The sequence below is a fragment of the Morganella psychrotolerans genome (genome assembly GCF_001676155.1).
Classification (GTDB): Bacteria; Pseudomonadota; Gammaproteobacteria; order Enterobacterales; family Enterobacteriaceae; genus Morganella; species Morganella psychrotolerans.
On record NZ_LZEW01000031.1, the window covers coordinates 115,343 to 173,013 of the forward strand.

57 protein-coding genes and 3 pseudogenes (2 of these 60 running past the window's edge) are annotated in these 57,671 nt (G+C 45.8%); 20 read left to right on the top strand and 40 right to left on the bottom strand.

What is annotated here, in order from left to right; translation table 11 throughout:
• Positions 1-102, bottom strand: partial view of a murein hydrolase activator EnvC gene (envC, locus tag AYY16_RS16595; RefSeq protein ID WP_396673412.1) — the start only. 1,182 nt of this gene lie to the left of the window's left edge; 102 of the gene's 1,284 nt are visible here — the first part of the coding sequence; its start codon is at positions 100-102; its stop codon lies beyond the left edge, outside the window.
• Between the two features lie 520 nt (positions 103-622).
• Between envC and AYY16_RS16600 the strand changes: the two genes are divergently transcribed.
• The 5 genes from AYY16_RS16600 to rfaL all read left to right on the top strand — a co-directional run bounded on the left by AYY16_RS16600 (position 623) and on the right by rfaL (position 4,707).
• Positions 623-1,060 (top strand): rhodanese-like domain-containing protein, encoded by a 438-nt coding sequence (locus AYY16_RS16600; RefSeq protein ID WP_067369163.1) that lies wholly within the window; start codon positions 623-625, stop codon positions 1,058-1,060.
• A 72-nt stretch (positions 1,061-1,132) separates the two neighbouring features.
• Positions 1,133-1,612: a protein-export chaperone SecB gene (gene secB, locus AYY16_RS16605; RefSeq protein ID WP_067369165.1), complete on the top strand. Its 480-nt coding sequence runs from the start codon at positions 1,133-1,135 to the stop codon at positions 1,610-1,612.
• Entirely contained in the window at positions 1,612-2,625 is a 1,014-nt protein-coding gene (gpsA, locus tag AYY16_RS16610; RefSeq protein ID WP_067369167.1) for an NAD(P)H-dependent glycerol-3-phosphate dehydrogenase, read from the top strand. Before secB ends, gpsA begins: the two co-directional genes overlap by 1 nt.
• Positions 2,626-2,658: 33 nt before the next feature.
• Complete coding sequence (cysE, locus tag AYY16_RS16615; RefSeq protein ID WP_067369171.1) at positions 2,659-3,459, top strand: serine O-acetyltransferase; 801 nt, start codon at positions 2,659-2,661, stop codon at positions 3,457-3,459.
• A 6-nt stretch (positions 3,460-3,465) separates the two neighbouring features.
• Positions 3,466-4,707, top strand: a complete 1,242-nt coding sequence (gene rfaL, locus AYY16_RS16620; protein ID WP_162271067.1) for an O-antigen ligase RfaL — start codon at positions 3,466-3,468, stop codon at positions 4,705-4,707.
• Positions 4,708-4,921: 214 nt separating this feature from the next.
• Here the strand turns inward: rfaL and trmL are convergent, their stop codons facing one another.
• The 19 genes and pseudogenes from trmL to cpxR all read right to left on the bottom strand — a co-directional run bounded on the left by trmL (position 4,922) and on the right by cpxR (position 17,374).
• Complete coding sequence (gene trmL, locus AYY16_RS16625) at positions 4,922-5,425, bottom strand: tRNA (uridine(34)/cytosine(34)/5-carboxymethylaminomethyluridine(34)-2'-O)-methyltransferase TrmL (protein WP_067369174.1); 504 nt, start codon at positions 5,423-5,425, stop codon at positions 4,922-4,924.
• Positions 5,426-5,433: 8 nt separating this feature from the next.
• Positions 5,434-6,384, bottom strand: coding sequence for an NAD-dependent epimerase/dehydratase family protein (locus AYY16_RS16630; RefSeq protein ID WP_067369178.1), 951 nt, complete (start codon positions 6,382-6,384; stop codon positions 5,434-5,436).
• Between the two features lie 9 nt (positions 6,385-6,393).
• Positions 6,394-6,573, bottom strand: coding sequence for a hypothetical protein (locus tag AYY16_RS21250; RefSeq protein ID WP_235846337.1), 180 nt, complete (start codon positions 6,571-6,573; stop codon positions 6,394-6,396).
• A gap of 172 nt (positions 6,574-6,745) precedes the next feature.
• Positions 6,746-7,207, bottom strand: a complete 462-nt coding sequence (locus tag AYY16_RS21255; RefSeq protein ID WP_235846338.1) for a glycosyltransferase — start codon at positions 7,205-7,207, stop codon at positions 6,746-6,748.
• A gap of 682 nt (positions 7,208-7,889) precedes the next feature.
• Entirely contained in the window at positions 7,890-8,180 is a 291-nt protein-coding gene (locus tag AYY16_RS21760; protein WP_082970779.1) for a glycosyltransferase family A protein, read from the bottom strand.
• A gap of 56 nt (positions 8,181-8,236) precedes the next feature.
• Entirely contained in the window at positions 8,237-9,187 is a 951-nt protein-coding gene (locus AYY16_RS21765; RefSeq protein WP_162271069.1) for an EpsG family protein, read from the bottom strand.
• A 32-nt stretch (positions 9,188-9,219) separates the two neighbouring features.
• Complete coding sequence (locus AYY16_RS21770) at positions 9,220-9,366, bottom strand: hypothetical protein (protein WP_162271070.1); 147 nt, start codon at positions 9,364-9,366, stop codon at positions 9,220-9,222.
• Positions 9,314-10,060 carry a glycosyl transferase gene (locus tag AYY16_RS16640; protein WP_162271071.1) on the bottom strand — a complete coding sequence of 249 codons (747 nt, stop codon included), beginning with the start codon at positions 10,058-10,060 and terminating at the stop codon, positions 9,314-9,316. Before AYY16_RS16640 ends, AYY16_RS21770 begins: the two co-directional genes overlap by 53 nt.
• 47 nt (positions 10,061-10,107) lie before the next feature.
• Positions 10,108-10,209: a Stealth CR1 domain-containing protein gene (locus AYY16_RS21775; RefSeq protein WP_082970782.1), complete on the bottom strand. Its 102-nt coding sequence runs from the start codon at positions 10,207-10,209 to the stop codon at positions 10,108-10,110.
• A complete protein-coding gene (locus tag AYY16_RS21780; RefSeq protein WP_156665024.1) occupies positions 10,202-10,399 on the bottom strand; it encodes a LicD family protein in 198 nt (65 codons plus the stop codon). Before AYY16_RS21780 ends, AYY16_RS21775 begins: the two co-directional genes overlap by 8 nt.
• 114 nt (positions 10,400-10,513) lie before the next feature.
• Positions 10,514-10,828, bottom strand: coding sequence for a LicD family protein (locus AYY16_RS21785; RefSeq protein WP_156665021.1), 315 nt, complete (start codon positions 10,826-10,828; stop codon positions 10,514-10,516).
• Positions 10,734-11,039, bottom strand: a complete 306-nt coding sequence (locus tag AYY16_RS19960) for a LicD family protein (protein ID WP_082970783.1) — start codon at positions 11,037-11,039, stop codon at positions 10,734-10,736. The genes AYY16_RS21785 and AYY16_RS19960 overlap by 95 nt, the downstream gene beginning before the upstream one ends.
• A gap of 324 nt (positions 11,040-11,363) precedes the next feature.
• A complete protein-coding gene (locus AYY16_RS21790; RefSeq protein ID WP_162271072.1) occupies positions 11,364-11,663 on the bottom strand; it encodes an oligosaccharide flippase family protein in 300 nt (99 codons plus the stop codon).
• Position 11,664: 1 nt separating this feature from the next.
• Positions 11,665-12,234, bottom strand: a pseudogene (locus AYY16_RS21795) (oligosaccharide flippase family protein); the annotation flags it as partial.
• Positions 12,235-12,277: 43 nt separating this feature from the next.
• Entirely contained in the window at positions 12,278-12,976 is a 699-nt protein-coding gene (locus AYY16_RS16650) for an NTP transferase domain-containing protein (RefSeq protein WP_067369183.1), read from the bottom strand.
• Positions 12,977-13,222: 246 nt separating this feature from the next.
• Positions 13,223-13,765, bottom strand: a complete 543-nt coding sequence (locus tag AYY16_RS21800; protein WP_082970787.1) for an EamA family transporter — start codon at positions 13,763-13,765, stop codon at positions 13,223-13,225.
• A 321-nt stretch (positions 13,766-14,086) separates the two neighbouring features.
• Positions 14,087-14,479, bottom strand: a complete 393-nt coding sequence (locus AYY16_RS21805; RefSeq protein ID WP_082970788.1) for a phosphotransferase family protein — start codon at positions 14,477-14,479, stop codon at positions 14,087-14,089.
• 826 nt (positions 14,480-15,305) lie between these two features.
• Positions 15,306-16,676, bottom strand: coding sequence for an envelope stress sensor histidine kinase CpxA (gene cpxA, locus AYY16_RS16665; protein ID WP_067369189.1), 1,371 nt, complete (start codon positions 16,674-16,676; stop codon positions 15,306-15,308).
• Positions 16,673-17,374: an envelope stress response regulator transcription factor CpxR gene (gene cpxR / locus AYY16_RS16670; protein WP_067369192.1), complete on the bottom strand. Its 702-nt coding sequence runs from the start codon at positions 17,372-17,374 to the stop codon at positions 16,673-16,675. Before cpxR ends, cpxA begins: the two co-directional genes overlap by 4 nt.
• A 154-nt stretch (positions 17,375-17,528) precedes the next feature.
• Between cpxR and AYY16_RS16675 the strand changes: the two genes are divergently transcribed.
• Positions 17,529-18,038: a Spy/CpxP family protein refolding chaperone gene (locus AYY16_RS16675; protein WP_067369194.1), complete on the top strand. Its 510-nt coding sequence runs from the start codon at positions 17,529-17,531 to the stop codon at positions 18,036-18,038.
• Between the two features lie 202 nt (positions 18,039-18,240).
• On the opposite strand, the gene AYY16_RS16680 is transcribed toward AYY16_RS16675, so the two are convergent.
• Positions 18,241-20,781: an autotransporter outer membrane beta-barrel domain-containing protein gene (locus AYY16_RS16680; RefSeq protein ID WP_067369197.1), complete on the bottom strand. Its 2,541-nt coding sequence runs from the start codon at positions 20,779-20,781 to the stop codon at positions 18,241-18,243.
• Between the two features lie 902 nt (positions 20,782-21,683).
• Here AYY16_RS16680 and pfkA point away from each other — a divergent pair.
• On the top strand, positions 21,684-22,661 hold the full coding sequence (gene pfkA, locus AYY16_RS16690) for a 6-phosphofructokinase (protein WP_067369203.1): 978 nt from the start codon (positions 21,684-21,686) through the stop codon (positions 22,659-22,661).
• Between the two features lie 265 nt (positions 22,662-22,926).
• Here pfkA and tpiA read toward each other — a convergent pair whose 3' ends face one another.
• Positions 22,927-23,697, bottom strand: coding sequence for a triose-phosphate isomerase (gene tpiA, locus AYY16_RS16695; RefSeq protein ID WP_082970789.1), 771 nt, complete (start codon positions 23,695-23,697; stop codon positions 22,927-22,929).
• Positions 23,698-23,830: 133 nt separating this feature from the next.
• Entirely contained in the window at positions 23,831-24,451 is a 621-nt protein-coding gene (locus AYY16_RS16700) for a DUF1454 family protein (protein WP_067369209.1), read from the bottom strand.
• A gap of 117 nt (positions 24,452-24,568) precedes the next feature.
• On the opposite strand from AYY16_RS16700, the gene AYY16_RS16705 reads away from it, so the two are divergent.
• Positions 24,569-24,997: a DUF805 domain-containing protein gene (locus AYY16_RS16705; protein ID WP_067369212.1), complete on the top strand. Its 429-nt coding sequence runs from the start codon at positions 24,569-24,571 to the stop codon at positions 24,995-24,997.
• Positions 24,998-25,141: 144 nt separating this feature from the next.
• On the opposite strand, the gene fpr is transcribed toward AYY16_RS16705, so the two are convergent.
• A complete protein-coding gene (gene fpr, locus AYY16_RS16710; protein WP_067369215.1) occupies positions 25,142-25,891 on the bottom strand; it encodes a ferredoxin--NADP(+) reductase in 750 nt (249 codons plus the stop codon).
• 343 nt (positions 25,892-26,234) lie between these two features.
• On the opposite strand from fpr, the gene emrD reads away from it, so the two are divergent.
• Positions 26,235-27,422 (top strand): multidrug efflux MFS transporter EmrD, encoded by a 1,188-nt coding sequence (gene emrD, locus AYY16_RS16715; protein WP_067369218.1) that lies wholly within the window; start codon positions 26,235-26,237, stop codon positions 27,420-27,422.
• Positions 27,423-27,477: 55 nt separating this feature from the next.
• On the opposite strand, the gene glpQ is transcribed toward emrD, so the two are convergent.
• The 4 genes from glpQ to AYY16_RS16735 all read right to left on the bottom strand — a co-directional run bounded on the left by glpQ (position 27,478) and on the right by AYY16_RS16735 (position 32,978).
• Positions 27,478-28,584, bottom strand: coding sequence for a glycerophosphodiester phosphodiesterase (gene glpQ / locus AYY16_RS16720; protein ID WP_067369221.1), 1,107 nt, complete (start codon positions 28,582-28,584; stop codon positions 27,478-27,480).
• Between the two features lie 92 nt (positions 28,585-28,676).
• A complete protein-coding gene (glpT, locus tag AYY16_RS16725; RefSeq protein ID WP_067369224.1) occupies positions 28,677-30,029 on the bottom strand; it encodes a glycerol-3-phosphate transporter in 1,353 nt (450 codons plus the stop codon).
• A 546-nt stretch (positions 30,030-30,575) separates the two neighbouring features.
• The gene (gene glpK / locus AYY16_RS16730; RefSeq protein WP_067369227.1) at positions 30,576-32,081 is read right to left on the bottom strand and encodes a glycerol kinase GlpK; all 1,506 of its coding nucleotides are present in this window, start codon (positions 32,079-32,081) and stop codon (positions 30,576-30,578) included.
• A gap of 78 nt (positions 32,082-32,159) precedes the next feature.
• Complete coding sequence (locus tag AYY16_RS16735) at positions 32,160-32,978, bottom strand: MIP/aquaporin family protein (protein ID WP_067369230.1); 819 nt, start codon at positions 32,976-32,978, stop codon at positions 32,160-32,162.
• A gap of 314 nt (positions 32,979-33,292) precedes the next feature.
• Between AYY16_RS16735 and zapB the strand changes: the two genes are divergently transcribed.
• Complete coding sequence (gene zapB, locus AYY16_RS16740; protein WP_067369231.1) at positions 33,293-33,535, top strand: cell division protein ZapB; 243 nt, start codon at positions 33,293-33,295, stop codon at positions 33,533-33,535.
• 403 nt (positions 33,536-33,938) lie between these two features.
• Here the strand turns inward: zapB and rraA are convergent, their stop codons facing one another.
• The 7 genes and pseudogenes from rraA to priA form a co-directional block, all read right to left on the bottom strand.
• Positions 33,939-34,487 carry a ribonuclease E activity regulator RraA gene (rraA, locus tag AYY16_RS16745; RefSeq protein WP_067369234.1) on the bottom strand — a complete coding sequence of 183 codons (549 nt, stop codon included), beginning with the start codon at positions 34,485-34,487 and terminating at the stop codon, positions 33,939-33,941.
• Positions 34,488-34,615: 128 nt separating this feature from the next.
• On the bottom strand, positions 34,616-35,545 hold the full coding sequence (locus AYY16_RS16750; protein ID WP_067369237.1) for a 1,4-dihydroxy-2-naphthoate polyprenyltransferase: 930 nt from the start codon (positions 35,543-35,545) through the stop codon (positions 34,616-34,618).
• A 393-nt stretch (positions 35,546-35,938) separates the two neighbouring features.
• Positions 35,939-37,273, bottom strand: coding sequence for an HslU--HslV peptidase ATPase subunit (gene hslU / locus AYY16_RS16755; protein ID WP_067369240.1), 1,335 nt, complete (start codon positions 37,271-37,273; stop codon positions 35,939-35,941).
• A gap of 11 nt (positions 37,274-37,284) precedes the next feature.
• Positions 37,285-37,815, bottom strand: coding sequence for an ATP-dependent protease subunit HslV (gene hslV, locus AYY16_RS16760; RefSeq protein WP_067369243.1), 531 nt, complete (start codon positions 37,813-37,815; stop codon positions 37,285-37,287).
• Between the two features lie 101 nt (positions 37,816-37,916).
• Positions 37,917-38,733 (bottom strand): annotated as a pseudogene (gene ftsN, locus AYY16_RS16765) (cell division protein FtsN).
• Between the two features lie 88 nt (positions 38,734-38,821).
• The gene (cytR, locus tag AYY16_RS16770) at positions 38,822-39,847 is read right to left on the bottom strand and encodes a DNA-binding transcriptional regulator CytR (protein ID WP_067369247.1); all 1,026 of its coding nucleotides are present in this window, start codon (positions 39,845-39,847) and stop codon (positions 38,822-38,824) included.
• Between the two features lie 439 nt (positions 39,848-40,286).
• A complete protein-coding gene (gene priA / locus AYY16_RS16775) occupies positions 40,287-42,488 on the bottom strand; it encodes a primosomal protein N' (protein WP_067369328.1) in 2,202 nt (733 codons plus the stop codon).
• Between priA and AYY16_RS21480 the strand changes: the two genes are divergently transcribed.
• Complete coding sequence (locus tag AYY16_RS21480) at positions 42,487-42,612, top strand: hypothetical protein (protein WP_263317267.1); 126 nt, start codon at positions 42,487-42,489, stop codon at positions 42,610-42,612. The genes priA and AYY16_RS21480 overlap by 2 nt on opposite strands.
• 180 nt (positions 42,613-42,792) lie before the next feature.
• Positions 42,793-43,008 (top strand): 50S ribosomal protein L31, encoded by a 216-nt coding sequence (gene rpmE / locus AYY16_RS19990; RefSeq protein WP_067422912.1) that lies wholly within the window; start codon positions 42,793-42,795, stop codon positions 43,006-43,008.
• Positions 43,009-43,129: 121 nt separating this feature from the next.
• Here the strand turns inward: rpmE and metJ are convergent, their stop codons facing one another.
• Positions 43,130-43,447 carry a met regulon transcriptional regulator MetJ gene (gene metJ / locus AYY16_RS16785; RefSeq protein WP_004236602.1) on the bottom strand — a complete coding sequence of 106 codons (318 nt, stop codon included), beginning with the start codon at positions 43,445-43,447 and terminating at the stop codon, positions 43,130-43,132.
• Positions 43,448-43,641: 194 nt separating this feature from the next.
• Between metJ and metB the strand changes: the two genes are divergently transcribed.
• The 3 genes from metB to ppc all read left to right on the top strand — a co-directional run bounded on the left by metB (position 43,642) and on the right by ppc (position 50,588).
• Positions 43,642-44,802 carry a cystathionine gamma-synthase gene (gene metB, locus AYY16_RS16790; protein WP_067369253.1) on the top strand — a complete coding sequence of 387 codons (1,161 nt, stop codon included), beginning with the start codon at positions 43,642-43,644 and terminating at the stop codon, positions 44,800-44,802.
• An 8-nt stretch (positions 44,803-44,810) separates the two neighbouring features.
• On the top strand, positions 44,811-47,249 hold the full coding sequence (locus AYY16_RS16795; protein ID WP_067369255.1) for a bifunctional aspartate kinase/homoserine dehydrogenase II: 2,439 nt from the start codon (positions 44,811-44,813) through the stop codon (positions 47,247-47,249).
• Positions 47,250-47,954: 705 nt separating this feature from the next.
• Positions 47,955-50,588, top strand: coding sequence for a phosphoenolpyruvate carboxylase (ppc, locus tag AYY16_RS16800; RefSeq protein ID WP_067369258.1), 2,634 nt, complete (start codon positions 47,955-47,957; stop codon positions 50,586-50,588).
• Between the two features lie 352 nt (positions 50,589-50,940).
• On the opposite strand, the gene AYY16_RS21260 is transcribed toward ppc, so the two are convergent.
• From AYY16_RS21260 to AYY16_RS21810, 3 genes are all read right to left on the bottom strand, one after another.
• Entirely contained in the window at positions 50,941-51,111 is a 171-nt protein-coding gene (locus tag AYY16_RS21260) for a MerR family transcriptional regulator (RefSeq protein ID WP_268874163.1), read from the bottom strand.
• A gap of 237 nt (positions 51,112-51,348) precedes the next feature.
• Positions 51,349-51,690 (bottom strand): helix-turn-helix domain-containing protein, encoded by a 342-nt coding sequence (locus tag AYY16_RS16805; protein ID WP_067369261.1) that lies wholly within the window; start codon positions 51,688-51,690, stop codon positions 51,349-51,351.
• A 62-nt stretch (positions 51,691-51,752) separates the two neighbouring features.
• Positions 51,753-51,959 (bottom strand): YdgH/BhsA/McbA family protein, encoded by a 207-nt coding sequence (locus tag AYY16_RS21810; protein ID WP_082970793.1) that lies wholly within the window; start codon positions 51,957-51,959, stop codon positions 51,753-51,755.
• 333 nt (positions 51,960-52,292) lie between these two features.
• Here AYY16_RS21810 and AYY16_RS16810 point away from each other — a divergent pair, with 333 nt between their 5' ends.
• From AYY16_RS16810 to AYY16_RS21270, 5 genes and pseudogenes are all read left to right on the top strand, one after another.
• Positions 52,293-53,093, top strand: coding sequence for an efflux RND transporter periplasmic adaptor subunit (locus AYY16_RS16810; RefSeq protein ID WP_235846339.1), 801 nt, complete (start codon positions 52,293-52,295; stop codon positions 53,091-53,093).
• 4 nt (positions 53,094-53,097) lie between these two features.
• On the top strand, positions 53,098-53,520 hold the full coding sequence (locus AYY16_RS21265; RefSeq protein WP_235846340.1) for an efflux RND transporter periplasmic adaptor subunit: 423 nt from the start codon (positions 53,098-53,100) through the stop codon (positions 53,518-53,520).
• Positions 53,520-56,670 (top strand): annotated as a pseudogene (locus tag AYY16_RS16815) (efflux RND transporter permease subunit). The gene AYY16_RS21265 and the pseudogene AYY16_RS16815 overlap by 1 nt, the downstream one beginning before the upstream one ends.
• 130 nt (positions 56,671-56,800) lie before the next feature.
• Positions 56,801-57,247 carry a Cu(I)-responsive transcriptional regulator gene (cueR, locus tag AYY16_RS16820; RefSeq protein WP_067369264.1) on the top strand — a complete coding sequence of 149 codons (447 nt, stop codon included), beginning with the start codon at positions 56,801-56,803 and terminating at the stop codon, positions 57,245-57,247.
• Between the two features lie 71 nt (positions 57,248-57,318).
• Entirely contained in the window at positions 57,319-57,453 is a 135-nt protein-coding gene (locus tag AYY16_RS21270; RefSeq protein WP_459562092.1) for a heavy-metal-associated domain-containing protein, read from the top strand.
• Positions 57,454-57,590: 137 nt separating this feature from the next.
• Here AYY16_RS21270 and AYY16_RS16830 read toward each other — a convergent pair whose 3' ends face one another.
• Positions 57,591-57,671 carry the 3' portion of an autotransporter outer membrane beta-barrel domain-containing protein gene (locus AYY16_RS16830; protein WP_082970790.1) on the bottom strand. The gene runs 1,767 nt beyond the window's last position, so the window shows 81 of its 1,848 coding nt (coding positions 1,768-1,848); its start codon lies beyond the right edge, outside the window; it ends in the stop codon at positions 57,591-57,593.

The window sequence follows — 57,671 nt, forward strand, 5'->3', positions numbered from 1 at the left end:
AAAAACAGCAAAGGAGGCTGGTAACAGCAGGGCTGCCAGCAATATACGGATGCCGTGAATGACCCGGCGGGAATGTCTGCGGAACACGTTCTTATGCGCCAATTTATCCGACCTTGCCGTTGTGCCAAAGAAACGAACATATTTTATTGTATACCCAACGTCATTCAGAATGCAGTTTGAATAAATAAGGGTATACACCCAACGTCATTCAAGATGCAGGAAGGCGGCAAGGGAAGTCGGACGGGGAGCATAGGTAAACTATGTGACCCGGCTGGCTGAGTGCGGCCAACGAACCTGCAGTTTGAATGAATAAGGGTATAAACTGCAATTATTCCATGCTATTTAGGGCGTTACCAGCCCTGTTATCCCATATTTACACTTCGGCACAATCACCGGGGAGATATTTCCTGTGAATTTGTTGCGTTAGTTTTTTACCTTAACGGGAGATCAATGGTAAATTACAGGGTCTGTCCGTCGGGAAAATGTATTTTCGCGGCATGCGCCGCAAAATTAAGATGAAAACGGCAACATCCCGGGCAAGATTGGCTGTATTTGACCTGACACACAGGTATACTTCTGCCCTTTGATATTTGTTATTAACTAACGGGAGTTATTGTCCCCCATGCTGCAAGAAATTATGCCATTTGTTAGTAAGCACCCGATTATCGCCCTCGTGTGGGTTGCGTTACTGGTTGCTGTTATTTTACTGACCTTCAAAGGAATGTTTTCCAAAGTGAAAATCATTCCCCGCTCCACAGCTATCATACTGATTAATAAAGAAGAAGCGGTTGTTGTGGATACCCGTACCCGGGACGATTTCCGCCGTGGTCACATCATTGATGCGGTGAATCTGACTCCGTCAGAAATTAAAGACAATAATCTCGGCGAAGTGGAAAAACACAAAAGCCGTCCGGTTATTCTGGTTTCTGCCAATGGTATGGACCTGGGTAAACCGGCAGAAAGCATGATTAAAGCCGGGTTTGAACGTGTGTTTGTGCTGAAAGACGGCCTCTCCGGCTGGACCGGTGATAACTTACCGCTTTCCCGCAGTAAAAAGTAACCCGGCAAAGGACGTTTGAATTAACACCCTTTGTAACTCAAACTATTTATAAGGATATCAAAAGGTAACATTATGTCAGAACAACAAAACACAGAAATGTCTTTCAACATTCAGCGCGTCTATACCAAAGACATCTCTTTTGAAGCGCCGAATGCACCTGCAGTTTTCCAGCAGGACTGGCAGCCGGAAGTGAAAATGGATCTGGACACCGGTTCAACCAAACTGGCTGATGATGTCTATGAAATCGTTCTGCGTGTCACTGTAACTGCAACACTGGGCGAAGAAACCGCATTCCTGTGTGAAGTTCAGCAGGCCGGTATTTTCACCATCGGTGGTCTGGAAGGCACTCAGTTAGCACATTGCCTGGGCGCATATTGCCCGAATGTTCTGTTCCCGTATGCCCGTGAGTGCATCGCAGGCTTAGTTGGCCGTGGTACATTCCCGCAGCTGAACCTGGCGCCGGTTAACTTTGATGCCCTGTTTATGAGCTACCTGCAACAGCAGGAAGAGCAGCAGGCAGCCGCACCGCAGGGTGGCGAACAGGAAGCATAATGACAGACGCTTCTATGACTGTACTCGGTGCCGGTTCTTACGGCACCGCTTTAGCGATCACACTTGCCCGTAACGGGCATCGTGTGGTGTTATGGGGACATGACCCGGAGCATATCCGCCAGCTTGAGGCAGATCGCGCAAATCAGGCATTTCTTCCCGATGTTCCGTTCCCTGACACCCTCATTCCTGAAGCTTCCCTTGAAAAAGCACTCGCTGCCAGCCGCAATATCCTGCTGGTTGTGCCGAGCCATGTTTTCGGGGACGTACTCAAACGTGTAAAACCACTGCTGCGACCGGATGCCAGAATTATCTGGGCAACCAAAGGTCTGGAAGCGGAAACCGGGCGTCTGCTGGGTGAAGTGGTGCGTGAAGTGCTTGGCGATAAGATCCCGCTGGCGATGATCTCCGGCCCCTCTTTTGCCAAAGAACTGGCTGCCGGTTTACCGACCGCGATTGCCGTTGCCGCAACTGAACCGGCATTTGCCGATGAAGTTCAGCAGCTTTTCCACTGCGGAAAAAGTTTCCGTGTGTATAAAAACCCTGACTTTACCGGAATTCAGCTCGGCGGTGCCGTGAAAAACGTCATTGCGATTGGTGCAGGAATTTCGGACGGAATGGGCTTTGGTGCAAACGCGCGAACTGCACTTATCACCCGTGGTCTTGCTGAAATGACCCGCCTTGGCGTGGCATTAGGTGCAGATCCTTCTACCTTTATGGGTATGGCCGGTCTTGGTGACCTGGTGCTGACCTGTACTGACAACCAATCCCGTAACCGCCGCTTTGGCATGATGATGGGACAGGGCGTGAGTGTGGATGATGCACAGGCGCAAATTGGTCAGGTCGTGGAAGGTTACCGGAACACCAAAGAAGTCCGTGCGCTGGCAGAGCGTGCCGGTGTGGAAATGCCCATCACTGAGCAAATCTATCAGATACTCTATTGTAATAAAGATGTGCTCGAAGCTGCCCATGCACTGTTGGGACGTGCCACCAAAGAAGAAGGTGAGCGCTTTTAAGCCCGTTTTTTATCCGACGTTTGTGAGGTAATTATGTCCTACGAAGAACTGGAAGAAGTCTGGAGCCATATAAAGCAGGAAGCGCGGGATTTTGCTGATTGTGAGCCGATGCTGGCCAGTTTTTTCCATGCGACATTACTCAAGCATGAAAACCTGGGCAGTGCGCTCAGTTTCATGCTGGCCAATAAACTGGGGACGCCCACCATGCCGGCAATTTCTGTCCGGGAAGTGGTGGAAGACGCCTACAGCAATGACCCGCAAATGATAAAATCGGCCGCGCAGGATATTAAAGCCGTCTGTCTGCGTGACCCTGCGGTAGATAAATATTCCACGCCGCTGCTGTACCTGAAAGGCTTTCACGCATTGCAGTCTTACCGCATCGCCAACTGGCTGTGGAAGCAGAACCGCAAAGCGCTGGCGACTTATCTCCAGAACCAGGTGTCAGTAACATTCGGCGTGGATATACACCCTGCGGCACAAATTGGTCACGGCATTATGTTTGACCACGCCACCGGAATTGTGATCGGTGAAACGGCAGTGGTGGAAAATGATGTTTCTATTCTGCAATCCGTCACGCTCGGCGGAACCGGTAAAACCGGCGGCGATCGCCACCCGAAAGTCCGTGAAGGCGTGATGATTGGTGCAGGTGCCAAAATACTCGGCAATATTGAAATCGGGCGCGGCGCCAAAATTGGTGCGGGCTCAGTGGTATTACACCCTGTACCGCCGCACACCACAGTCGCGGGTGTGCCCGCAAAGATTGTCGGCAAACCGGGCTGTGAAAAACCCTCGCTGGATATGGATCAGCACTTTAACGGGTGTGAAGGGATTTAAACTATCGTGATTAAAAAGTCATTGAGTCATGGAGTAAACAGCCGTGGATTAAACACCCATGGACTGTGGAGCCTGTTTATTGTCGGGGGATATATTTCCCTGCTGTATGTTACAGGGGTCACCCGTTACAAAACGATTTTTTTTGCGCTGATCGCCGCAACGGCGCTCTGGCATATTATCCGGTACCGTAAAGCCTGCTTATCTCAGTTCAAAAACCCGATCTCACTCTGTATCGGGTTATTCACGCTGGTGATAATTTATGGTCTGCTGATTTCACCGGATTGGCGCGGCAGTCTTTCTGATATAAAAAACAGTCACTTCCGTGATGTATTGCTGATGTTTGCCCTGATCGTGCTGGTGTTGATGAAAACACCGCAGGAACAGGTGCTGAAGATGATCATCACTGCATTCACTGCCGGGTTACTGTTCGTCTGCCTGCGGGAGATATATCTGTATTATCTCGATTACCGTCAGGGGATTATGCCGTTTACCAACTATAACCACCGTGATGTTTCTGACGCGCTGATTATTTTCTTCCCGGTACTGATTGCGCACTGGCACCTGATGAATAAGCGCAGTGTATGGCAATGGGCGGGGCTGCTCACGCTGGGCGCACTGATGCTGTTTGTCTTGCTGGGAACCCTGGCACGGGGCGCATGGCTGGCGGTATTGATAATGTATTTCCTGGCATTCGGACTAAACCGTAATAAAGGCATGATTGTGGCAGCACTGCTGGTGCTGGCTCTGGGTGCAGTTGCGGTATCGCAGTATGGTTTAGGAAAAGATAATGGCTACCTGAATAAAAAGCTTATTCAGACTGACAGCAGTCATCGCTATGAAAACGGTACTCAGGGAACGGCATATGAGCTGGTAATGGAAAAACCCTTAAAAGGGCATGGTATAGGGCGGCAAATTTATAACCAGACCTATGATGCTGCCGCGATTCAGAACCCTGACTGGACATTCCGCACCTCTATCGGCTCACATAATATTTTTCTCACTTACTGGTTTGCCTGTGGTATTGCCGGGCTGCTGGGAATGATTTACCTGGTATTTACATTTTCCCTTTCGGGGGCGATTGCTGCCGACAGACGGGATAAATTACAGTTCCAGGTTATTATCACACTGGTCACGTCATTCCTTGGCTACATCGTCGTGCGCGGTAACTTTGAGAATGTGCATATCAGTGTGCTGGGTGTGCTGTTTGCGTTGCTGTTAATGGCAACCAGGATTGAAAAAAGAACATAGCCGGAAAGGCGATTTATTCAGATCAAAAAGGCGGTTTCATCACAGGATGAAACCGCCTTTTCATAGCGGGTAATTTTACGGGATATACCCAACGTCATTCAGGCTGCAGGAAGGCGGCAAGGGAAGATAGACGGGGAGCATACATTCGTATGTGACCTGACTGGCTGAGTGCAGCCAACGCATCTGCAGCCTGAATAAATAAGGGTATAGATTGTTAATCCCGCAGTAAGGCACCCGCATAATCCAGTTGCCGCCAGGCTTCAAATACAATCACTGCGACTGTATTGGATAAATTCATACTGCGACTATCCGCCAGCATGGGTACACGGATCTTTTGCTCAACCGGCATATTATCCAATACATAAGGTGGCAATCCACGCGTTTCCGGACCGAACAGCAGATAATCCCCCGCCTGATAGCTGACATTGCTGTGGCGCGGTGTTCCTTTGGTGGTCAGGGCAAACACCCGGTTCCCGGTGGGGGACTGTGCATTATCCGGGCTCAGCCCTTCACTTTCCAGGAACGCGGTATAATCATGATGATGTTTGATATCCGCAAATTCGCTGTAATCCAGCCCGGCACGGCGCAGGCGCTTATCATCCCAGGTAAACCCCAACGGGTGGATAAGGTGCAGCCGAAAGCCGGTGTTAGCACACAGACGGATAATGTTGCCGGTGTTCGGCGGTATTTCAGGTTCGAACAGGACGATGTTAAGCATGGTTTGTACTATTTTTTAAATTCGTGGCGAACAGTATTTGCTATTCCTTGTTCGAGAGAAACAGGAGCAATAAACCCGGTATCTGCAATAACGTCAGATTTAAATTGTGTACGAGCACAGAATTTCTTAATGCGAATACTGCTGACAGGAAATTCTTTACCCGTTACTTTTGCCAGAATATCAAAACAGTAACCACCCAGCAAACCGACGCTGTATGGAACATGGATATTCGATTTATGTTTATCCATCGCTTTGCAGATAATATCCGTCAAATCTTCCATATTGAAATCAGGTTTATCGACATAGTTAAAGACATGACGGCCTGAATTAAAGGTTGTGGCGAATTTTAAGAATGCTGCGATATTTTCCACATAAGCCATAGACTTCTGGTTTTTACCACCGCCAATCATCAGGAAACGTCCTGATGCGATCTGACGGAATAAATTATAAACATTACCCCGGTTATTTTCACCGAAGACAACAGTCGGGCGGATTGTCACTAATGCACGTTCGGCATCTTCAGCTTGCCAGGCGTCATACACATGCTCTGCGGCTAATTTTGATTTACCATAATCATTGAATGGCTCATATTGACCATCTTCCCCGGTCTCTTTTTCGACAAAGCCATAAACAGCAACAGACGAGGTAAAGATAATGTGTTTGATACCAAGCTGTGCCGCGACATCACAAACATGCTTTGCACCGTCAACATTCACATCATAGTAAAGACTGATTGGATGGACATTATCTTTATGTTTGGCTGCCAGGTTAATAATAACATCGGAACCTTTTAGCGGTTCAACCAGAGATTCTGGTTTTGTTATATCACCAAATTCCCAGTGATCAGAAAATGCTGAACTTTTCTCAATATCTACTATTTTAAATTGGATATTGTCTTTCTGCAATTGTGTGGACAGACGTGTACCGATAAAGCCTGAGCCGCCGATGATGGTTATCATAAATGCCTTCTATTTTCTTAATTTTTTATAAATAATATTCAGAATTGAAGTTGGTAAAAGTCGGGGGATACTGCGCATAGCAAAGATTAAAGTTGCTGAGAGTGGTGTGTCAATTTTTAATTTTATTTTTAGCTTAGCAAGTTGTAGCTCACTTTTTATATATTTTAATCCACGACGACGTGAAACCATTATAGTTCCGGCTCGTACATTAACTAATACATCCTGTAGGTTATGCGTTTTATAATCACTGGAAATCATTCTTATCCAGAGGTTGTAATCTTCCATATATAAATGATGCTGATATCCACCAACAGCCAGTACCGCACTTTTCTTAAATGCAACGGTGACATGATTGAAAGGATTACGTTTTTTTTGCTAGCTTCAGAATGTTATTATGTTCAATAGCAATATTACGCTGACCATTTGACTCAGTCATATCCTCATTAAATTCTTCTATATTTCCACCAAGTAGTGAAATATGGGGATTTTCTTGAAGGTAATTAATTTGTTTTTTAAATCGGTTAGGTAAACAGATATCATCCGTATCCATCCTAAAAATCCATTCATTTGAACAATGTTTAATTCCTTCATTTAATGCTTTACCTAGCCCTATATTTTCAGGTAAGTCTATAGTTTTGATTATATTCGGATATTCTTTTTCCCAGTTTTCAATGGTTAAGTTCAATTGGTCAGTTAAAGGCCCATCTTTAACAATAACAACTTCTGTTGGTTTTTCTGAGTTATTTATGATTCTATTTAAACTGTCATTAAGGAAAATTGCATTTTCTTTAAAATAAACAGATAGTAAAATAGAGAATTTCATTCAAGGGATCTCTGTAATCGTTTATTAAGGATAAAATATAATAGCCCAGATGATACTCTAAAAAATAACACCACCGGATATAGTGAGACTCTAGGTTTTTTTTAATATATATTTTTTTACTAAATAAGTAATCCAAGGTTTCTTTATCTTTGAAATTAAATTGTAAACCTAATTTTATTAAATAAAAAAAATGTTCTTTGCTGAAGATATTTAATCTCACTTGTGATTTTATTTGGAGCGCCACATGTATTTTTCTGTAAGAGGTCATAAAGAGCTAGCACTTTTATTTTACTTATTGTTAGTGCCGACTGAACTGTTACTGAATTATCCAAGTTGTAATTAAATAAGGTATGGTCTATATGTAGTATATGCTTTTTTGTTGTTAGAAATGAAAGTAATATAAAATAGATATCTTCCCCAAAACAGTAATCTTCAGGAAATAATATATTATTTCTTTTCAGGAAATCACTTTTGAAGCAGATAGAACAGATGTGCAATTTCAATTTACGAGTTAGAAATAAATGAAGAATTTCGATGTTGGTATATAATCGTATATTACTAGATTTATTTATAGTTCGGCTGTGGTTTATACTGTAGTTAAATAAATATGTATCACATTCTATGTTGTTTTTTTATTATTTCCTTATCCAGTATATGCAATATATCATCGTCAAAAGAGTCATCAGCATCTAAAAAATAAAATATATTTTCCTGAAGATGATTGTAGACCTAAGTTCCGGCTTGAAGATACCCCCTTATTTTCTTGATTTATATAATGAAATCCATTCTTTGATGAGAGGATATAATCCGTATTATCAATAGATCCGTCATTAATAATGATAAATTCTACATCATTTCTTTCAGATTGAGTTTTAGAAATAAAGGTTAAGATAGAATTCAAATAAGGTTCAGCATTAAAACACGGAATAATAATTGAATACGTGATCATTTTATCGCTCAAATATAGATTCATAAGGTGTTATACCTAACCCCTTTCCAAGAGATCTTTCTGATATTCTAATATCGTTCTCAAAGAGAACGAAAAGTATAAACATTATAAGTACCGTACTTTGGATATGATATTTTTTTGTTTTTATAAAAAAACAATGCAAATGGAATAATGATACAGAAGATAGGAGGTAGCCTGTTAAATATATGTATCTTGGCAGATAATATAATGGATAAAAGATATGATACGCTCAATATAAATATTATATTAGCTTTATGATCTTTCTTATTTATACTATAGATAATGAAAATTATAGGCAGTATCATTTTCAATATGACACCAAGGCCGGAACCTAATTGGGTTGGCGTATTAAATTTACTATAAATATAATTTTGATATTTTGTATTTTGTAGTATTTGCAAGTTATCAATTAACTGAAATATATCAATGTATGATATAAATATAAATAATATTAAAAATATTGGTAGGTATAAAGTTCGATTGCATCGTATGTAATTAAATATACAAAAAGGTAATAGAAGAAGTGTCGATGAGTGAAAAAGAGATGAAATATAAATCCAAAAAATGAAATAAACTATCTTCTTATTTATAAGAAAATGAACGGCATATAATGCAATACATACGGCTGTTATTTGACGTATTGCTGTCATGTTTTGAAAATATAAAACAAGAATATAAAAGGTAATAAATAATAGTTTATTATAATGACGAGCAGTTAAGTAAATAAATGATGTTGAAATAATGGAAAACAAGCTAATAAATACACTACTGCTGAGAGAAAAATAATTACAGATACGCAGCAAAAATAAAAACCCAGGCTCAAGGTATTCTTCAGTAGACTTAACATTATAATATATGTATTCGTAGCTATTGTAGTCAGTTCCAACATTATATCGGAATATTAATGCTGATATAACAAATATGAATGATATGAAGTAAAATATGCTTGAGGAGCATTTGTTGTTTGCTTTATCAGATAGATATGAAAATAATGAACCCGAGAATAGCACTGAATTATAAACAATATAAGTAAAAAAACATATTATATCTCAAAACTTGATTTTTTAGGAAATAAATTATGGAGTTCGTTATTTATTGCATTTTTCATGTTTTCAAATTGATCTACAACAGCGCTATCATTGATGCATATACATTTTAATTTTTTTATTATGCATATATTTAATAACATGATTAATATTATTGCTATTTGGGGAGAGTGTTATGCTGGATTTATGGACGCATTTAGGGTAGAAATCACCTGAAGCTAATTGCCAATCTCTAAAAATATACTGATTTATATCGGTTATTTTCCTGAATTTGTTTATACTCGTATTATGTATTAATTCTTCTTCTTTACTATATATCTCGATGAATGTTTTTCTTAAAAAAGGCTGAGGTATATGAAAATTTTTAAATCCTGTAAATTTAGCCCATGGTAATAGTAGTATATTATTTAGGTTATATCGGCCATACTTTATATTGAAAACCTTTGTTATATGTTTTTTGTAAAAATTCTTTTTTTCAAAATATTTACAAATAATATCTAGATTATTAGCCAGGTATTTTGCGTAGTCACCATCTGGTGTTATGACATTAGATATAAAAGTGTCACATGGGGTTTCATTAACAAAATAAAAATCAGGAGAGATTTTATTGATCAAAAAAGTATCATCATTAAAATAAACGAATTTTTCAGATAGACCTTGTATTTTGGCTAAGTTTATTTCAATGACATGAGAACTAAATGTAGGTAAGTATTCCTCAGGAATATAATCATGGTGATTAACAATATTTAGTTTTGAGTTATTGATATTTAGCCAATCAGGAACGTGCCCGTATGTAATAAAATGGATCTTATTTACCCATGGCGCATTTTTTTTCAATACCTCGAAACCAATATTTTAAGTTGTCCCAATCTCTAAATCGAGGGTCATTTTTTTATATTACCGTGATTCCTGCTTTTATTAAATTCACTTAGCCATTTAGGGTCTGTAGGATCTACCCAAGGAATTACAAAATCAATATTATTCATGTGAATTATTATATTCTTTATCAAAAATAAATTTTACTATGCCATGCTGATATGGATCACTTGGGGGAATCAAATAATTATTTCCATAAAGCATGACTAGGTAATTATGTACATTACGTGGACAAGGTAATGTAATACCTTCAAATGTAATTTCATCCAGTGGAAAGATTAATTTTTTTTGGAAAATTATAGGGTGTCAATCCCATATCTAAACTATAATCAATATAATCAGATTCTTTTTTTATTTACTTTGCAGGCGAATTTATAATTAAATAGATCTATTTTTTTCCTACTTAATAATAAATTAAATAGTGTTCGCACTATTTTTTTTTGTAGTTGATATATTATTGAATCTATTTAAGTAATATATTTTATATGAATAATGAATTATTCTTCTGTGAAGTGAATATTGTTTTGCATTATCCATAGGGAATATATCTATATAGAGACCAGAGTGTGATCTTCTATCATAGTTATAATAAATTCCATTTTGGTCAGTCCAATCAATACATGTATTGTTTAATCTAAGTTTGCAAGGTACTGGTTGGTAGGAATAATATTGGTCTGTTTCTACAGTTTGTAAAAAAATATTTATCCTGATCCAAGTGATCGTTTGCAATTGCTATAAACCGATTATAATTTTCACGGGTCATGCAGATATCAATATCTTCGTCCCATGGAATAAATTTACCATTTCGCTTTGCTCCAAGTAATGTACCTGAATCTATCCAAAATTGAATATTATTTAATTGGCATATTTCTTTAATATGCCTTAATGCATCAATTAATTTTAATTGAGCATCTCTCAACGTTGATAGTTCATTTAGCATAGGAGTATCTCTTGTGAAGAAACAAAAAAAATTGATACACGAAGTATTAAAGTTATAGTATCTATCAATATAATGGAGTAAATGATATTTTGTATTGAAAGTATATTTAGTAAAATTAAAATAAAAATAGACAGGATATATACTATAGAGCTAAAGATAACAGTATAGTTAGCAATATGAGGTTTATTTATTATAGAGAATGCAGAATAACCATATAAAATAGATACTATATTAATAGGAACTAATATAAGAAAATAATTAAATATATGATATGCTGAATAATATTTTTCCCCAAAAATAAAGGGTATTATGATATGACTATAGTTATATATTATAGTGCAAATTATTATAGCGGGTATTGTTAGGGTTAGCGCTATAAGAAAAAGAAGATTGGCATTTTTTTGTTCTGGCCATATACGGATAAATGGCACTTGTTATTGGGGACATTAGCCCTATGCCTGCATTATATAATCGCTCTGCCGCACCGTACAGAGCGCTAGAGTTTACACCAAGATATATTCCAATAAGAAAGCCGTTTAATGTTGTTGATAAACTTACTGAAATTCTTGACAAAAAGAAACCTATGTTTTGTCGGAAAATTATTAGTGTATATTTATGTCTCAATTTACCAAATTTGAATTTTTCTGACCGTATATTTTTTTATATAATAGTAAGTTGCTATGAAATTACTAAAAGCAGTTGCCATTAATACGCTATTTATTGATTTATATATACTTATAAATGTAAACAACATAATAAAATATGATAATTTACTAATGGAAACATAAATAGTAATGTATTTTATTTTTTCTATTCCTACGAAAAACCATTGGCATTGAAAACCTAATGATATCATTACTAAGAAGATAAAGAGTATATTACTGAGCGAGAAATTAATGGTGTTAAAGAATAAAAAGAATATATATAGAGCAGCAATGCTTATAATTAAAAGTATAAACTTCAAAAAGAATATGCTGCTTAAATATGAATTTATTATCTTAGTACTATTTTTATGTAGGGAAATATAGTACGGAGATGATAATCCAAATCCGAAATCAGTTAGAATACTAGCTATATTATATATAGCTATTGAGATCACTAATAATCCAAAAGATGTTATATCTAATGTACGGGTAAGATATGGAATAGTGATAAGAGGTAGAATTATATCTAATAGTTTTATAAAGCCTAATGAAGTAGCATTTTTTTACTAATGAATGGTTTAGTATTTTTTTTTATCATAATGCTTTTATTGTTAATGCAAGCTTACTAATATCATTATAATTATCTATATTATCCATTTCTCCGGCGAAATAAGATGAAACCTCATGAGTTTTCATATTTAATTCTTTTATTATGGACATGGGGATGTTATCCCAATAGAGTTTGGCATTATTTAAACTAACATCATCATTAAACTGAGATAGGGCATCTAATATTTTTGTCGATTCTGATTTTTTCCAGTATGAAACACCGAGCAATGATGGTGCAGTTGGCTCTTTGATTTCTATTCTGTCAATGAACCCTTTTTCATTTAAGATTGGGATCCACTCACTTTCTGGTGTTGTCCGTTTGACTGTATAATAGAGGCTTGAGTCACTTTTAATAAATATATTCTTGAGAAGTACAACATCGGCATCAATGACGATTGTATCGCTAAGATAATTAGTTATCTTACAAAATGAGTATATGTTGTTGTATTTTTCGTAGTGCTCATTGTGTATCAGAGTGCAACTGTATTTTTCTTCCAGGTACTTGAATTGATGAGCAAGGTGACCTGTGACAATGACAATCTCATTAATACCAAATTCTAATAAGTATTGAATTGTTCTTTCAATATTTGGTATTCCGCCAATAGGTAATAAGGCTTTATGCGTTGTTTTTGTTATATCACCAAAGCGAGAACCAAGACCCGCAGCTAAAATTATTGCATTCATTTTACTAAAACTTCCTTTGATTGTAGATTCGTAATTAATGCACCTGCGATTATTACAGCTGAGAGTAACAGTAACAGCGGGGACAGCTCATACCCAAGGAGTGGCCCAAGAAGTATTGCCCATGCAGAATAACTAATGTTAAGCCCCATTGCTTTTATCGGGCCGAGTTCACCAATGGCTCTATAGTAAAACAAGTATGAGAGAGCGCCAAAGATTGCAATTACCAGCATAGTTAATATTAATGAGTTATTTACTATAATGTCGGTAACAGTAGCTATCTCTGATCTGAAGAATAAAAGGATAGCAAAAAAAATAAATAATTGATGATGTCAACTGTCTTAGAAAAAGAGCAATCTCGTAACTTAAATTATTTTTCAGAGCGTATGAGCAAATTGTACTTTCTAAGCCCCAGCCGACTGCACAGCCTAGTGAAAAGAGGAAACCGAGTAAAGATATATGATTGAAGCTATCTAAATTCAAACCTATATATGCGGTTGTGATGATAACGAGTAATAACCCAAGAAAATTAACAAAAGTTGTTTTTACCCTCAAAAATATATAGGCAAATAAACAACCCAGAGCTGGATATATGGTTGAAACAGTAGCCGCAATTGATGCGCTGCTATAATAGATGCCTAAAATATAGCAACTCATACCTATGGGACCACCACTGAGTGCTGCCAGGCAAATGATATAACTATCTTTTTGTTTTAGTGAGTTAACTAGTTTTTTTCGTTTTTCCTGAAAGGAGTATATAAGAGAACAACCAAAATGAAGAAAAGAGGTCATGAAGAAAGGCAATGCAGATAGAAAAAAGAATAGTGTATTTTAGTGTATCAACTGAGGATATATTATAATCAACCAGTATCGTGTCTAATGCCCAGAGAACACCGGATGCCAAACCAATAAAGATAGATTTATTAATTAGTTGCATATTTTTCCTTATGGATTTCTATCTGTGCTTTGCATTTTTGATATCGATCTACGCCATAACTACCAAATAAATTTTCATTTTTTTCTTTTATCAATGTCCATATAGACCATAAATAATTTTGGCATATTTTATAAATTAAGATTTTTTCTTTTATGTTATCTAACTCTGAGATTGAGTTATTTAAATAGTAATTTAAAAAAAATATTTTCATCATCATCAGATAAATGAGATTCTTCACAGAGTGCAGCAATATCCCATGAACTATCGTTCATTCCTGAGTATTCCCAGTCAATTAAATAATAGCTATTTTCATTATATATAAAATTTTCCGGAACGGGATCATTATGGCAAGGCGACAGATGAATACCCAGTTGATTGAGTCTTTTTTCTAATTTTAGAAAATAGGATTCTGTTTCATTAAAATTAGGGTAGTTAATTTCATCCCGATTAAGATTACTTAGATATCTATTATATTCTTCAAAAACATTGAATGTGTTTTTAAAGATTATATCTGATTGGTGAAGAGACTGAAGTAATAATGCAGCATTCTCTAAATTTATTTTTTTTATTAATTATTTTAGGTGTCAGAGTAATCGCGTTATCAACGTATTCAGTTATTTTGATACCACTATCAACATTATAGTAATATAGCTTTGGATTGATACCAAGTGCTGTTGCTAACTGGCAGTTATTTTTTTTCGTTTCCACGGTTAATTAATATATTTGTATTTTCACCAGGGAGGCGAACAACTGTTTTTGTATTTTTTGGTTTCACAGTAGTAGTTTGTATTTGTCATTCCACCGATTTTTTTCTATTTTCAATGGGTGTTCAGATATTGCTTTAATAACTACTTCAGTGATTATGTTATGGATATCATCTGCCATAGATAAAGACCAGCCACTATATTAAATTTTAAAATAGCTACCGCACTGGGTTACGGCTCCCAGAGTGCGCTATTGCGAGTTTATCTTACTGATATTATTGAATAATCTAGTCAGTAAGTGATATGTTGCTTTGTAACACTCTGATTTTTTGATAGTTATTACGAATGATGCGACGTTATTCATCAGTAGTGTTTATATTTGCTGCCAAAGGCTAGTCGGATTCCGTAGCCAGGTCAAGCATCATAACACTCGTTCTTCTTTCATTAAACGCACTTTATCCGGTTTAAAGTAATAATGTTTTTCATTAATACTGTTTTTTTTTATGGTGGTAGATAAAAAAACGTTATTTTCATTTAAGACTATGGATTATTGCTTTTTCTAATCGGCACGTGAGCGTTCACAGTGAAAACGTTTTTGTTGAATATAGTCAGGATATTGTTACTTAGGAAAGCACCACCGGAACAGAGGTTCCGGTGGTGCTGTTTTCTTCTGCATTTTTTTTGATGTGTCTCAGCGCGGGTGTAACGGCAGCCAGATTTCCAGCCGAAGACCGCCCAGCGGGCTGTCATTGGCAATTACTTTGCCGTTGTGCTGGCTGATGGCGGTGCTGACTATCGCCAGTCCCAGTCCGGTTCCGCCGGATTCTCGGTCGCGGGCTTCGTCGGTGCGGTAGAATGGACGGAAGATATGTTCGCGATCTTCCGGGCTGACGCCCGGACCGTCGTCATCGACCACAATGCTAATTCCCTGAGTATCTGCGCTGAATGCGACCTGAATGCGCTGATTTGAGTAACGCAGTGCATTGCGGACAATATTTTCAAAGGCGCTGCCGAGTGCGGACGGATTACAGTAAATTGTCCACGGACCAGGCGGTGAGGTTATCTCCAGCGTTTTATGGCGCTGCTCAGCCTCAAACTTCGCGTCATCAAGAATATCATCCCATAACTCATTGGCTTTAATGTTCTGGCGAAGCAGCTCGTTTTTGTGCTGACTGCGGGAGAGCACCAGTAAATCGTTTATCATGCCGTCCAGGCGCTGTGTTTCGGTTTCAATGCGCTCAAGCTCTTTGTTCTCACCGTGCCGGCGGCGCAGTAATGCGGTCGCGAGTTGCAGACGGGTGAGTGGGGTGCGCAGCTCATGGGAGATATCCGATATCAGCCGTTGCTGTGCATTCACCATGCGCTCCAGAGCACTTATCATCTGGTTAAAGCTGTTACCGGCGGCAAGAAATTCCTGCGGACCGGATTCCAGTTCCGGATGCTGGCGCAGATTGCCTTTGGCTACATCATCTGCCGCATTTTTCAGTTTACGTGCCGGTTTTGCCAGGCTCCAGGCGAGCCAGAGCAGTAATGGCGAGCTGATAAGCATGGTGGCGGCAAGTAACAGGAACGGGCGATCAATCAGGAAATTGATAAAATCAGACTGTGCGGTATTTGCCGGACGAATAAGATAGAGCTGATAGCGGTCTTCGCCGTCACGGACTTCAAACGGGCCGAGAAGCTCAATGCGCCCGTAGCGTTTCTTTTTCGGGTTGTCGGTGTTGTCTGACTGCCCCATAAAGTTGCGGATAACCTGGGAGTCATTACGGATAGGCCCGATGATGCGCCCCTCTGTGGTGACAATAATCAGGCGTTTGTCCGGCGGGGTCCATTTTACCAGCGCGCGGGTCAGTCGCCGCCACCAGAGCAGGTCATTCGCAGGATCCTGAGCGAGATCAGATTCAATATGCTGTTGCAGCATCATTCCCTGACGGTACTCTGCCTCCTGAAGAGGCATGAGTTGCCGGGAATCGAGTTTCGGCACCATCAGCACCAGTAAGAGCACCAGTGCGAGGGTGAACCAGAAAATCGCGAAAATCCTCGCAGTCAGGCTGCTTATCATGTTGCCGATACCATCAGATAGCCGCGTCCGCGTAAGGTTTTAAACCACGGCAGCCCGTCGGTGCGCTCCGGTAATTTACGGCGCAGGTTGGAGATGTGCATGTCAATTGCGCGGTCAAACGGGGTCAGGCGCTTGCCCAGTACTTCCTGGCTGAGGTGTTCACGGCTGACAACCTGTCCCAGATGCTGTGCGAGCAGATAGAGCAGGGTGAACTCGGTACCGGTCAGGTCGAGCACTTCATCAGCAAAGCTTGCTTCCTGGCGTCCCGGGTTGAGTTGCAGTTTATCAACCATGACAACAGATGAGTTGCTGCCGGTATCATTCTGCTGTTGTTCACTCCAGTTGGAGCGGCGCAGGATTGCGCGGATACGGGCGACAAGCTCCCGGTCGTTAAACGGTTTCGGCAGATAGTCATCTGCGCCCAGTTCAAGCCCCAGAACGCGGTCTAAATCACTGCCGCGTGCGGTCAGCATAATCACCGGCGTCTGGAAATTCTGGCGTAACTCTTTCAGAGTTTCAATACCGTTTTTACGCGGCATCATAATATCGAGCAATAACAGATCTATGGAATCATCAATCAGGGCCAGAGCCTGCTCGCCGTCATGTGCAATGACAACGTTGAACCCTTCCATATCGAGTAACTCTTTTAACAGCGACGTTAATTCGCGGTCATCATCAACAAGCAGTATCTTATTCATTATTTACGTCCTCCACGAGCAAAATACGACAACAAACGTTTCTATTCCATGACTTTACGTTCTTTTACATGCTCTGACGCATGTTTGCAGCCGGGTGCGTATAGTTATTTCCAACGAGTCAGGTGACACAGGCTCAGAAGTTTAAGGAGTTGATATGGGTAAGATAGCAACAATCACTTTAGCGTCAATCTTTGTGATGCACACTGCGCCGGTTTTTGCGCAGGATACAGAAAGTGATAGCCGGGAAAACGCCGCCCAGTGTCACAGTCAGTATAAAGGTATAACGACATCAGGGGGAGATGGTTATACCTCTATGTTGACCGGCATCCGGTTAACGGAAGAACAACGGATGCGGTTGCGGGATTTAATGGAAAATTACCGCGACCAGTTACGCAACGTTCGTAATCTTGCGGAAGATGATATCGCGCTTTATGAACTGGTGAAAGCCATACAGTTTGATGAGACGGCTGTCAGGTCACAACTGGAAAAAGAGATGCGTAAACGGTTGGATTATCAGGTTGAGATGATTCGGGTTCATCATCAGATGTACCAGTTACTCAACCAGGAGCAGAAATTACAGCTTGATGCGACATTTGAGCCGGAAGGTATTCATGCATCGTCAGCATCACCTGCCGTCACATCAGCGCAGCACATCGCGCAATGAATTTGTCAGAATGAATTTGTCAGAGTAGTGAAGTGTAGTGAGTCGTAGAGTAGTTAAGTAGCACCCAAGAAGTTTTTCCTTGCCATAGACACCATCCCTGTCTTTTGCGCCCCTCAATGAGGGGCTTTTTTTTTGTCTGTTTTTCCGGCAAAAAAAGAGGCCCGCAGGCCCCAATAGAGAACAGAGATAACAGGGTGAAAGATTAAAAATTGTAGCGCACGCCGATATTGCCGCTCAGCGGGGATTCTGTTTTATCACCATTGCGGTAATTAACTTCAGCGAATGCCTGAACCTGCGGGGTAAAGCGGATGGTTATCCCGCCACCGGCTTTCAGGCTGTCACCGGAGAAATCCGTATCAAAGGTATTGCGCTGGTTAATTGTGACCTGATTATTACTGATAAACTCATGCTGCCAGGCCAGTTTTGTATAAGGTGAAAGCTCAACCTGATTGCTCAGGACAAAATCTTTGCCCAGATGCAGACCGAGTTCTGATTGCAGTGACTGCTGTGCTTCCAGTTTTGCCTGCATATTGTTATTCAGACCGACGGTTCCGCTGTCTGCCCGCATGTAAGTCAGTCGTGCATACGGTTCAGCCCAGAAAGCCTGTGGCAGAGTAAAGGAATAACCTGTTTCTGCTGCTGTGCCGTAGGCGTTCTGTGAGTAATCCCCTTTAATGCTGCTGTGATTCGTGGAAGTGGCACGCAGCTTATTATTAAAGTGGTTATATTTCAGAACACCATCGATATACCAGCCGTTGCCGTCAAACCAGGTGGCATAGCCGCCGGCGGTGATGCTGTCGATTTTGCTGTCGCCGCCGCGCTGATGTTTCAGTGTGGCATTATTATAACCGGTAAATACGCCGAGCCAGAGTTGCCCCTGAGCCAGATCAACCGGTGTGTCCGCACCTAATTCAACACCACCCTGATTCAGTTTAAAGCGGGTGTGTCCTGTGTTCGCACGGGTTTTATCACCGGTTAAGCGCATCCAGACCCCTGCATCACCCTGATTATTGCGTAACTCTCCTCTGCGCAGACGCAGATTATCGAGTTCGTGGTTAAAAATCAGCTGTGGAGCACTGGCCAGTGATAAAACTGCATCCGTCGCCGGGGTGGTTTTATCATCCGGCACGACCGGCGGAACTACAGGCGGAATTACCGGGGGAACAGGTGCTTGCGGATCCTCTTTTTGTGCCGCCAGATACCAGATTTTGCCGTTCTGATCTTCACGCTGATACAGTGAATACATATAGGTGCCGCCATCAACAGCATTGATGTTTGCGCCGCCGAATGTACCTAAATTAAATTGTGCGTTACCACTTTTATCTGTCACCAGATCAAGGCGGGATTCATCCGGACGGATAATTTCAGCGCCGGAATCCTGTATATTCAGCGCGTGTTTACCGCTGCCGGTATTAACCGTCAGATAGTCGCCGCGCTGTTCGGCAATCACCGTATTCATGTGGAATGTCTGATTGCCGGAAAGCGTATCGATCATCAGGTGACTGTATCCGGTGGTAACCGGGGCAACAAAACGGACTTGTCCCTGCCCGCTGAGTGAGCCGGTGAACGCGGTATTACCACTGTCGCCGGTGATCACCATCAGTGTGCTGTCCGCACCTGATAAAATAACGTTTTCGGCATAGGCACCGGCATCAGCGGCTTGTTTGTCCTGTGCACCTGCGGTGAGCTGTAACTGCGCCCGGTCATTAACGGTTGTGGTACCCAACACCTGAGCGCCGGCGGCCAGCCAGCTTTTGGCGCTGTCATACAATGTGGTACCGGTTGCAGATGAGCCGCTGAAGATGCTTTGTGTACTGTTATTCCACAATTGGGTATCAATGGCCTGTCCGCCGCTTTTCAGAATTTGAGCGCCGCCGTTTTTGATTTGGGTTGATTCTGAGATACCGGCCGCTGCCGTATCATTCTGACGGAAGATATATTGTTCTCCGCCATCAACAGTGGTATTTGTTGCTTTGGAGTCATCCACAACATATTGCCGCCCACCGGTATTTACCAGCGTATTATCAGCAAAGCCTTTCTGATGAAGCTGTTGAAAGCCACCGCTTTGAATCACTGAGCTGTCTGCAACGCCGCCGGAGCGGAGCATCTGAGAGCCGCCGTCATTAATCTGCGTATTCAGGGAGTGACCATCCTGCTGAACGTATTCATAACCGCCGTTGTTAATTTGTGTACCGGAAGATTGCCCGCCGGAATAGATATATAATTTTCCGCCGCTGTTGACGGTGTTATTTTCAGATTTTCCCGGATCATCTGCCTGACCATTATTACTGACATACACGGTTCCGCCATTAAGTACGGAATCTTTCAGTGTGCCGCCGTCGAGTACGCGGATTAATCCGCCGCTCTGAATATCAATACGGCTGCCGGTTGCCGGAAAGCCGGAATGGTAGCCATCCCAGGCGATGTGTGTATTTTTATCAATCCAGACTTCGGCACCGCCCTGAACCTGAGAGTCCTCAAAAAGACCTAATACACTGAGTTTACTGCCGCTCAGCATTGTCAGGTTTTTTGCGATACCGATATAATCATCAGGGTTACCTTCTACCCAGGCACCGACTTCAAAGCATTCATCTGCACTCAGTTCGCCGCTTAATACGGAATCGCCACCGTAAGTAACCTGACTTCTGTCACCGCAAAATGTGGCAGCTCTGACTAAAGAGGGGGTGGTTGTGAATAAAATAGCCAGAATAGAGAGATGCAATATTTTCTTTTTTGTTTTCATTAATTATTCCCTGGTGTTGGTGAAATATAACGAAAGCCATTTCGTTAATATGGAAATGGTTATGAATAATAATGTTGTGTATGAAATGAGTATCTTATTTAAGTTATGTTTAATCAACGGGTGGGAAAATGGTGGTTTATATACATTTTTCAACCTTTTTTATCGAAAATGGCATTTTATTCACATTATGAGTAAAGCTAAATTAATGATTTTTAATATTTACCTTTGTGGTATAAACATCTGATTTTATCCGTTTTCGGGTTAATTTTGTTATTTCTGCGTTGTGATTCAGTCTGTTATCTAACCGGATTACCAGTAATGGGCGTGAAAACGATAACGTAATAAATATTAAATTAGTGTGTCTGAATGTTAGTGCTGATATGCTTTAAATTAGCGGGGATAAATTAAATTCAATAGTACCGTGTAAGTAGTTAATTATTTGTTGTCCTTTTCTTATATTTCATTTCATGTATCGCGAAATAATTAGTTACGGTTTGTTCTTGTTTATTACACAATATGGGGTAAGTCCGGATATATATTTTTTTATCCGATGTGATTCTTATTTTTATTCTGTTCGTTCCTCTTTTTCTTTTACACCGCATTATTTGTGAAATAAATGTTGTAATAACGCTAATTATTTTCTATTTTTCGGGTATTCTTAACGGACTATCAGAGCGATGTGTTTATCTGCTTTCCGGTGTCTCAAAATGACAAAAAAATCCGCAAAAGCAGGTGCATCCGGTAATGTCTTATTTTACTATAAGATTAGGTGAATCAATTCAGCTTTGTGTTATTACATGGTATTACGATAATGAATTCCCGAAGCCCTGCCGGGGTGCGTGGTACTATGCCGGTGAGGTTTTTCAGATTAGCAAATATTGCATCTACAATCAGAGGTCATCATGAGCAAGAAGATCAAACGAATCGGTGTGCTGACAAGTGGTGGCGATGCGCCGGGTATGAATGCCGCCATCCGGGGTGTTGTCCGCGCCGCACTGTCAGAAGAGCTGGAAGTTATCGGTATTTATGACGGCTATCTCGGGCTGTATGAAAACCGGATGAAAAAGCTCGACCGTTTCAGTGTCTCTGATGTTATCAACCGTGGCGGAACGTTTTTGGGTTCAGCGCGTTTTCCTGAATTTCGTGATGACAAAGTCCGCGAGACAGCCATTGAAAATATGCGCAAAAATGATATCGATGCATTAGTTGTCATCGGCGGGGATGGTTCTTACCTCGGGGCTAAAAAGCTGACAGAAGCCGGTTTCCCGTGTATCGGGCTGCCCGGCACCATTGATAATGACGTGGCGGGAACGGATTATACCATCGGCTATTTCACCGCGCTGGAAACGGTTGTGGAAGCAATCGACCGCCTGCGTGATACCTCAACTTCCCACAAACGTATCTCTATTGTGGAAGTGATGGGGCGCTATTGCGGCGACCTGACTCTTTCAGCCGCAATTGCCGGGGGATGTGAATTTATTGTTCTGCCGCCGAATGAAGTGGAATACAGCCGCGATGAACTGATCGCTGAAATTAAAGCGGGGATTGATAAAGGCAAGCGCCATGCGATTGTGGCAATCACCGAACATGTAACCGATGTGTATGAACTTGCCCGCCAGATTGAGGCAGAAACACATCATGAAACCCGCGCCACTGTTCTGGGACATATTCAGCGCGGCGGTTCGCCGGTCGCGTATGACAGAATTCTGGCGTCCCGCATGGGCGCATATTCTATACAGTTGCTGCTGGAAGGTTACGGCGGGCGCTGTGTGGGTATTCAGAATGAGAAGATGGTTCATCACGATATTATTGAGGCGGTGATGAATATGAAGCGGGTGTTTAAGAAAGATTGGTATGAGACTGCCAAGAAACTCTACTAAAATCCTCGTCATCCTTCAGCCTGTGGCGGCGTTGGCTGCGTTCGGCTAACCGGGTCACATACTGATGTATGCTCCCCGGCTATCCTCACTTTGCCGCCTTGCCACAGACCGAATGATTTAGAGGATTGCTCCGATAACAGGCTAAATAAAGGGCGGTACTGATCTTTTTCAGGTGAAATGGTTCGGAGTGATTTAGAGGATTGAGTGGCAACAGGCACAAAAAAAGCGGCGATTTCGCCGCTTTTTGCTTTCCGGAAGCCGGAAATTATTTTACAGCTTTTGCTGCGGCTGCTGCTTTGACGATGACAGCAAAGGCATCGGCTTTCAGGGATGCGCCGCCGACTAATGCGCCGTCGATATCCGGCTGGGTGAACAGTTCTGCGGCGTTCTTGTCATTGACAGAACCGCCGTACTGGATAATAACCTGCTCTGCCACTTTCGCATCTTTCTTCGCGATGTGGCTGCGGATAAATTTATGTACCGCTTGTGCCTGTGCCGGAGTGGCAGATTTGCCGGTTCCGATAGCCCAGATTGGCTCATACGCAATAACCGCACCCATAAAGGCTTCTGCACCCTGAGTATTCAGTACGGCGTCAATCTGGCGTGCGCAGACTTCTTCTGTTTTACCGGCTTCGTTTTCTGCATCAGACTCACCGATACACAGAACCGGGGTCAGACCCAGTTTTTTCAGAACAGCAAATTTCTCTGCGACTAACTCATCACTTTCACCGTGGTAAGTACGGCGCTCTGAGTGACCGACAATAATGTAATGTGCGCCGATATCTTTCAGCATCTCAGGGGAGGTTTCGCCGGTAAATGCGCCGGAGAGATTCAGACCCGTATCCTGTGCGCCCAGCGCAATGGTGGAGCCTGCCAGGACTTGTTTTGCCTGAGAGAGATAAAGCGCAGGCGGTGCGATCGCAATATCACATCCGGTGATACCGCAGACTTCCTTGCGCAGAGCTGTTATCAGCTCATAAACCATTTTACTGCTGCCGTTCAGCTTCCAGTTACCCATAACTAAGGGATGTCGCATTGTATTTCCTCCAACAGGGATGAGTTTAATGACGTGAGCTTCATTACCATTGTCCGCGCAGACCGGCGAACAGGCAAACAGGGGGACAGTATAGTAAAACCGGCGCGAAATAGCTTTGCTTTTCCGTTGTGGTTTACTGTCCGGCATTACTATTAGATAGTGAAAGCTTAATCGGTTCAATAGCGAAAGTTACTCCCTTTTCACTATCAACTACCAGAAGATAGCGCAACGCGCCGAATTGCGAGGCATAGGTGCCTGTCTGAAAGTCTGTCGCCAGCGCCCGGCTCAGTGCGGTATCAATATTATTATTGTTAAGTGTGGGTTCGAACTGAATAATCAATGCCTTAATATAGGCAAGCATCCGTGTGCGGTTTGCTTTGCTTTGTGAACTGTCTGCGGCGGGAAGCAGGGTCAGTTGCAGGCTCTTGATTTTTTCACTGTCGCGTTCCAGTACCGCAGAGGAGTACATATACGGGCTTATCCGGGTGGCGGCGCGCAGATAGCTTGCCGTAATGTCGTTTGATGCCACGACTTTGTATTCCCGTAATGGCAGCGTCGGGTTGTTGCGGTTAAACTGTTCGCGCATTACGGGGATAGTTGTGTCGAATGTCGGCGCATCCGGTTGCAGCCAGAGTGTTTCCGGCGCACAGGGGATAGGAAGCAGTACAGTATCGACCGCAAAACCCGGTATACTGAACAGCAGTAAACTTCCCGGTATAAGGGCGGTCAGCGCGAGTTTTTTTACGGCTTTCATAGCTTACTCCCGGTCGTCCGTCAGCGATATATATCCAACGTCATTCAGGATGCAGCCAACGAACCTGCAGTTTGAATGAATAAGGGTATAACCAGTGTACACGATTAGGAAAGAAAAATGACACTACAACAATGGGCATTTTCGTTTCACGGACGGATCAGCCGTAAAGCATTTTGGGCGGGGATCGGGCTGTGCGGCGCAGTGCTGTTTCTCCTGATGTCTGCACAGGGGCTGTTTCAGTTACCGGTTGAAATTATTATGGTGCCGGTGGTGATTGTCCTGTATCCCGCGGCTGCCATTTTTACCAAACGTTTGCATGATCGCAACAAGCGCGGCGGCTGGTCATTATTACTGCTGGTGGCATGGGGGCTGACCACGCCGGACTGGAGTATTGCCGGTGACTTTATGCAGTGGGGACTGGGGCGTTTTCTGCCGGTCTTTATTGTGATGATGATGGTACTGGACTGCGGCGTGTTTAAAAGTGTGGATGAAGGCAACCGGTTCGGGGAAGAGACGGACCCGGTTGATAAAATCGATAACCGCTGATGTTATCCGTCCGGTGAATTCTGATAGCGCCATCCGTGGCGCAACGGCAGCCAACGAACCTGCAGTTTGAATGAGTGAGGGGATATACCCAACGTCATTCAGGATGCAGCCCAGACCCTGCAGTTTGAATGAATAAGGGTATAGTTACCAATACTGCTCGCTGGTAATATGTCCCGGCTTACGGCGCAGGTGTTTGCGCATTCCCCGCTCTGTTTTCAGCAGGTTTTGAGTGTCTTTTACCATCTCCGGGTTACCGCACAGCATGACGTGACTGCTTTCTGCCGTTAACGGCAGACCTGCCGCGGCTTCGAGTGCTCCGGAGGTGATCAGTGCCGGTACGCGCCCGTGCAGTGAGCCTTCTGCCATTTCCCGGCTGACGACCGTCACAATACGCAGCTTGTCACTGCCGATTTTTGTTTGTAATTGCTGCATCAGCGGAAGATAACTCAGATCGGCGGCGTAGCGTACGGCATGAACCAGCACAATATGGCGGAAGCGCTCCAGATCCTGTCCATATTGCAGAATAGATAAAAAGGGTCCGATAGCCGTACCGGTGGAGAGCATCCAGAGTGTGTCGCAGTCCGGCACTTCATCCAATACAAAAAAACCGGCAGCTTCGTCAGTGATCAGAAGCTCATCCCCGGGTTGTAATGCAGCGAGGCGGGGGCTGAGTTTGCCGTCCCCGACATTGACCAGGTAAAATTCAAGGTCATCATTATCCGGTGCATTAACATAAGAATAGGCGCGCTGAATGCGTTCGCCGTCAATTTCCAGACCCAGTTTGGCGAATTGCCCGGCGGTAAACGGGCGGATAGGTGCTTTAACGTGCAGGCTGAATAAAGTATCTGTCTGGTTTGTGATGCGTGTGACACGTCCTGTGATCCAGTTTGACATCCTCGACCTCCGTCAATTAATAGGTAAGTAGTATGCAAACCAGTGTAATAAGGGGACGGGGAAAAATGTATCGATTAAATGTGTTAGCCGATCCTATCGCATGAATACGATAAGGCAGAGCAAACTGTACAGCTAAGTTGCCGGAAACAGCAGAAAAAAGGGCTATTCCTGTCAAAAATAAATGTGTGAACTCCCTCCCAAAATTTTTTTAATTTTGCTATTTTATACAGCATCGTAAATATGAAGAATCTCAGCATCGCAATTATGGATGTTGTACCTCTGTTGCATCTGTATTTTACCTGTATTGCACCGTCCCGGTGACAATTTAAAGACTGATAATAAAATGAGAAAACTGGAAAACTTTAATCTGCTGGTCATGCTGATTGCGCTGATTGCTGTCGGGCAAATGACACAGACTGTGTATGTGCCTGTGATAACGGATATTGCACTCGATTTCGGCGAGCCTGCGGGGGCCGTGCAAAGTGTCATGGCGGCGTATTTGTTCACTTATGGCGCGTCGCAGCTTATCTACGGACCGATTTCCGATAAAATCGGACGCCGCCCGGTGATCCTGACCGGGCTGGTTATCTATATTATTGCCACCACGGCAGCCCTTTTCTCACCGAACCTGACCATGCTGGTGATCGCCAGCGGCTTACAGGGTCTGGGAACCGGGGTCGCCGGGGTGATGGCACGCACGATGCCGCGTGATTTATATACCGGAATTTCATTGCGTTATGCTAACAGCCTGCTGAATATGGGGATTCTGGTCAGCCCGCTGATAGCCCCGATGCTCGGCGGCGCACTTGCTGCATTCTTCGGCTGGCGTGCCTGTTACGCTTTCCTGCTGGTACTGGGTCTGGCGGTGGGTTACAACATGTGGCACAAGTTGCCGGAAACCCGTCCGGCAATGAAAGAAAAGCCGAAAATGTGGGCATCGTTCCGTCTGTTACTGACTAACCGGACGTTTGTTCCGTATCTGGTGATGTTAATTTGTGGTCTGGCAGGTGTTGCGGTGTTTGAAGCCTCCAGCGGCGTGTTAATGCGCGATGGTCTGGGGCTGGGCAGCATGGCGGTGAGTGTTCTGTTTATTTTGCCGATACCGGCGGCGTTTTTCGGTGCCTGGTTTGCCGGGCGGGACAGTAAATCATTCAGTTTTCTGGTCTGGTGCGCGGTGATTTGCTGTCTGGCCGCCGGAGTGCTGATGTGGATCCCGGGGCTGTTGGGTATTATGAATGTCTGGACATTACTGATCCCTGCATCGGTATTCTTTTTTGGTGCCGGAATGTTGTTTCCGCTGGCAACCACAGCGGCAATGGAGCCATTCCCGTATCTGGCGGGAGCGGCAGGCGCGCTGGTGGGCGGGTTACAGAATGTGGGATCGGGTGTTATTACCTGGATTTCATCCCTGATGCCGCAGGGCGGGCAATCAAGTGTCGGGCTGCTGATGGTGATTACCGGGGTGGTAATGGTGCTGTGCTGGGCGCCGGTGGCTCACCGGATGCAGCGTCAGGAACCGATGGCATCCTGATTATCATTACGCGGTGAAAAGCATAACGGGCACTATTATCAGTGCCCGTTATATTTTACGGCGGAAAAACTATTTTTATGGCTGAGACGCTATTGCTGTTTTTGCAAAACTTCACGCCTTTATCCGGGAAGTCGGTAAAAAGTCCTTCTGCACCGGCTTTGTTATAAATGACATCAAATAACTGGTCGACATTTTCCGCATACGGCGGCAGGGCATCCGCGCGGACAGTAAACGGGTGAATAGCCAGGTGGCTGTTGTGAGCATCCTGTGCCATCGGCGTCAGTGTGATATGACCGGCTTTGGAATCTTTATTGATAAGCATGTGATAATCAGGTCCGATTCCGTCCGCGTAAGTTGCGATTTTGCTCATCGCCCCCGGCGCCATCATCCAGTCATAATTATAATTTACCCACTTACCGTCAGCATTCTGCTCAAACGTTTCCTGCCAGTCGGTGTAAGCGATAAGCTGCACCAGTTTTACGTCCATCCCCATTTCCGGCAGCAGTTCCTGTTTAATCCGTTTCAGCTCATTCGGATCAAAACATTGCAGGTAAACCGGGGAATCTTTAGTCTGATAACCATAGTCTTTCAGCACTGACAGCACTTTGCGGGTGATATCTTTGCCTTCCTGGCGATGGAACCACGGCGCTTTGATTTCAGGGTAAATGCCGATATTTTTCCCGGTTGAATGATTCAGACCCTGAATAAACTCCAGCTCTTCCTGAAAAGAGTGAATACGGAAATCTGATTTTCCCATCGGGAAACGACCAGGGTAGTTCTGTACCTGTTTACCGTCTTTGATATCAAACCCTTCAGTGAATTTCAGGGATTTGATTTCCGCGAGGGTGAAATCGATAGCATAATAACGACCATCCGCCCGCGCTCTGTCCGGGAAACGCTGAGCCACGTCGGTTACGCGATCCAGATAATGATCATGCAGAACGACCAGTTCGTCGTCTTTGGTCATCACCAGATCCTGCTCCAGATAATCCGCACCCTGAGCATAAGCCAGCGCTTTGGCGGGCAGTGTATGCTCCGGCAGATAACCGCTGGCACCCCGGTGGGCAATCACGATTTTACTGTCAGCCGCAAAAGCGGCGGTACTGCAAAATACAGCGCCCGCAAGGGCGCTGATAATACAAAACTGACGGGACAAATTCATAACGGGGTTCTCCTTAACAAAATGTATACCCAACGTCATTCAGGATGCAGCCAACGAACCTGCAGTTTGAATGAATAAGGGTATATCCGTTATTATGCCTTTGCGTTGATGGCATCTTCATGATGCTTTTTCTCACCGCGCATGACAACGAACAGTAAGACCACGGCGAGCACGCTGCCGCCAATCATTACACCGAATCCGCCATCCCAGCCGAAATAATCGACAGTGAAACCAACAATGGTACTGGCTGCCACGGAGCCGCCAAGGTAACCGAACAGACCGGTAAAGCCTGCTGCTGTCCCTGCTGCTTTTTTCGGGGCGAGTTCAAGAGCATGTAAGCCGATAAGCATAACCGGTCCGTAAATCAGGAAACCGATGGTTATCATGCACGCGATATCAATGGATGGATTTCCCGGCGGGTTCAGCCAGAATACAACAGTGGCGATTGTCACCAGGGTCATAAAGAACATGCCGGTAGCACCACGGTTACCTTTGAAGACTTTATCTGACATCCAGCCGCAGAGCAGTGTCCCCGGGATACCTGCCCATTCATATAAGAAATAAGCGACAGAATAGCCTTTGATATCGAAATGTTTAACTTCCTGTAAATAGGTCGGTGACCAGTCGAGCACACCATAACGCAGGAGATAAACAAAGACGTTGGCGATAGCGATATACCACAATAATTTGTTCGGCAGAATATATTGCATGAAGATCTGTTTTGCGGTCAGTTCTTCTTCACTTTTCGCCGTGTAATCATCGGGATAATCATTTTTATATTCTTCAATCGGTGGCAGACCACAGGATTGTGGGGTATCGCGCATTAACGCGAACGCAAACAGCGCCACCAGAATGGCGGCAAAAGCCGGCATATAGAATGCGGATTTCCAGTCACCAAACCAATACATTCCCAGCAGCATCAGCATTGGCGGTAAACCACCACCGACGTTATGTGCGCAGTTCCAGACGGAGACAATACCGCCGCGCTCTTTCTGGGACCACCAGTGAACCATGGTGCGCCCGCACGGCGGCCAGCCCATCCCCTGGAACCACCCGCAGATAAATAACAGCATAAACATCACCCAGATACTGGATGTTGCCCACGGCACAAACCCCATAATCAGCATAATGGCGGAGGCGAGGATAAGCCCGGTCGCGAGAAAATAACGCGGGTTTGCGCGATCCGAAAAGGAGCCCATGATAAATTTGGATAACCCGTAAGCGATTGAAATCGCAGACAGCGCTGTCCCCAGTTCACCCCGGGTAAACCCTTGCTCAATCAGGTGTGGCATCGCCAGCCCGAAGTTTTTCCGCACCAGATAATAGGCGGCATAGCCAAAAAATATCCCTATAAAGATCTGCCAGCGTAAGCGGCGGTATGTCGGATCAATACGATCATTGCTGAGCCGCTTAATATGTGGCGCAGGTTTAAACAGGCTTAGCATATGCGTCTCCTTCGCTAAGATTTTTTATTAATTAGTTATACTCGTCATACTTCAGGATGCCTGTGTGTTGACTGCGCTCAGCCCGCCTGGTCACATACTTATGTATGCTCCCCGGCGGTCAGAGCTTGTCGCCTGCATGCATCCGGAATTATTTAGAGTATGTAACGGTATCCCGGCATGATGACCGATTTTTCCGTTATTAATTTTCCTTTGCGGGCGAATAATATTCGTTTTTGTTCGTTATTACTGTGAATCACGGCACACAGTGTTACATATTGATTACACACAGTGATTTTTTGTGATCAATGATCGGTATTTATAGGTTTAATCTGTTTTTATTGGTCGGTATCGGGTCTGGCGGGGTTTTGTTCTGTGGGTGACTATTTATTTCGCGCATTATTTATTTAGCGCATTCTTTATACCCAACGTCATTCAAGGTGCAGTCAACGAACCTGCGGTTTGAATGAATAAGGGTATAGTAAATAAAAAAAACCGCCGGTATGAACCGGCGGCAAAGTAAAGAATAAAACAACAGAAAACAGAGGATTAATCGTGGTCTTCCCAGTCCTGTGCGCGGACAACCGCTTTTTTCCAGCCACTGTAGCGGACATTCCGCTCAGTGGTTTCGATGCCGGGACGGAATACTTTTTCAATGGTGGATTTGGCTTTAATCTCTTCCAGATCCTGCCAGAAACCGACAGCTAATCCGGCAAGCAGCGCTGCACCCAACGCTGTACTTTCGCGGATAAGCGGACGCTCAACCGGGGTACCCAGAATATCGGACTGGAACTGCATCAGGAAATTATTTGCCACAGCGCCGCCATCCACACGCAGGGCTTTCAGACGGGTACCGGCATCTGCCTGCATTGCTTCCAGCACATCACGGGTCTGATAGGCGATGGATTCCAAAGTAGCGCGGATCAGGTGATTACTGTTCACACCACGGGTCAGCCCGAAAATCGCACCACGGGCATACGGGTCCCAGTACGGCGCACCCAGACCGGTAAATGCAGGTACAACATACACGCCGTTACTGTCTTTGACTTTAGTTGCAAAGTATTCTGAATCAGTAGCGTCAGCAATGATTTTAAGTTCATCGCGCAGCCACTGAATGGATGCGCCACCCACGAATACCGCGCCTTCCAGTGCGTAATTCACTTCGCCGCGCGGACCGCAGGCAATCGTCGTCAGCAGACCATGCTCAGACCGGACAGCTTCTGTTCCTGTGTTCATCAGCAGGAAACAGCCGGTGCCGTAGGTATTTTTTGCCATGCCGGACTGCACGCACATCTGACCGAACAGCGCGGCCTGCTGGTCACCGGCCATACCGGAGATAGGAATACGGGTGCCGCCTTTCCCGCCGATATTGGTTTTGCCGTAAACTTCAGATGAAGCTTTGACTTCCGGCAGCATAGCGCGCGGGATACCGAACAGATCCAGGATAGTCTGATCCCACTCTAGGGTGCGGATATTGTAGAGCATGGTTCGTGAGGCATTGGTGTGGTCGGTGACATGCACGCGCCCTTGCGTCATGCGCCAGACCAGCCAGGTATCAACGGTGCCGAACAGCAATTCGCCTTTTTCGGCTTTTTCGCGCGCACCTTCGACATTCTCGAGGATCCACTTCACTTTTGTGCCGGAGAAATAGGGGTCAATCACCAGTCCGGTATTTTTCCGGATATATTCGACTATTTCCTCATCCTGTTTCAGATGAGTACAGTAATCTGAGGTACGGCGGCATTGCCAGACAATGGCGTTGTAAACCGGCTTACCGGTTTCTTTTTCCCAGACAATAGTGGTTTCACGCTGGTTGGTGATGCCGATAGTCGCGATTTCATCCGTGTGCACATCTGTTTTCGCCAGCACTTCTGTTAATACAGAGCTTTGCGTTGCCCATATTTCCATCGGGTCATGCTCTACCCAGCCCGGTTTCGGGTAGATTTGGGTAAATTCACGCTGTGCTATCTCGATAATATTAGCATCACGATCAAAAAGTACTGCCCGTGAACTGGTGGTTCCCTGATCCAGTGCGACGACATACTTTTTTTTCACGGGTGATTGTTTCTGTTGTCATATTAAAACCTATTTAATTTTTGAGTGAACAAACACGCGGTAATGTACCGTACGCGATTATTTTTCATCCTTGATTTCACACACTTCACAAGGCAGATGGCGGCCGATCAGTTTGCGGTAACCAAACGCGCCGAGTAATCCGCCGACAACCGGGGCCAGCAGAGGGACAAGAAAATACGGGATATCACGCCCGCCGGTGAAGGCAATATCTCCCCAGCCACCCAGGTAAGCAACCACTTTAGGGCCAAAGTCACGAGCCGGGTTCAGGGCAAAGCCGGTCAGCGGTCCGAATGAACCGCCGATAACGGCAATCAGCAGACCGATCAGCAGCGGGGCGAGCGGACCGCGCGGTACGCCGTTGCCATCATCTGTCAGCGCAAGGATAAGGCAGACGAGGATAGCGGCGATCACTACTTCAATAAAGAAAGCCTGACCGACACTGACAGGCGCTGCCGGATAGGTTGAGAATACTCCGGCGGTAAAGAGGCTTTCCTGTGTGCCACGGACAATATGGTGTACCTGGTCATAATCAAGGAAGACATTGTAATACATGGCATAAACCAGCGCGGCGGCGGCAAACCCGCCGAGAAACTGCGCCACAATGTAAGGCAGTACTTTGCGGCGCTCAAAGCAGGCAAACAGCCAGAGTGCCAGCGTTACCGCCGGGTTCAGATGCGCCCCGGAGATAGCGGCAGTCAGATAAACAGCGAGTGCAACGCCCAGCCCCCAGATAATACTTACTTCCCATAATCCCAGTTGCGCTCCGGCAATGCGGGCAGCCGCCACGCAGCCTAAACCAAAGAAGACCAGTAATGCTGTACCCATAAATTCGGAGAGGCATTGCCCGAAGAGGGTAGGAGATTTCATTAGACTCATAGTATCAATCCTGATAATGCAGAGAAGGTGAAATAAGTGTGAATTATTAACAAATCATGTTCTTCGTGTATCAGACATATGTCTGAGTGTGAATTTATCGTTAATGAGCGGAAACGAGAAATAACGAAATCAAAATCTGCGTGTCCCGTCAACAAATTGAGCGATTTCGCTTATTTTATAACAAATGAACAACAAAGAACCGTGATAACAGCCGGATTTTATTCTGCGGAAGAATGAGGAATACACGGGATGTGACTGGACACATTGATAACACCTACTTACAATCAGTGCATCGCTTACATGGAGGACGCAAGATGTCATTTGAAGTATTTGAAAAGCTGGAAGCAAAAGTCCAGCAGGCAATCGACACCATCACACTGTTACAGATGGAAATCGACGAATTAAAAGAAACAAACACTAACCTCAACCGGGAAGTGCAGAATGCAACGGGTCAGCATGAAACGCTGGTACGTGAGAATGAGCAGCTGAAGCAGGAACTGAACGGCTGGCAGGAGCGTCTGAGAGCGTTGTTGGGTCGTATGGATGACGTCCAATAATTACGCGTCATCCTTCGCTCTGTGGCTGCGTTGGCTTTGTTCGTCCGCCCCGGTCACATACTGATGTATGCTCCTGGGGCCGTCCTCACTTCGCCGCCTTGTCACAGAACGAATGATTTAGCGTAATCTGCGCGTCATCCTTCGCTCTGTGGCTGCGTTGGCTTTGTTCAGCTACCCCGGTCACATACTTGTGTATGCTCCCGGGGATATCTTCACTTCGCCGCCTTGCCACAAAACGAATGATTTAGCGCAGTGTTTGAATAAGTTAATGTGCGGCGGGAAGTTAATCCGGTTTTCGGTGGTGAGTTGTTAAGCTTGTTCTGAAAATGGGTAGCATCTGCGTCAGAAATGCAAAAGGGCGGAATATCCGCCCTTTTTGGTGTTTGTGTTCCGCGAATGTTAATTAATTTGCGGTAAGTTCATCTTCACCGTCTTCATCATCGTTTTCTTCATCATCTTCCGGTGCGTCCAGCGGGACGTCAGATAAGATGATCCCGGTATTATCTGCATACAGATAATCGCCGGAGAAGAATGTCACGCCACCGAAATTGACGCGGATATCACTCTCGCCGATGCCTTCAGAAGCACATCCGGCCGGGATTGCCGCCATTGCCTGGATACCGATATCCAGCTCAGACAGGTCATCAACCTGACGGACAGCACCATAGAGCACAATTCCTTCCCATCCGTTCTGTACTGCGAGAAACGCCAGCTCTGCATCAATCAATGCGCGACGGACAGAACCGCCTCCGTCGATAAGCAGGATGCGTCCTTCTCCGTTTTCTTCCAGGAGATCAAAGAGCAGTCCGTTATCTTCGAAACACTTAACGGTGGTAATTTGTCCCCCGAATGATGAACATCCCCCGAAGTTGGAAAACAGGGGTTCAACGACATTCACATTTTCCTGGTAAATGTCACAAAGCTCGGAGGTGTCGAAGGTATCATTTTTCATAGGATTTTATGTCTGGTTGCTGCCGGATAGGATCAGTATAGCCCCTTCCTGCTGCTGTTTGCAAAATCAACAGCAGGCCGCTTTCCGATCTGAATCAAGGAAGCGGCATATTTCGGCGTATTCTGTGTTTACAGGCGCGACCACACAAGCCCGGCTGAAAATAATATATTCACCAGCAGTGCGGCTTTAACCATTTGCTCCAGCAACGGGCGCATTCCTACGGCACTCATATCACCCAGTACCCGTCTGATATGCATGAACAGAACCGGTGCGGAGAGCAGGAACAGCCAACTGTGCCAGCTATGCATGTACAGCAGGGTGAAGAGAATAAGGCAGAGAAACGCACTAATAATCAATGCAGTATGGTAATGGCGCGACTTGAGCGGTCCCAGTCGGACAGCCAGGGTATTTTTACCGGCAATAATATCATTTTCGATATCACGCATATTATTGATATTCAGTACAGCAACGGATAACAGACCACAGGCGGTTGCCGGCAGGATGGTCAGTGAACTGAAATGACCCGCCTGAAGGTAGTAAGCGCCGATAACACTCAGCCAGCCGAAGAAAATAAGCACTGAAACATCGCCCAGCCCGAGATAGCCATAAGGTTTTTTCCCGACGGTATAGGTGATAGCGGCGATAATTGCAGCAACACCCAGCCCCAGAAAGCCGACAATATCTTCCGGTTTTTCACAGGCGACAATAATCAGAGCCAGTCCGGAAAGACAGGCGAGGGTGACGGTCAGGATCAGCGCTTTTTTCATCTGTGCGGCGGTGATAATGCCTTTTTGCATGCCCCGCAGCGGTCCGAGGCGGGCTTCGGTATCACTGCCTTTTATCGCATCACCGTAATCATTTGCCAGATTCGAGAGAATTTGCAGAATACCGGTTGTGATAAGTGCCAGCAGTGCGACCGGAAATTTAAAATGACCGGTCCAGTATGCCAGCGCCGAGCCGGTAATAATGGCAATTACCCCGAGAGGTAATGTCTTGGGCCGCAGGCTTTCTAACCAGGCTTGGGTACGACTGACCACAGGTGGGGCGGTGACTGACATTGACGCTCACTTACTTTTTTCAGAATTTGATAGTAACGACAAAAATAATGGGAGATATACCCTTATTCATTCAAACTGCAGGTTCGTTGGCTGCATTCATCCAGCCGGGTCACATACTTATGTATGCTCCCCGTCTGTCTTCTCTTGCCGCCTGCCTGCATCTTGAATGACGTTGGGTATAAATATCCCCCATTATTGTCTTTTATTTCAGACCGCCGGACGTATATCACCGGGCGGTCTGAATGACATTGAGTCTATACCCTTATTCATTCAAACTGCAGGTTCGTTGGCGGCACTCATCCAGCCGGGTCACATACTTATGTATGCTCCCCGTCTGTCTTCCCTTGCTGCCTGCCTGCATCTTGAATGATGTTGGGTATAATTATTATCGAATTACAGAATAAAGCGACTTAAATCTTCATCAGCAACCAGCTGATCCAGATGATCTTTCACATATTCTGCATTGATCTCAATGGATTGCCCCTGTATTTCACTGGCATTGTAGGAAATATCTTCTATTAATCGTTCCAGCACCGTATGCAAACGACGGGCACCGATATTTTCGGTGGTTTCATTCACCTGCCATGCAGACTCTGCAATTTTACGGATGCCATCAGTCGTAAAGGAGATATTCACGCCTTCTGTCGCCAGCAGGGCTTTGTACTGTACCGTCAGTGAGGCATTCGGTTCAGTCAGGATACGTTCAAAATCTTCCGTGGTTAATGCCTGTAACTCCACACGGATTGGCAGACGACCCTGTAACTCAGGGATAAGGTCTGACGGGCTGGATACCTGGAATGCACCGGATGCGATAAACAGAATGTGATCTGTTTTTACCATGCCGTGCTTGGTGGAGACAGTACAGCCTTCAACCAGCGGCAGCAGGTCGCGCTGAACACCTTCACGGGAAACATCCGGACCGGAGGACTGACCGCCGCGCTTACAGATTTTATCGATTTCATCGACAAACACGATCCCGTGCTGTTCGACGGCTTCAATTGCCTGCTCTTTCAGCTCTTCCGGATTGACCAGTTTTGCGGCTTCTTCTTCGATAAGCAATTTGAAGGCTTCTTTGATCTTCATTTTGCGAGGTTTTTGTTTCTGTCCGGCGAGGTTCTGGAACATGGACTGTAACTGATTCGTCATCTCTTCCATGCCGGGAGGCGCCATAATTTCAACACCCATTGAGGATGCAGAGACTTCAATTTCAATCTCTTTGTCATCCAGCTGACCTTCACGCAGTTTTTTGCGGAATGCCTGGCGGGCAGTTGATGGCTCAGCCGGGCTGTCGGTCTGTCCCCAGTTATTTTTCGCCGGCGGAATCAGCACATCCAGAATACGCTCTTCTGCCATTTCTTCGGCACGGTGGCGATTTTTCTCAATGGATTGCATACGCACCATTTTGATGGCGGAATCGGTCAGGTCACGGATAATGGAATCGACTTCCTTACCCACATAACCGACTTCAGTAAATTTAGTGGCTTCCACTTTAATAAACGGCGCATTCGCCAGCTTTGCCAGACGACGGGCAATTTCTGTTTTACCGACACCGGTCGGACCTATCATCAGAATATTTTTCGGCGTCACTTCGTGGCGCAGCTCAGCATCAAGCTGCATACGGCGCCAGCGGTTACGCAGTGCGATGGCAACGGCGCGTTTAGCTTTATCCTGCCCGATAATATGGTTATCAAGCTCACTGACGATTTCGCGTGGAGTCATTTCAGACATAAAATCGATCCTTATGATTTTGAAGATAATTCTTCAAAATTCTGATTATGGTTGGTGTAGATACAGATATCACCGGCGATAGTGAGAGCGCGCTCTGCGATTTCGCGGGCGCTCAGATCAGTGGTTTCCAGCATGGCGCGGGCAGCAGCCTGGGCGTACGGACCACCGGAACCAATGGCAATCAGATCATTTTCAGGTTGGATAACATCGCCCTGGCCGGTGATGATCAGTGATGCAGTTTCATCTGCCACGGCCAGCAGCGCTTCTAATTTGCGCAGCATGCGGTCTGTCCGCCAGTCTTTTGCCAGCTCAACAGCGGCTTTTGTCAGGTGTCCCTGATGCATTTCAAGCTTGCGTTCAAACAGTTCAAAGAGTGTAAAGGCATCTGCGGTGCCCCCGGCGAAACCGGCAATAACTTTGTCGTGATAGAGACGGCGGACTTTGCGGACATTACCTTTCATGACGGTATTACCCATTGTCGCCTGTCCATCACCACCAATTACGACCTGGCCATTACGGCGAACACTTACGATTGTTGTCATGAATCAGCCCCTGGTTGTGCTAAAAAAAGATAGAGAGACACCGCAGGATTTGACCCGGTGGTGTCGAATTAACTTTAGATATGGGGGAGGGTTGAAGGTTTTCAACCCCCGGTGGAGCGAAGAATACAATTTGTTACACCGGCATCAGAGGCACGGCTTTTGACAGATTGAGCAGCAGACTTATCATACGGTCCGAGCATTACCCGATACCAGCCACCGCCTTGTGAGACGCGGCTTTCAAGCCCGGAGAATGCAAGACTGGCGCGGACACTCTCCGCCTGCTCTGTTTCCCGGAATGACCCGCACTGGATTAACCAGCGCTCAGCTTCCGCTTTCGGTTTTTCCTGTACCGGCTGTGGTTTTGGTTTTTCAGCCGGTTTCTCCGCAACCAGTGGTGCGGTGCGCGGGGTGTCTGTCTGCATCCGCAGCGGCTGATTCGGCTCGGTGATAACTACCCTGGAGCGCGGTACTTCGCCATTTGCAGGCACACCCTGTAACTGAACCGGTGCCTGCTGCATATCGGATTGCATCTGCTCCAGTAACTGGCGCTGTTCCTGCGTTAGTTTAGCACCCGGGTCTATCCGGTTTACCGGCGGCTGAGTGCTGTTGTAATACTGTTCCGGAACGCCCGCTTCACGGTTTTCCAGTTCTTTAATATAGCGCCAGCGCTCTTCCGGAATCGGCGGAAGCCCGTTATTTGTGCTCTGCTGATGTGCCGGAGGTAATGCACCAGCCGCATCCGACGGATTTTTTTTGTTATGGACCAGATAAAAAAGTCCGCCGACAAAAAGGACAACCAGTGCCGCCGCAATGACTAACGTCGTAAAAGGGAGACCTTTAGCCTGACCTTTTTTCCGTGATTTACTTTTTTTTACGCGGTGCTGAGCGACCACGTCCCACATAATCTCGTTGTGCCACTATTTCAATTCGCTAAATGAGTCGACTAAGGAAACGTAAGAAAATATCTTATTCAGCCTTACATGTTACTGAATATGGCGGTTTTTGCCTAGCTTTTAGGCGCACAAGCACTTTCTCTGATGATTAAATCAGAATCCAGGAGCCGTGATCCCTTAGCAACAGCGCGTCCCTGCAACTGTTCCAGCAGCAGTAAAAAAGAGTGGCGGCCTATCTCATAGCGGGGTTGTGCAATCGTTGTCAGGGTCGGGGAGCAATATTGCGCCGCCGGTAAATCATCGAAACCCACCACAGAAAGATCCCGTGGCAGTGTCAGCCCCTGCTGTCTGGCAGCCCAGAGAACACCAATGGCCATAATATCATTGTGACAAAAAATAGCGGTGGGTGGTTCGGGCAGCGCCAGCAGTTGTGCGGCACAGGCGGCACCACTTTCGTGTGTGAAATCCCCGCGAACCAGATATTCTTTGCGCACCGGCATTCCCATCCGGCGCATTGCCTGAATATACCCCTCGATACGGTACTGGCAGAGAGGTAAATCTTCCGGACCTGAGATACAGGCTATCCGCCCGTGTCCCAGTTGCTGCAAATAGTGTGTGGCATTAAACGCCGCCGTCAGGTTATCAATATTGACAGTCGGCAGCTCCAGTTCCGGTGCAAATTCATTTGCCATCACCATCGGCGGGAGATGGCGCTGTTCATCAGGGCGGTCAAACGGGACGTTCGAGCCGAGTAACACCATGCCGTCAATTTGTTTGGTGACAATCAGGTTAAGGAATGTGTGTTCCGGTTTGTGCTGATAACGGCAGTCGCCAATCAGCACAAGATAGCCATGCTGCGCGGCAATTTCTTCAATTCCGACAATGATATCAGTAAAAAAAGGGTCGCCGATGTCAGGCACGATAACAAGAATGGTGCGGGAATCATTACGTTTTAATCCCCGGGAGAGATTATTCGGGTAGTAACCGACTTCCAGAACGGCATTTTCAACTTTCTGCCGGGTTTGCACCGACACTTTTTCCGGGTTCATCAGCGTTCGTGAAACTGTCGCTGTTGAGACGCCGGCAGCGTTAGCGACATCTTTCATGGTCGCGCCGGTATCATTGCGGCGTTCTTCCATCGTTGGTTCCTTTGTTTACCCTGTAAGTGAATTATCTGTGCGGTTTTTGTGATTGTTGTATACCCTTATTCATTCAAACTGCAGGTTCGTTGGCTGCATCCTGAATGACGTTGGGTATCATCCGCTGTTTTTGTCACATGCCTGTGAAAAACCGCCTGAGCTTCATAAGTAAAACGCAGGCGGCTTATTAATTGTTCTATACCCTTATTCATTCAAACTGCAGGTGTGTTGGCTACGCTCAGTTAGCCGGGTCACATACTGATGTATGCTCCCCGTCTGTTTTCCCTTGCCGCCTTCCTGCATCCTGAATGACTTTGGGTATATATTCAGCGTTATTCTAAACCCTTTGTAAAACTAATCCGTTACCCGGTTTGCATAAAACTGTGAGATATCTCAATTTTTTCGATATTACACGCATTCCCGTCCGGTAAGTAAAGTATCAGCCATCAGTCGGATCCACATCAACATTCCAGCGGACTTTCCGGCTTTCGGGCAACTGCTGAATATGCGGGATAGCCTGTGCGACAATTTTTTGTAACTGGCTGCGTGACGGGTGCTGTAACAGTAACTGCCAGCGGAAACGCCCGCCGCGCTTAGCCTGAATTGCCGGAAGCGGTCCCATCAGCCAGAAATGTTCATCCCGCAGAGGGTGTGATTCAAACAACTGACGAACGGTTTGCAGGAATGCCCCTGCGCGCTGGTTATTCTGATCTTCCGCGCGGATCATCACCTGACTGGTATAAGGCGGCAGACAGACACTCTGGCGCTCATTCAGTGCCTGTACCGCAAACGCACCGTAGCCTTTGTCCAGCAGGACCGTCAGCAGCGGGTGTTCCGGATGGTGGGTCTGTAAAACCACTTCCCCGCGCTTTCCGGCACGACCTGCCCGCCCGGAAACCTGGGTGTATAACTGTGCAAAACGCTCGGCTGCCCGGAAATCCCCGGAGAACAGTGCCCCATCCACATCCAGCAGTGCAACCAGTGTCACATCCGGAAAGTGATGACCTTTTGCCAGCATCTGCGTACCGATGAGGATCCGCGCACCGCCCTGATGAACTGCGGCCAGGTGCTGTTCCAGCTCACCTTTTCGGCTGGTGGTATCGCGATCCAGCCGCGTTACCGGAATATCCGGGAACAGCGGCGTGATGCCATCTTCCAGTTGCTCTGTACCCAGACCGACCGGCACTAATTGTGTGGAGCCGCACTTGGGGCACTGCTTTGGTACCGGACGCTGGCTGTCACACTGATGGCAGCGCAGCATGCGATGGTTCTGATGCAGTGTATAAAAGTGATCGCAGCGCGGGCATTCTGCTATCCAGCCGCACTCATGGCACAGTAGCGTCGGTGAATAGCCACGGCGGTTGAGAAACAGAATGACCTGATTATCCGCCGCCAGATGATGACGGATCCGTTTTATCAGCGGCTGTGATAAGCCGGTTGTCAGCGGAAGACCTTTCAGATCAAGCAGATGTTGATCAGCAAGCTGTGCATTTCCCGCCCGTTGTGTCAGCGGCAGCAGACGGTATTTTTTCTGTCTGACATTGCACAGTGTTTCCAGCGAAGGCGTGGCGGTTCCCATTACGATAGGAATATTATTTTTCTTGGCGCGGAAAACCGCGAGGTCGCGGGCATGATAGCGCCAGCCATCCTGCTGTTTGTAAGAGCCGTCGTGCTCCTCATCAATAATAATAATACCGAGGGAGGCAAACGGCGTGAACAGCGAGGAGCGGGTGCCGATCACAATCGCGGTATCGCCGCGCTTTGCCCGCAGCCAGACCGCGAGGCGTTCGCTGTCATTCATACCGGAATGGAGAATATCCACCGGAGCATGAAAGCGCGCCCGGAAGCGGGAAATAGTCTGCGGGGTCAGCCCGATTTCCGGCACCAGAACCAGTGCCTGATGACCTTCTGCCAGCACATTTTCCAGTACGCTCAGATAAACTTCCGTTTTGCCGGAACCGGTCACGCCATCCAGCAGCCACGGCGAAAACTGATGCTGCTCCGCGCGGATAGCGCCGACTGCGGTTGCCTGCTCAGTATTGAGTTTCAGGCGCTCGCCGGTGACGGCAAAATCCGGCCGCCAGTCTTTTGCTTCCGGTTGTACATCATTGAGTGCGATCAGGGCTTTCTTTTTCAGCCCCTGTAACGCGCTGTCGCTTAATTCATATTCGCCGGTCTGATGGCGGTAAACCGGCTGGCGGCGCAGGCAGGCCAGCGCCTGCTGTTGTTTCGGGGAGCGCTTCAGAGTATGGATATCAATCTCTGCCCCTTCCGGGGTGACTTCCCAGCGCCACAGCGGTGTGAATGCCGCTTCTTTGCCCTGGCGCAGCAGGATAGGCATGGCGTGAAACAGCACTTCGCCTAACGGATAATGATAATACTGTGCTGCCCAGTTCAGCAGCGGCCATAAATCGCCCGGAAACAAGGTGTCATCGTCCGGACACTCTGTGACCGCTTTGAGTTTTTCCGGGCTGAAAGTGCTGCTCTCTGCCAGTTCCGCAACAATTCCGACTGCCTGTTTTTGCCTGCCGAACGGCACAATGACCCGCGCACCCGCCACAGGACAGGGCAGGTTATCAGGCAATAAATAATCAAACGTTTGTGTCAGAGGGACTGGCAAGATGACCCGGACGACTGTCATGATAATTTCCACAATAGGCAACAGGGCTGCGCGCGCAAAAGCACAACAGCCGGAAAAAGCGCAAAAGCGACTGAATAATAACCGGATTTTAGTGTATACCCCGGAAAACACGACTATTTTATAGGCCGTATCACATTCAGAATACCACGAAAAGCCGTCGGATTTCATTGCATGGTTCCCGGATATTCTGTATGATCCGCCGCCTTTGGTAATTAAAATACCAGCGACAATTTATCATCAACACGACGTATGGTGTCCGGCAACAATGTCCGGATGGCGATGCGGCCTTAACTGAGGTTTTCCCATGAAAAAAGGTATTCACCCTAATTACGCAGAAGTCACTGCAACCTGTTCTTGCGGCAACGTAATGAAAGTTAACTCAACTGCAGGACACGACTTCAACCTGGACGTCTGTGGCGAATGTCACCCGTTCTACACCGGCAAACAGCGTGATGTTGCAAGCGGCGGCCGTGTTGATCGCTTTAACAAACGTTTCAGCGTTCCTGCTGCGAAGAAATAATGATACAGCGCAGATTTGCGCGCTGAATCTGATAAAAAACGCCCTGAATGAAAATATTTCACAGGGCGTTTTTTTTATGTCATTCTTTTAGTTGTTGTAACACGTAACACGCGGATAAAACTCAATATTCCCACGTATCCGGGTCAACCCCATGCTGGCGCATAATCTCTTTCGCCACTTCCGGGATTTCATCACTGCGCTCTTTACGCAGGTCATCATCATCCGGCAGCGGTTGTCCGGTAAAAGCATGCAGGAATGCTTCACATAACAGTTCACTATTGGTGGCATGGCGCAGGTTATTCACCTGGCGGCGCGTACGCTCATCCGTTAAAATCTTCAGTACTTTCAACGGAATAGAAACTGTGATCTTCTTTACCTGCTCACTTTTTTTGCCATGCTCAGCATAAGGGCTGATATATTCGCCATTCCATTCAGCCATGAATTACCTTGCTATATTAGTCAGTTTAGGAGGAGCCGGGTACGGGATCGCACCAGACTGATGACATTATTATTCTGTTATTATCCCACTTGTATATCTAACCGTAAAGCAGCATAGATGTCCAGACATATTGACGTCTAAATAAGCTGAGGATATGCTGATATCTCATTCAGGTTATTGAGAGGAACAGCGGTATGACGCGCAAACCTGCCACTGCGGCAATACATAACGGACTTAATGAGGAGCACCAGTTTGGCTGTGTTGTGCCGCCGGTTTATCTCTCATCAACCTATAATTTTCCGGAATTTGACTGCCCGCGTGAGCATGACTATTCGCGCCGTGGCAATCCCGGACGGGATATTACCGGGCGCACACTGGCAGAGCTGGAAGGGGGAGCCGGGGCAGTCGTGACCAGCAGCGGCATGTCAGCGCTGCACCTGCTGTTTACCGTTTTTTTGTCACCGGGCGATGTGATTGTCGCACCTCATGACTGTTACGGCGGTACTTACCGGTTGCTGGACAGTTGTCAGCAGCACGGGCATTTTTCTGTCCGTTTTACGGATATGAATGATGATGCCGCGCTTAGTGCTGCACTGGCGGAAAAACCAAAACTGGTATTGATTGAAACGCCGGGTAATCCGTTGCTGCGGATAACGGATATTGCGGCGGTCAGTGAAAAAGCGCATCAGGCGGGTGCACTGGTTGCGGCAGATAATACGTTTCTGAGCCCGGTGTTACAGCAGCCGCTGGCGCTGGGGGCGGATTTTGTTATTCACTCCTGCACAAAATATCTGAACGGACATTCTGATGTGGTGGCAGGTGTGGTGATTGCCGCGTCAGAAGCGTATACCGAAACACTGAGCTGGTGGGCGAATAATATCGGCGTTACGCTCGGCGCGTTTGATAGTTATCTGCTGTTGCGCGGAATACGCACATTGGTTCCGCGTATCCGGTTGCAGGAGGAAAATGCCCGTGCCATTGTAGCTTGCCTGGCACAACAGCCGATGGTGAAAAAGATATATTATCCGGGACTGGAGACACATCCCGGGCATGCACTGGCAGCAAAACAGCAGAAAGGATTCGGTGCAATGCTCAGTTTTGACATTAATGGGGATAAAGCCACCATTTCCCGCTTTTTATCTCACCTGTCTCTCTTTACACTAGCAGAGTCATTAGGTGGCGTGGAAACGCTGATTTCCCACGCGGCGACCATGACACACGCAGGTATGCCGGAGCAGGCACGCAAGGCTGCGGGAATTTCAGATACATTATTACGTATTTCTGCGGGGATCGAGGACAGCGGTGATTTGACTGCGGCCCTGGAGCACGCATTTCAGTCAGTGACTAAGGGGTAAGGGTAACCATGAGTGCTTTGGCGATTGATGAGTCAGAAAAAGGGCGTCAGTTACATAAATTCGGCGGCAGCAGCCTGGCAGATGCAACATGCTATCTGCGCGTGGCGAATATTATGGCGAACTACAGTGAACCGGATGATTTGATGGTGGTGTCCGCAGCGGGCAGCACAACTAATCAGCTGATTAACTGGGTAAAACTGAGCCAGAGTGATCGCCTTGCTGCTCATCAGGCACAGGAAACCTTACACCGCTATCAGACCTCCCTTATCTGTGACTTGCTGCCTGAAGTTCAGGCAAACGTACTGATATTTCAGTTTACGGATGATATTAACCGGCTGGCAGCACTGCTGGACAATCCGCTGACAGATGCGGTTTATGCCGAAGTTGTCGGTCACGGTGAAGTCTGGTCAGCCCGGCTGATGGCGCAGGTATTACAAGAGCAGGGCATGGCGGCACAATGGCTGGATGCGCGGACATTCCTTTGCGCAGAGCGCGCGGCACAGCCCGAGGTGGATGCGGCACAGTCACAGCCGCTGCTGGCGGAACTGATGGCGCGCCATCCGGGCAAGCGGCTGGTGGTAACCGGGTTTATCTCCCGTAACCGGCAGGGTGAAACAGTACTGCTTGGTCGTAACGGTAGTGACTATTCTGCAACTCAGGTTGGTGCGCTGGCGGGCGTGAAAAAAGTCACTATCTGGAGTGATGTGGCGGGTGTTTACAGCTCAGACCCGCGCAAAGTCAAAGATGCCTGTCTGCTGCCGCTGCTGCGCCTCGATGAAGCCAGTGAACTGGCGCGCCTTGCCGCCCCGGTGCTGCATACCCGTACGCTGCAACCTGTCTCTGCCAGTGATATCGACCTCCAGTTGCGGTGCAGTTATCAGCCGGAGCAGGGCTCGACAAAAATTGAACGCGTGCTGGCCTCCGGAACCGGTGCGAAAATCGTGACGAATCATGATGATGTCTGTCTTATTGATATCCGTCTGCCCGCCGGGGAAAATGCCAAAACGCGTTATAAAAGTATTGATCTGCTGCTTAAACGCAGCCAGATCCGCCCGCTGGCTGTCGGGTTACATAATGACGATAATCTTATTCAGCTCAGCTATACATCAGAAATTGCGGACAGCGCACTGCATGTGCTGGAGAGCGCAGGATTACCCGGCACGCTGACTCTGCGGGACGGATTTGCGCTGGTGGCGCTGGTCGGCGCGGGTGTCTGCAAAAATCTGCTGCACTATCACCGTTTTTATCAGCAGCTCAAAGACCAGCCGGTGGAATTTATCTGGCAGGCAGAAGACGGTATCAGCCTGGTGGCTATTCTGCGTACCCGTCAGACCGGACATGTTATCCAGGGATTACATCAGAGTCTGTTCCGCGCAGAGAAACAGATTGGCCTGATGGTCTTTGGTAAAGGCAATATCGGCAGCCGCTGGCTGGAATTGTTTGCACGCGAGCAGCGCAATCTTTCTGCCCGCAGCGGGTTTGAATTTATCCTGGCAGGTGTTGCGGACAGCAGCCGGGCGTTACTCAGCTATGACGGGCTGGATCCGAGCCGTGCGCTGGCGTTCTTCAATGAAGAAGCCGAACCTTTTGCCGATGAAGAGTCGCTGTATCTGTGGATGCGCAACCATCCGTTTGATGACCTCGTTATTATCGACTTAACCGCAAGTCAGACACTGGCAGACAGTTACGCCGATTTTGCGGCATACGGTTTTCATGTTATCAGTGCCAATAAAATTGCCGGGGCAGCCAAAACCCGGGAATACCGGCAGATCCGCGATGCATTCCGTAAAACCGGGCGTCACTGGCTGTATAACGCAACAGTGGGCGCGGGGTTGCCGATCAACCACTGTGTACGGGATCTGCATGAAAGCGGCGACAGTATTCTGGCGATCAGCGGGATCTTCTCCGGCACGCTTTCCTGGTTGTTCCTGCAATTTGACGGCTCAGTGCCGTTCAGTGAGCTGGTCGAGCAGGCGTGGCAGCAGGGTCTGACAGAGCCGGACCCACGGATTGATTTGTCCGGGCAGGATGTTATGCGCAAACTGATTATCCTGGCGCGTGAAGCAGGATATGAAATTGAGCCGGAAGATGTCCGTGTGGAATCGCTTGTGCCGCAGGAGGCACGAAGCGGCAATACGGATCATTTCTTTGAAAATGTGACAGCAATGAATGAACAGATGGTTTGCCGCCTGGAAGCTGCCCGTGAAATGGATATGGTACTGCGCTATGTGGCGCGTTTTGATGCAAACGGCAAAGCGCGGGTTGGTGTGGAAGCCGTGCGTCCGGATCATCCGCTGGCATCGCTGTTGCCGGGAGATAATATTTTTGCTGTTGAAAGCCGCTGGTATCGCGATAACCCGCTGGTTATCCGCGGACCGGGTGCGGGGCGTGATGTTACCGCCGGTGCGATTCAGTCAGATTTAAACCGGCTGGCACAGTTACTGTGATGGCATATATCGAAAGGAAGTCCGAAAAAGAACAATAAAAGACAATTTGTTGCCATAACGGGAATTGTCTTATTAAATTTGCTGTTTAGTCTTGATATAAATAGCACATGGTGATGTTTCAAAACGGACATATGACCGTCACGGATGATGGCCACGACAGGATGTTGTGGTAAACGGATATGCACCGGATGTGCTTTCTCTGACAGGATGTCAGCTTCAGGACAGAAACGAACCCTGCGGGATACAATTAACGGAATTAATTGTATCCCGTTATTATTTTAAGCGCCGCCGCCACACAGACTAACCTCCTGATCTCCTTTCCCTCCTGAATTTTTTTACCTTGGTTCTGATTATTTATTCGTGTGCTGAATCGTTATTATTTTTGCCTTAATTCGCGATATCTGTCTGCGGGTTTAGTGTTTCCCTTTGATTATGCTGGTCAGACGGCGTTTTACCCGATATTGCGACATCTGCCCTTACTGCGTATTACATCTTCTGTGTAATTAAATCCGATAAAGTCCTTTCAAAGCCTGTTTTTTTTGATATGAATATAGGGCAAGAGATAATTGCAAGGGAACGGCGTCACAAAATAAAAATTAATCCGCCGTATAAAATCACGAAGATGTACAGGCTCGATAACTGCCGGATGAAGGTTCCTCAACCGGCGGTCATAGGATTCTGCCGTCAATAAGGGCCAGAGGTCGTATGAATCAACAATATTCTGCAATGCGCAGTAACGTCAGTATGCTTGGCAAGCTTCTCGGAGATACCATCAAAGAGGCGCAGGGTGAAGATATTCTGGAAAAAGTAGAATCCATCCGCAAGTTATCCAAAGCATCACAGACCGGTAATGAAATTCAGCGTCAGAAATTGCTGCTGACACTGCAAAATTTATCCAATGATGAACTGCTGCCGGTCGCCCGTGCATTCAACCAGTTCCTGAATTTAGCCAACGTTGCCGAGCAGTATCACAGCATTTCGCCGCACGGCGAAGCCGCCAGTAACCCGGTGGCGCTGGCCTCGTTGTTTGATCAACTGAAAGCAAAAAATTTCAGCAATGAAGAGATGCGTAAAGCCGTTGATTCGCTTTCCATCGAGCTGGTTCTGACCGCGCACCCGACTGAAATTGCCCGCCGCACATTGATTCACAAGCTGGTGGAGGTGAATACCTGCCTGGCCCAGCTGGACCATGATGATTTGGCGGATTATGAGCACGACCGAATTATGCGCCGACTGCGCCAACTGGTGGCTCAGGCATGGCACACGGATGAAATCCGTAAAGATCGCCCTACGCCGATTGATGAAGCGAAATGGGGTTTTGCTGTTGTTGAAAACAGCCTGTGGGAAGGCGTACCGGCATTCCTGCGTGAGTTCAACGAGCAGCTGGAAGCGTCACTGGATTACAATCTTTCCGTGGAAGCCACGCCGATCCGCTTTACATCCTGGATGGGCGGTGACCGTGATGGTAACCCGAATGTAACGGCAGATATCACCCGCCATGTACTGTTGCTCAGTCGCTGGAAAGCGGCAGATCTCTTCTATAAAGATATTCAGGTTTTGGTCTCCGAGCTTTCCATGAGTGAGTGCTCACCTGCATTGCGTGAGCGTGTAGGCGAGGATGCCGCAGAGCCGTACCGCGTAATAACCAAACAATTGCGCGCCCGTCTGAAAAGCACACAGGATTACCTGGAGCGCCGTCTGGCAGGGGAACTGGCTATTGAGCCGGATAACCTGATGACAGACAACGAAGAGCTGTGGGAGCCGCTGTATCTGTGCTATCAGTCTCTTGTGCAGTGCGGCATGAAGATTATTGCTAACGGACAATTACTGGATACACTGCGCCGCATCCGCTGTTTCGGGCTGCAACTGGTGCGTATTGATGTGCGCCAGGAAAGCACCCGTCATACAGAAGCGCTTTCTGAACTGACACAATTCCTCGGACTGGGCGATTATGCTGCCTGGCCGGAAGAGGAAAAACAGGAATTCTTGCTGCGCGAGCTGCAATCCAAACGTCCGCTCGTGCCGCTTAACTGGCAGTGCAGCAACGAAACCCGCGAAGTGTTTGATACCTGCCGCGTGATCGCCGAATCACCGGAAAACTCTGTGGCATCCTATGTTATTTCGATGGCGAAAGTGCCATCTGATGTACTGGCGGTCAAACTTCTGCTTAAAGAGTCGGGTTGTCCGGTCACATTACCGGTGGCGCCGCTGTTTGAAACGCTTGATGACCTGAATAATGCGGAAAGCGTGATAACCCGCCTGATGAGCATTGAGTGGTATCGTAATCTGATCAGTGACCAGCAGATGGTGATGATTGGCTATTCGGATTCCGCCAAAGATGCCGGTGTGATGGCAGCGTCCTGGGCACAATACCGCGCACAGGATGCATTGATTAAAGTCTGCGAACGTGAAGAGGTAACACTCACCCTGTTCCACGGACGCGGGGGCACTATCGGACGCGGGGGCGCGCCTGCACACGCAGCACTGCTTTCACAGCCGCCGGGAAGCCTGAAGGGCGGACTGCGTGTCACTGAGCAGGGCGAAATGATCCGCTTTAAGTTTGGTTTGCCACAGGTCACTATCAGCAGCCTGGCTATGTATGCCAGCGCAAGCCTGGAAGCTAATCTTCTGCCGCCGCCGGAGCCAAAACCGGAATGGGCTGTGATTATGGAAAGGCTCTCAGAAGTATCTTGTGACATGTATCGTGACTATGTTCGCGAGCAGCCGGATTTTGTCCCGTACTTCCGCTCGGCAACACCGGAGCAGGAACTGGGCAAACTGCCGCTGGGTTCGCGTCCGGCAAAACGCCGTCCGACCGGTGGCGTGGAAACACTCCGTGCTATTCCGTGGATTTTTGCCTGGTCGCAAAACCGTCTGATGCTGCCGGCCTGGCTGGGTGCGGGTGCCGCATTGCAGACCGCGGTGGATGAAGGTAATCAGCGCGTACTGGAAGAGATGTATCACCAGTGGCCGTTCTTTAAAACCCGGGTTGCGATGCTGGAAATGGTGTTTGCAAAAGTCGATTTATGGCTGGCGGAATATTATGATCAGCGTCTGGTGGAGCCACGTTTGTGGCCGCTGGGTCAAAAATTACGTGACCAGTTATCACAGGATATTAAGAGTGTCCTGACCATCTCCAAAGATGAGTGTCTGATGGCTGACCTGCCGTGGATTGCCGAATCAATTGCACTGCGTAATGTCTATACGGACCCGCTGAATGTTCTCCAGGCAGAGCTTCTGCATCGTTCACGCGAATGTGAACAGTCCGATCCGCAGGTAGAACAAGCGCTGATGGTGACTATCGCAGGTATTGCTGCCGGAATGCGAAATACCGGTTAGTTCATGTTTGTGTTTGGAAGATAACAGGGAATACCTGTTACATGGAATGCCGGTCAGTTAAACTGACTGGCATTTTTTTTATGATAATTTCGTTAGTTATCCGGCACAACGTTATAATGATTAAATATCTATAGATAAAAGATTTTTTTATTATTCCGCATTTATTACTGGCCTCTATTTCATTACTATGTTCCTGTAAGTTGATAAGGTCTTTTTCTAATTGCTTTAACCGCTTAATATTTTTTTCGTATTTCAGATAAGTGACTGACAATAACTTCTTCCACTAAGGCACAATCATCTTTATTGTTATCAATGAGATTTAATAGTTTTTTTAATCTCGCGATGGGACATATTAAGGCTTCGGCAATTTTTTTATAAATCGTAATCGTTCAATATGATTTTTGCTATAACTCCGGTAGTTATTATCCTTTCTGTTCGGAGGTAACATCAAACCTTCCCGTTCATAGAAGCGAATCGTTTCTCGTGGAATATTAAATAAATTCGACATATCACCTATTTTCATTATTTATTACCCGGGGTTTAATGTTGTTTTTTTTGATAAAAATAGTACTGATATAATTCTAATCCTTACCATCATTGTAAGGTCAAGAGGAAAGTAGAGTGATAATGAAATAAATTATTGTGATACATGCATGTATCATTTTTTTTATTATGACGGGTAAACAAAATGGTCACACAGGGTGTTTTGTGTATTTAATTTACCCGTAATTTAGTTTAATTTCCCGGTCATGGTTCAGCGTTATTTTGCATCTTGAATGACGTTGGGTATATACCTTGATAATATGTTTTTTCTATACTTTCCTGGTGTTAACTTCAGTATTCGCTTAAATGACCTGGTTAATTCCTGCTGGCTGTCAAAACCATATCTGACTGCGATATCCATGATTTTATCATCGGTTTCTTTCAGATCAGATGATACCTTCAGTAGTCTTCTTGTTAAAAGATACTCACCTAAACTAACCCCGACAACATTTTTAAATATCCGCTGAAAATGCCATTTTGAGTAACCTGCTTTATCAGATATTGTTTCAATATTAAGTGGCTTATCTACATTTTTTTTCAATCCAGATAAGAATGTCATTTACAATGTTTTTACGTAAGGCATTATTATCCATAGTTAATTTCCTTGTGAGCAGAGGAACGTTATTTATAAAATATCACATAGCCCCGCAGGTTTGTTTCCCCTCCCGCACCGATGATTTTATAATGGCTTGCTCCAAGGTGATTCGCCTTTTCAATAGCCAGGTATTCTATCGATTCCAGGTTGGAATCGCCTGTAAATGTTATTCTTGCTAGTACTGCATTATTGTTTTTAGCCGCTGTATTATTGTCAGTTCCGGTAAGTGATATCCTGTTTTTTTTCGGTTAGCCCGTTTGTATCTTGATTGACGGATTCAACTGCAGAGGCGATGCCCTGATAACTAAATAATCCCAGTACTAATACAGCAATGATTTTTTTTCATTTGTGATCCTGTTTTATTTGAAGGTAATATCATTTTGTAAGTGCATTAAAAACCTTAAAGTACATATAAGGTCAATGGTTTTTTTTATTTTACCTGTTCAGGCTCTGCACCCTGATTAAAACAGTTGACCTTACAGTGGCTGTAACCTTTACCCTTGCAAAGATCTTCTTCAACAGTATTTAAATTAATTATTAATTTATTTGATCAGGCAAGGTTTTTTATGAAAATGAAAATTGGTGTATATGCAACTATCTTTGCCGCCATTGCAATGGGTAACATTGCGGCTGCACAAGATAATAAAAATGAGAGTAAGCCGGAAAGCACGAGTGATATCATGCTTGCGAAAGTTCCTGTCGCAGAAGTTATCCAGCGGGATATTGTTCCTTTTTCTGAGTTTACCGGCTACCTGGCCGCACCCAAAATAGTGGAATTACGTCCCCGGGTCGGAGGTCGGATTAATTCCGTCAGCATTCCGGAAGGTCAGATTATTCAAAAAGGCGATCTGTTGTTCCTGATCGATCCTCAGCCTTTCCAAATCGCATTAGATAACGCTATTGGTCAGTTAAGTCAGGCTGAAGCATCCGCTTTACGGGCGAATAGTGATTATAACCGAATCAAAAAGCTTATTGATAAAGGCGTAGTTTCCCGTAAAGATTACGATGATGCACAGGCTAATCGTACTGTAAGCAATGCTCAGGTTAAATCAGCAAAAGCCGCTGTTGACGCGGCTAAATTAAATTTATCTTACACGCAGGTTAAAGCACCGATTACAGGCCGGGTTGACAGGGCACTTATTACAGAAGGAAATCTTGTTACCGGCGGTGATATTAACACGGCTACGTTATTAACGACGATTGTCTCAATTGATCCTGTATATGCCTACTTTGATATTGATGAAAAAACCTTTCATAAACTGTCAGCCATACAGGCTGAATCCGGAACAGATCAGGGTACAGAGCGTCCTTCTGTAAATATCAGTGTATCTGAGGAAAAAAAATTATCCTTATTCAGGTTCGCTTGATTTTATGAGCAACCAAATTGATCGTACTACGGGCACAGTCAAAGCCCGTGCGGTAGTTAAAAATAAAAATGGAACATTAATACCCGGTTCTTTTATTCGTGTCCAACTCCCTGTTGGTATTAAAACATCTTCAATATTGATTGATGACCAGGCTATTGGTTTTAATCAGGGCCAAAGCTATGTGCTGGTGATTGATAATAGTAATAAAGCGGTATACCGGCAAGTCGAACCGGGGGCGATGATTGATGGACTTCGGGTAATAAAGAGTGGTTTAGTCAAAGGTGAAAGGATCATTATTAAAGGCCTTGTCAGACCGGGAATGGAGGTCATGCCGGAGAATGTTCCGATGTATTTACCGGAGGCTGAGAATAATAACATCGGACAAAGTAGCGATAGCGTATTAAATGAAGCGGAGGGAAATCAATAATGAAGTTCTCTCATTTCTTTATACAGCGGCCAATTTTCGCCATTGTTTTATCCGTATTTATATTGATAGCCGGTATTCTCAGCGTTTTTAAATTACCCCTGAGTGAATATCCGGCAGTCACACCACCGACGGTTCAGGTTGTTGCAAGCTATCCGGGGGCAACACCAAAAGTTATTGCAGATACGGTTGCTTCACCAATAGAACAAGCCGTTAATGGTGTCGAAGGAATGCTCTATATGAGTTCCCAGATGTCGACTGACGGAAAAATGGTGTTAACCATTTCATTTAAGCAAGATGTTGACCCTGATATTGCTCAGATTCAGGTTCAGAATTTAGTATCAAGAGTTCTTCCCCGGTTACCTGAAGAGGTCAGAAATATAGGTGTTACGACAGAAAAAAACATCGCCGGATGTCCTTATGGTTGTTCATATGTATTCCCCTGAGGATGTTTACGACTCACTTTTTGTTTCTAACTATGCAATGTTAAATGTCCGCGATGAAATTGCCAAACTTTCCGGCGTTGCAAGCGCTGTTGTATGGGGCGAGGGGGAATATGCGATGCGGGTCTGGATAGATCCGACTAAAATTGCATCACTGGGGTTGACCGCAAATGATGTTACGGAGGCGATTCGTGAGCAAAATATTCAGGTTGCCACCGGCTCTGTCGGACAGCAGCCTGATACCACATCATCGTTTCAGATAAGTATTAATGCCCTCGGCAGACTTACAACAGAAGAGCAATTCGGCAATATTATTATCAAAGCCGGTGGAAATGGTCAGGTTACTTATCTGAAAGATATCGCGCGAATAGAGTTAGGTGCTGATAATTATTCATTACGCAGCCTCCTTGATGGAAAGAATGCCGTTGGTTTACAAATTGTTATGAGCCTAGGTGCGAATGCGTTAGATGTTTCTGCTTCTGTCCGGGCGACAATGGCTCGTTTACAAACTGATTTTATTGACGGGATCGATTATAAAATAGCGTATGACCCTACTGTATTTGTCAGTGCGTCATTAAAATCCGTCGCAATTACATTACTCGAAGCAACGATTCTGGTCGTGTTGGTTGTTGTGTTATTTTTGCAAAGCTGGCGGGCCTCGATTATTCCCCTCGTTGCTGTACCGGTTTCATTAATCGGTACATTTGCTTTTATGTATTTGTTTGGTTTTTCTTTAAATACCTTATCTCTGTTTGGTCTGGTTATTTCTATAGGGATAGTGGTTGATGATGCGATTGTTGTGGTTGAAAATGTAGAAAGGCATATTTCTGCGGGGTTAACACCTGAAAACGCTGCATTTAAAGCCATGAATGAAGTTACGGGGCCAATATTAGCAATAACATCTGTATTAGCTGCGGTATTTATTCCCACTGCCTTTTTATCAGGTTTACAGGGGGAGTTTTATCGCCAGTTTTCATTAACGATTGTTATCTCGACAGTAATATCTGCAATTAACTCATTAACGTTAGCACCGGCACTGTGTGCAATATTACTTAAACCACATAGTAAAAATGTAAAAGCAGACTGGTTAACACGGGTTATTAATCGTTTATTTGGTGGTTTTTTCGCCCGGTTTAATCACTTCTTTAATAAATTATCAGAAAAGTATGTTCAATTAGTCTGCCGTTGTATCCGGGGCAGTGTCATTATCGTCATTCTGTATATGGGATTTGCCGGGCTGACGGCGCTGGGCTTTAATGTCGTACCAAATGGATTTGTCCCTGCTCAGGATAAGTATTATTTAATTGGTGTCGCACAATTACCGCCGGGTTCTTCGCTCGACAGAACAGAGAATATGGTTAAAGAAATGTCCCGTATTGCACTTGAAGAACCCGGTGTTGAGCATGTGGTTGCATTTCCCGGCTTATCTGTGAATGGTCCGGTTAATATACCTAATTCAGCATTAATGTTTGCGATGCTTAAACCTTTTGACGAGCGCACTGACCCGTCTCTTTCAGCTAATGCTATTGCAGGCAGGTTGATGGGGAAATTCAGCGGGATACCTGACGGTTTTGCCGGTATTTTTCCGCCACCTCCGGTTCCCGGTTTAGGTTCTATGGGCGGTTTTAAAGTTCAGATAGAAGACAGAGCAGATCTCGGATTTGATGCGTTAGCAAAAGTGCAGGAGACGATTTTAATGAAAGCGATGCAGGCGCCTGAACTTACGGGAATGATGGCAAGCTTTCAGACTAACTCACCGCAAATAGATGTTGATATAGACCGGGTGAAAGCTAAATCGCAAGGTGTGACATTAACGGATATTTTTGATGCACTGCAAATCAATCTCGGGTCATTATATGTGAATGATTTTAACCGGTTTGGCCGGACGTATCGCGTGATTGTTCAGGCGGATACATTATTCAGAATGGACTCTGAAAATATTCAGTTACTGAAGGTGCGCAATAAAGACGGCGATATGATCCCGCTCGGGACATTAGTTAAAATTACGCGGACAACCGGACCTGACCGTATTATTCACTATAATGGCTTCCCGTCAGTCGATATTACAGGGAACTCAGCTCCCGGTTATACCTCCGGTCAGGCAACTGACGCGATTGAAAAAATTCTGCGTGAAACATTGCCTGAAGGAATGACCTATGAATGGACAGATCTGACTTATCAGGAACAATTATCAGGAAATTCAGCATTATATATTTTCCCGCTGGCCGTTTTCTTTGCCTTCCTGATCCTTGCTGCCCAATATAACAGCTGGGCTTTACCCTTCTCGGTCTTACTGATAGCGCCGATGGCATTGCTTTCAGCGATTGCCGGTGTATGGCTGTTTAATGGTGATAATAATGTCTTTACGCAAATTGCATTTATTGTGCTTGTTGGTCTTGCCGCTAAGAACGCAATATTAATTGTGGAGTTTGCTATTGCTCAGGAGAAGCAGGGTGCTGATCCCGTTGCTGCGGTATCAGAAGCTGCGCATCTGCGGTTACGCCCGATACTAATGACATCATTTGCTTTTATTGCCGGCGTTATTCCGTTGGTTTTTGCAAGCGGTGCGGGCTCTGAAATGAGGCAGGCGATGGGTATTGCCGTATTCTCAGGCATGCTGGGGGTAACATTATTCGGATTGTTACTGACACCTGTTTTTTACGTTATTGTCCGTAAACGGAAAGCCGGAACGCGCGCACAAGAAATATAATGTAATTATCTGATTATAGTAAAATTCACCAGACATCGGATGTCTGGTGAATTAATAATTAAAAAACATCTTGACCTTACCCTTAAGGTAAAGCTTAGGCTCTGACTTAATAATTTATTGGGGGGACATTATGAATATCGGTCAGGCGGCTAAACTCGCTAATATCTCAGCAAAGATGATTCGTTATTACGAACAGACCGGTTTAATTCCGAAAGCAAATCGCTCTGATTCAGGATACCGGCGTTATAGTTTATCGGATGTGGAAAGTTTTCATCTTATCCGTCGTGCCCGCGATCTTGGTTTTTCTACAGATCAAATCTCTGCACTTTTACTCTTATGGCGCGACAGTGACCGCACCAGCGCAAATGTCAAAGAGATGGCACTTACTCACCTGTCTGAATTAAAAAAGAAAATCACAGAACTACAGGATATGGCTCAAACACTTGAGCAACTGACTCAACATTGCAGCGGTAATAATCAGCCGGACTGCCCGATTATAACAAGCTTAACTGAACCGGTTATGAATACTGAGAAGAATACATCGCGGAGCACCCGGTTTGGTCGTCGTCTTAATTAAAAACCAGTTGACCTTACTATGCTGGTAAGCCTTACCTTAATTATGAAATTACGAATAATCAGGAGAGAAAAATGATTAGTTTTACTATACCGAACATGACTTGCGGCGGTTGTGCTAAATCAGTGACAAAAGCATTATCAGATGTGGATGGGCAGGCACTGATAGAGACTAAGCCGGCAACAAGAACAGTGAAAATTAAAAAGTAATATCGCAGAAAGTACTTTCCGCACAGCACTCAGTGCTGCCGGATATCCGGCTGATCCGGTGTAATCCAAAATAATATTACTGCCGGGTTATTCCCTGTAAAAATGAATTTCCCGGCATTTTTGTTTACATCAGAAAATCAGAAACGCACACGGAAACCGACATCTGCACGCAGAGGGGTTTCAGTTTTATTACCGTTCAGATAGTTGATTTCTGTATA

Excerpts from the sequence above, each read along its gene's own strand:
- AYY16_RS16600 (WP_067369163.1), top strand. The coding sequence starts at position 623 with ATGCTGCAAGAAATTATGCCATTTGTTAGTAAGCACCCGATTATCGCC.
- secB (WP_067369165.1), top strand. The coding sequence starts at position 1,133 with ATGTCAGAACAACAAAACACAGAAATGTCTTTCAACATTCAGCGCGTC.
- gpsA (WP_067369167.1), top strand. The coding sequence starts at position 1,612 with ATGACAGACGCTTCTATGACTGTACTCGGTGCCGGTTCTTACGGCACC.
- cysE (WP_067369171.1), top strand. The coding sequence starts at position 2,659 with ATGTCCTACGAAGAACTGGAAGAAGTCTGGAGCCATATAAAGCAGGAA.
- trmL (WP_067369174.1), bottom strand. The coding sequence starts at position 5,425 with ATGCTTAACATCGTCCTGTTCGAACCTGAAATACCGCCGAACACCGGC.
- AYY16_RS16630 (WP_067369178.1), bottom strand. The coding sequence starts at position 6,384 with ATGATAACCATCATCGGCGGCTCAGGCTTTATCGGTACACGTCTGTCC.
- AYY16_RS21250 (WP_235846337.1), bottom strand. The coding sequence starts at position 6,573 with ATGGTTTCACGTCGTCGTGGATTAAAATATATAAAAAGTGAGCTACAA.
- AYY16_RS21255 (WP_235846338.1), bottom strand. The coding sequence starts at position 7,207 with ATGAAATTCTCTATTTTACTATCTGTTTATTTTAAAGAAAATGCAATT.
- AYY16_RS21760 (WP_082970779.1), bottom strand. The coding sequence starts at position 8,180 with ATGAATCTATATTTGAGCGATAAAATGATCACGTATTCAATTATTATT.
- AYY16_RS21770 (WP_162271070.1), bottom strand. The coding sequence starts at position 9,366 with ATGTTATTAAATATATGCATAATAAAAAAATTAAAATGTATATGCATC.
- AYY16_RS21775 (WP_082970782.1), bottom strand. The coding sequence starts at position 10,209 with ATGAATAATATTGATTTTGTAATTCCTTGGGTAGATCCTACAGACCCT.
- AYY16_RS19960 (WP_082970783.1), bottom strand. The coding sequence starts at position 11,039 with ATGCTAAATGAACTATCAACGTTGAGAGATGCTCAATTAAAATTAATT.
- AYY16_RS16650 (WP_067369183.1), bottom strand. The coding sequence starts at position 12,976 with ATGAATGCAATAATTTTAGCTGCGGGTCTTGGTTCTCGCTTTGGTGAT.
- AYY16_RS21800 (WP_082970787.1), bottom strand. The coding sequence starts at position 13,765 with ATGACCTCTTTTCTTCATTTTGGTTGTTCTCTTATATACTCCTTTCAG.
- cpxA (WP_067369189.1), bottom strand. The coding sequence starts at position 16,676 with ATGATAAGCAGCCTGACTGCGAGGATTTTCGCGATTTTCTGGTTCACC.
- cpxR (WP_067369192.1), bottom strand. The coding sequence starts at position 17,374 with ATGAATAAGATACTGCTTGTTGATGATGACCGCGAATTAACGTCGCTG.
- AYY16_RS16675 (WP_067369194.1), top strand. The coding sequence starts at position 17,529 with ATGGGTAAGATAGCAACAATCACTTTAGCGTCAATCTTTGTGATGCAC.
- AYY16_RS16680 (WP_067369197.1), bottom strand. The coding sequence starts at position 20,781 with ATGAAAACAAAAAAGAAAATATTGCATCTCTCTATTCTGGCTATTTTA.
- pfkA (WP_067369203.1), top strand. The coding sequence starts at position 21,684 with ATGAGCAAGAAGATCAAACGAATCGGTGTGCTGACAAGTGGTGGCGAT.
- tpiA (WP_082970789.1), bottom strand. The coding sequence starts at position 23,697 with ATGCGACATCCCTTAGTTATGGGTAACTGGAAGCTGAACGGCAGCAGT.
- AYY16_RS16700 (WP_067369209.1), bottom strand. The coding sequence starts at position 24,451 with ATGAAAGCCGTAAAAAAACTCGCGCTGACCGCCCTTATACCGGGAAGT.
- AYY16_RS16705 (WP_067369212.1), top strand. The coding sequence starts at position 24,569 with ATGACACTACAACAATGGGCATTTTCGTTTCACGGACGGATCAGCCGT.
- fpr (WP_067369215.1), bottom strand. The coding sequence starts at position 25,891 with ATGTCAAACTGGATCACAGGACGTGTCACACGCATCACAAACCAGACA.
- emrD (WP_067369218.1), top strand. The coding sequence starts at position 26,235 with ATGAGAAAACTGGAAAACTTTAATCTGCTGGTCATGCTGATTGCGCTG.
- glpQ (WP_067369221.1), bottom strand. The coding sequence starts at position 28,584 with ATGAATTTGTCCCGTCAGTTTTGTATTATCAGCGCCCTTGCGGGCGCT.
- glpT (WP_067369224.1), bottom strand. The coding sequence starts at position 30,029 with ATGCTAAGCCTGTTTAAACCTGCGCCACATATTAAGCGGCTCAGCAAT.
- AYY16_RS16735 (WP_067369230.1), bottom strand. The coding sequence starts at position 32,978 with ATGAGTCTAATGAAATCTCCTACCCTCTTCGGGCAATGCCTCTCCGAA.
- zapB (WP_067369231.1), top strand. The coding sequence starts at position 33,293 with ATGTCATTTGAAGTATTTGAAAAGCTGGAAGCAAAAGTCCAGCAGGCA.
- rraA (WP_067369234.1), bottom strand. The coding sequence starts at position 34,487 with ATGAAAAATGATACCTTCGACACCTCCGAGCTTTGTGACATTTACCAG.
- AYY16_RS16750 (WP_067369237.1), bottom strand. The coding sequence starts at position 35,545 with ATGTCAGTCACCGCCCCACCTGTGGTCAGTCGTACCCAAGCCTGGTTA.
- hslU (WP_067369240.1), bottom strand. The coding sequence starts at position 37,273 with ATGTCTGAAATGACTCCACGCGAAATCGTCAGTGAGCTTGATAACCAT.
- hslV (WP_067369243.1), bottom strand. The coding sequence starts at position 37,815 with ATGACAACAATCGTAAGTGTTCGCCGTAATGGCCAGGTCGTAATTGGT.
- cytR (WP_067369247.1), bottom strand. The coding sequence starts at position 39,847 with ATGGAAGAACGCCGCAATGATACCGGCGCGACCATGAAAGATGTCGCT.
- AYY16_RS21480 (WP_263317267.1), top strand. The coding sequence starts at position 42,487 with ATGATAATTTCCACAATAGGCAACAGGGCTGCGCGCGCAAAAGCACAA.
- priA (WP_067369328.1), bottom strand. The coding sequence starts at position 42,488 with ATGACAGTCGTCCGGGTCATCTTGCCAGTCCCTCTGACACAAACGTTT.
- rpmE (WP_067422912.1), top strand. The coding sequence starts at position 42,793 with ATGAAAAAAGGTATTCACCCTAATTACGCAGAAGTCACTGCAACCTGT.
- metJ (WP_004236602.1), bottom strand. The coding sequence starts at position 43,447 with ATGGCTGAATGGAATGGCGAATATATCAGCCCTTATGCTGAGCATGGC.
- metB (WP_067369253.1), top strand. The coding sequence starts at position 43,642 with ATGACGCGCAAACCTGCCACTGCGGCAATACATAACGGACTTAATGAG.
- AYY16_RS16795 (WP_067369255.1), top strand. The coding sequence starts at position 44,811 with ATGAGTGCTTTGGCGATTGATGAGTCAGAAAAAGGGCGTCAGTTACAT.
- ppc (WP_067369258.1), top strand. The coding sequence starts at position 47,955 with ATGAATCAACAATATTCTGCAATGCGCAGTAACGTCAGTATGCTTGGC.
- AYY16_RS21260 (WP_268874163.1), bottom strand. The coding sequence starts at position 51,111 with ATGAAAATAGGTGATATGTCGAATTTATTTAATATTCCACGAGAAACG.
- AYY16_RS16805 (WP_067369261.1), bottom strand. The coding sequence starts at position 51,690 with ATGACATTCTTATCTGGATTGAAAAAAAATGTAGATAAGCCACTTAAT.
- AYY16_RS16810 (WP_235846339.1), top strand. The coding sequence starts at position 52,293 with ATGAAAATGAAAATTGGTGTATATGCAACTATCTTTGCCGCCATTGCA.
- AYY16_RS21265 (WP_235846340.1), top strand. The coding sequence starts at position 53,098 with ATGAGCAACCAAATTGATCGTACTACGGGCACAGTCAAAGCCCGTGCG.
- cueR (WP_067369264.1), top strand. The coding sequence starts at position 56,801 with ATGAATATCGGTCAGGCGGCTAAACTCGCTAATATCTCAGCAAAGATG.
- AYY16_RS21270 (WP_459562092.1), top strand. The coding sequence starts at position 57,319 with ATGATTAGTTTTACTATACCGAACATGACTTGCGGCGGTTGTGCTAAA.